At 66.1% G+C, this 57671-nt stretch carries 45 protein-coding genes and 2 tRNA genes (1 of these 47 running past the window's edge); 37 read left to right on the top strand and 10 right to left on the bottom strand.

The features are described 5' to 3' along the window. Both AC1DSA_RS16825 and AC1DSA_RS16820 read left to right on the top strand, forming a co-directional pair. Window positions 1–302, top strand: partial view of an AI-2E family transporter gene (locus tag AC1DSA_RS16825; protein WP_477891207.1) — the end only. It extends 808 nt beyond the left edge of the window; only the last 302 of its 1110 coding nucleotides appear in the window; its start codon lies beyond the left edge, outside the window; it ends in the stop codon at window positions 300–302. A 29-nt stretch (window positions 303–331) separates the two neighbouring features. Further along, the gene (locus AC1DSA_RS16820) at window positions 332–595 is read left to right on the top strand and encodes a DUF3297 family protein (RefSeq protein ID WP_477891205.1); all 264 of its coding nucleotides are present in this window, start codon (window positions 332–334) and stop codon (window positions 593–595) included. A 1-nt stretch (window position 596) separates the two neighbouring features. Here the strand turns inward: AC1DSA_RS16820 and ppc are convergent, their stop codons facing one another. Further along, entirely contained in the window at window positions 597–3395 is a 2799-nt protein-coding gene (gene ppc / locus AC1DSA_RS16815) for a phosphoenolpyruvate carboxylase (protein ID WP_477891203.1), read from the bottom strand. Window positions 3396–3469: 74 nt separating this feature from the next. Here ppc and hemC point away from each other — a divergent pair, with 74 nt between their 5' ends. From hemC to AC1DSA_RS16795, 4 genes are read left to right on the top strand one after another with little or no spacing between them, the layout of a single operon-like run. Further along, window positions 3470–4372, top strand: coding sequence for a hydroxymethylbilane synthase (gene hemC / locus AC1DSA_RS16810; protein WP_477891201.1), 903 nt, complete (start codon window positions 3470–3472; stop codon window positions 4370–4372). Window positions 4373–4380: 8 nt separating this feature from the next. Next, window positions 4381–5136 carry a uroporphyrinogen-III synthase gene (locus tag AC1DSA_RS16805; RefSeq protein WP_477891199.1) on the top strand — a complete coding sequence of 252 codons (756 nt, stop codon included), beginning with the start codon at window positions 4381–4383 and terminating at the stop codon, window positions 5134–5136. After that, window positions 5133–6212, top strand: coding sequence for a uroporphyrinogen-III C-methyltransferase (locus tag AC1DSA_RS16800; RefSeq protein WP_477891197.1), 1080 nt, complete (start codon window positions 5133–5135; stop codon window positions 6210–6212). The genes AC1DSA_RS16805 and AC1DSA_RS16800 overlap by 4 nt, the downstream gene beginning before the upstream one ends. 3 nt (window positions 6213–6215) lie before the next feature. Then, window positions 6216–7469: a heme biosynthesis HemY N-terminal domain-containing protein gene (locus AC1DSA_RS16795; protein ID WP_477891195.1), complete on the top strand. Its 1254-nt coding sequence runs from the start codon at window positions 6216–6218 to the stop codon at window positions 7467–7469. 62 nt (window positions 7470–7531) lie between these two features. Here AC1DSA_RS16795 and AC1DSA_RS16790 read toward each other — a convergent pair whose 3' ends face one another. After that, complete coding sequence (locus AC1DSA_RS16790) at window positions 7532–10594, bottom strand: Rne/Rng family ribonuclease (protein WP_477891193.1); 3063 nt, start codon at window positions 10592–10594, stop codon at window positions 7532–7534. A 501-nt stretch (window positions 10595–11095) separates the two neighbouring features. Between AC1DSA_RS16790 and AC1DSA_RS16785 the strand changes: the two genes are divergently transcribed. From AC1DSA_RS16785 to AC1DSA_RS16770, 4 genes are read left to right on the top strand one after another with little or no spacing between them, the layout of a single operon-like run. Beyond that, window positions 11096–12100 carry an RluA family pseudouridine synthase gene (locus tag AC1DSA_RS16785; protein WP_477891401.1) on the top strand — a complete coding sequence of 335 codons (1005 nt, stop codon included), beginning with the start codon at window positions 11096–11098 and terminating at the stop codon, window positions 12098–12100. Continuing rightward, on the top strand, window positions 12057–12725 hold the full coding sequence (locus tag AC1DSA_RS16780; RefSeq protein ID WP_477891191.1) for an HAD family hydrolase: 669 nt from the start codon (window positions 12057–12059) through the stop codon (window positions 12723–12725). Before AC1DSA_RS16785 ends, AC1DSA_RS16780 begins: the two co-directional genes overlap by 44 nt. Next, window positions 12722–13105, top strand: coding sequence for a Rieske (2Fe-2S) protein (locus AC1DSA_RS16775; protein WP_477891189.1), 384 nt, complete (start codon window positions 12722–12724; stop codon window positions 13103–13105). The genes AC1DSA_RS16780 and AC1DSA_RS16775 overlap by 4 nt, the downstream gene beginning before the upstream one ends. Window positions 13106–13114: 9 nt before the next feature. Further along, window positions 13115–14143, top strand: coding sequence for a S49 family peptidase (locus AC1DSA_RS16770; protein WP_477891187.1), 1029 nt, complete (start codon window positions 13115–13117; stop codon window positions 14141–14143). Here AC1DSA_RS16770 and AC1DSA_RS16765 read toward each other — a convergent pair whose 3' ends face one another. Together AC1DSA_RS16765 and AC1DSA_RS16760 are read right to left on the bottom strand one after the other, a co-directional pair. Then, window positions 14144–14905, bottom strand: a complete 762-nt coding sequence (locus AC1DSA_RS16765; protein WP_477891185.1) for an SAM-dependent methyltransferase — start codon at window positions 14903–14905, stop codon at window positions 14144–14146. It abuts the gene before it with no gap. Beyond that, window positions 14905–15510 carry a Maf family nucleotide pyrophosphatase gene (locus AC1DSA_RS16760; RefSeq protein WP_477891183.1) on the bottom strand — a complete coding sequence of 202 codons (606 nt, stop codon included), beginning with the start codon at window positions 15508–15510 and terminating at the stop codon, window positions 14905–14907. Before AC1DSA_RS16760 ends, AC1DSA_RS16765 begins: the two co-directional genes overlap by 1 nt. Window positions 15511–15535: 25 nt before the next feature. Between AC1DSA_RS16760 and AC1DSA_RS16755 the strand changes: the two genes are divergently transcribed. The 22 genes from AC1DSA_RS16755 (at window position 15536) to nagZ (ending at window position 34715) form a co-directional block, all read left to right on the top strand. Beyond that, window positions 15536–16078 carry a YceD family protein gene (locus AC1DSA_RS16755; RefSeq protein WP_477891181.1) on the top strand — a complete coding sequence of 181 codons (543 nt, stop codon included), beginning with the start codon at window positions 15536–15538 and terminating at the stop codon, window positions 16076–16078. A 152-nt stretch (window positions 16079–16230) separates the two neighbouring features. After that, window positions 16231–16413 (top strand): 50S ribosomal protein L32, encoded by a 183-nt coding sequence (gene rpmF / locus AC1DSA_RS16750; RefSeq protein WP_027101192.1) that lies wholly within the window; start codon window positions 16231–16233, stop codon window positions 16411–16413. 112 nt (window positions 16414–16525) lie between these two features. Then, window positions 16526–17578 (top strand): phosphate acyltransferase PlsX, encoded by a 1053-nt coding sequence (gene plsX / locus AC1DSA_RS16745; protein WP_477891178.1) that lies wholly within the window; start codon window positions 16526–16528, stop codon window positions 17576–17578. A gap of 3 nt (window positions 17579–17581) precedes the next feature. Beyond that, window positions 17582–18559 carry a beta-ketoacyl-ACP synthase III gene (locus tag AC1DSA_RS16740; protein ID WP_477891176.1) on the top strand — a complete coding sequence of 326 codons (978 nt, stop codon included), beginning with the start codon at window positions 17582–17584 and terminating at the stop codon, window positions 18557–18559. A 38-nt stretch (window positions 18560–18597) separates the two neighbouring features. After that, a complete protein-coding gene (fabD, locus tag AC1DSA_RS16735; RefSeq protein WP_477891174.1) occupies window positions 18598–19548 on the top strand; it encodes an ACP S-malonyltransferase in 951 nt (316 codons plus the stop codon). Then, window positions 19545–20297 (top strand): 3-oxoacyl-ACP reductase FabG, encoded by a 753-nt coding sequence (fabG, locus tag AC1DSA_RS16730; protein WP_477891172.1) that lies wholly within the window; start codon window positions 19545–19547, stop codon window positions 20295–20297. The genes fabD and fabG overlap by 4 nt, the downstream gene beginning before the upstream one ends. Window positions 20298–20395: 98 nt before the next feature. Beyond that, window positions 20396–20635, top strand: a complete 240-nt coding sequence (gene acpP / locus AC1DSA_RS16725; RefSeq protein ID WP_013902185.1) for an acyl carrier protein — start codon at window positions 20396–20398, stop codon at window positions 20633–20635. Window positions 20636–20641: 6 nt separating this feature from the next. Then, entirely contained in the window at window positions 20642–21883 is a 1242-nt protein-coding gene (gene fabF, locus AC1DSA_RS16720; RefSeq protein WP_477891170.1) for a beta-ketoacyl-ACP synthase II, read from the top strand. A 4-nt stretch (window positions 21884–21887) separates the two neighbouring features. Beyond that, the gene (locus AC1DSA_RS16715) at window positions 21888–22346 is read left to right on the top strand and encodes a hypothetical protein (protein ID WP_477891169.1); all 459 of its coding nucleotides are present in this window, start codon (window positions 21888–21890) and stop codon (window positions 22344–22346) included. Next, window positions 22343–22984, top strand: a complete 642-nt coding sequence (gene rpoE / locus AC1DSA_RS16710; RefSeq protein WP_477891167.1) for an RNA polymerase sigma factor RpoE — start codon at window positions 22343–22345, stop codon at window positions 22982–22984. Before AC1DSA_RS16715 ends, rpoE begins: the two co-directional genes overlap by 4 nt. A gap of 8 nt (window positions 22985–22992) precedes the next feature. Continuing rightward, window positions 22993–23559, top strand: a complete 567-nt coding sequence (locus AC1DSA_RS16705) for a sigma-E factor negative regulatory protein (RefSeq protein ID WP_477891165.1) — start codon at window positions 22993–22995, stop codon at window positions 23557–23559. After that, window positions 23559–24593 (top strand): MucB/RseB C-terminal domain-containing protein, encoded by a 1035-nt coding sequence (locus AC1DSA_RS16700; RefSeq protein ID WP_477891163.1) that lies wholly within the window; start codon window positions 23559–23561, stop codon window positions 24591–24593. The genes AC1DSA_RS16705 and AC1DSA_RS16700 overlap by 1 nt, the downstream gene beginning before the upstream one ends. Window positions 24594–24725: 132 nt before the next feature. Beyond that, window positions 24726–26249 carry a DegQ family serine endoprotease gene (locus AC1DSA_RS16695; protein ID WP_477891161.1) on the top strand — a complete coding sequence of 508 codons (1524 nt, stop codon included), beginning with the start codon at window positions 24726–24728 and terminating at the stop codon, window positions 26247–26249. A 509-nt stretch (window positions 26250–26758) separates the two neighbouring features. Then, entirely contained in the window at window positions 26759–28570 is a 1812-nt protein-coding gene (lepA, locus tag AC1DSA_RS16690; RefSeq protein ID WP_477891159.1) for a translation elongation factor 4, read from the top strand. Continuing rightward, on the top strand, window positions 28570–29535 hold the full coding sequence (gene lepB, locus AC1DSA_RS16685) for a signal peptidase I (RefSeq protein WP_477891399.1): 966 nt from the start codon (window positions 28570–28572) through the stop codon (window positions 29533–29535). The genes lepA and lepB overlap by 1 nt, the downstream gene beginning before the upstream one ends. Before the next feature lie 47 nt (window positions 29536–29582). Further along, window positions 29583–29912: a DUF4845 domain-containing protein gene (locus AC1DSA_RS16680; RefSeq protein ID WP_477891157.1), complete on the top strand. Its 330-nt coding sequence runs from the start codon at window positions 29583–29585 to the stop codon at window positions 29910–29912. A 10-nt stretch (window positions 29913–29922) separates the two neighbouring features. Then, window positions 29923–30606 (top strand): ribonuclease III, encoded by a 684-nt coding sequence (rnc, locus tag AC1DSA_RS16675; protein ID WP_477891155.1) that lies wholly within the window; start codon window positions 29923–29925, stop codon window positions 30604–30606. Continuing rightward, window positions 30603–31553, top strand: a complete 951-nt coding sequence (gene era, locus AC1DSA_RS16670) for a GTPase Era (RefSeq protein WP_477891153.1) — start codon at window positions 30603–30605, stop codon at window positions 31551–31553. The genes rnc and era overlap by 4 nt, the downstream gene beginning before the upstream one ends. A 92-nt stretch (window positions 31554–31645) precedes the next feature. Further along, window positions 31646–32392, top strand: coding sequence for a DNA repair protein RecO (gene recO / locus AC1DSA_RS16665; RefSeq protein WP_477891151.1), 747 nt, complete (start codon window positions 31646–31648; stop codon window positions 32390–32392). Window positions 32393–32483: 91 nt separating this feature from the next. After that, window positions 32484–33230, top strand: coding sequence for a pyridoxine 5'-phosphate synthase (locus tag AC1DSA_RS16660; protein ID WP_477891149.1), 747 nt, complete (start codon window positions 32484–32486; stop codon window positions 33228–33230). Then, window positions 33227–33634 carry a holo-ACP synthase gene (acpS, locus tag AC1DSA_RS16655; protein ID WP_477891147.1) on the top strand — a complete coding sequence of 136 codons (408 nt, stop codon included), beginning with the start codon at window positions 33227–33229 and terminating at the stop codon, window positions 33632–33634. Before AC1DSA_RS16660 ends, acpS begins: the two co-directional genes overlap by 4 nt. Continuing rightward, window positions 33627–34715, top strand: a complete 1089-nt coding sequence (nagZ, locus tag AC1DSA_RS16650; protein ID WP_477891145.1) for a beta-N-acetylhexosaminidase — start codon at window positions 33627–33629, stop codon at window positions 34713–34715. The genes acpS and nagZ overlap by 8 nt, the downstream gene beginning before the upstream one ends. Window positions 34716–34736: 21 nt before the next feature. Here the strand turns inward: nagZ and AC1DSA_RS16645 are convergent, their stop codons facing one another. Further along, window positions 34737–35966, bottom strand: a complete 1230-nt coding sequence (locus AC1DSA_RS16645; protein ID WP_477891143.1) for a multidrug effflux MFS transporter — start codon at window positions 35964–35966, stop codon at window positions 34737–34739. Window positions 35967–36030: 64 nt separating this feature from the next. Next, window positions 36031–37281, bottom strand: a complete 1251-nt coding sequence (glgC, locus tag AC1DSA_RS16640; RefSeq protein ID WP_477891397.1) for a glucose-1-phosphate adenylyltransferase — start codon at window positions 37279–37281, stop codon at window positions 36031–36033. A gap of 328 nt (window positions 37282–37609) precedes the next feature. Between glgC and AC1DSA_RS16635 the strand changes: the two genes are divergently transcribed. From AC1DSA_RS16635 to AC1DSA_RS16615, 5 genes are all read left to right on the top strand, one after another. Next, complete coding sequence (locus AC1DSA_RS16635; protein WP_477891141.1) at window positions 37610–37993, top strand: hypothetical protein; 384 nt, start codon at window positions 37610–37612, stop codon at window positions 37991–37993. Window positions 37994–38184: 191 nt separating this feature from the next. Then, window positions 38185–40413, top strand: coding sequence for a type I secretion system permease/ATPase (locus AC1DSA_RS16630; protein WP_477891139.1), 2229 nt, complete (start codon window positions 38185–38187; stop codon window positions 40411–40413). Continuing rightward, a complete protein-coding gene (locus tag AC1DSA_RS16625) occupies window positions 40410–41858 on the top strand; it encodes an HlyD family type I secretion periplasmic adaptor subunit (RefSeq protein WP_477891137.1) in 1449 nt (482 codons plus the stop codon). The genes AC1DSA_RS16630 and AC1DSA_RS16625 overlap by 4 nt, the downstream gene beginning before the upstream one ends. A gap of 71 nt (window positions 41859–41929) precedes the next feature. Next, window positions 41930–42766 (top strand): hypothetical protein, encoded by an 837-nt coding sequence (locus AC1DSA_RS16620; RefSeq protein ID WP_477891135.1) that lies wholly within the window; start codon window positions 41930–41932, stop codon window positions 42764–42766. A gap of 9 nt (window positions 42767–42775) precedes the next feature. Further along, the gene (locus AC1DSA_RS16615; protein WP_477891133.1) at window positions 42776–54106 is read left to right on the top strand and encodes a putative Ig domain-containing protein; all 11331 of its coding nucleotides are present in this window, start codon (window positions 42776–42778) and stop codon (window positions 54104–54106) included. A gap of 29 nt (window positions 54107–54135) precedes the next feature. Here the strand turns inward: AC1DSA_RS16615 and AC1DSA_RS16610 are convergent, their stop codons facing one another. The 4 genes from AC1DSA_RS16610 to AC1DSA_RS16595 all read right to left on the bottom strand — a co-directional run. Beyond that, the gene (locus AC1DSA_RS16610; RefSeq protein ID WP_477891131.1) at window positions 54136–55956 is read right to left on the bottom strand and encodes a hypothetical protein; all 1821 of its coding nucleotides are present in this window, start codon (window positions 55954–55956) and stop codon (window positions 54136–54138) included. Window positions 55957–57200: 1244 nt separating this feature from the next. Continuing rightward, a tRNA-Lys gene (locus AC1DSA_RS16605) sits at window positions 57201–57276 on the bottom strand. 17 nt (window positions 57277–57293) lie between these two features. Beyond that, window positions 57294–57369: transfer RNA gene (locus AC1DSA_RS16600), tRNA-Ala, on the bottom strand. 54 nt (window positions 57370–57423) lie between these two features. Next, window positions 57424–57671, bottom strand: a 248-nt coding sequence (locus tag AC1DSA_RS16595) for an integrase core domain-containing protein (protein ID WP_477887453.1), incomplete at its 5' end; no start/stop codon positions are given.

The following is a 57671-nucleotide window of genomic DNA, read 5'->3' as shown; positions in this document are numbered from 1 at the left end:
TGGTGACGGGGGCGTCGGCGCTGGTGGCCTTCCTCCAGTTCGGCGGCAGTCCTCAGATGGCGCTGCTGGTGGGCGGAATATCCATGGGGATCGACACCCTCAAGGGCTACGTGCTGGTGCCTTGGGCCACGAGCAAAGCCACGAGCATGAATGCGGTGGCCGTCTTCATCGGGGTGCTCGCCTGGGGCTGGCTCTGGGGGGTCTGGGGCCTGCTGCTCGGCATGCCGATCCTGATGGCCGTCAAGGCCGTTTGCGATCGCGTCGACCACCTGAACCCGATCGGCGAACTGCTCGGCACCTGAGCTCGCCGTATCCGGGACAATACGCGCCCATGACCGATACGCCGTCCACCGACCCTGCATCCCGGCCGCCCTTGCCGGACCACCTCTCCGTCGACCCCCGCAGCCCGCACCACGACGCCGCCGTGTGCGAACACGACATCGGCATCCGCTTCAACGGCAAGGAACGCCACGACGTGGAGGAGTACTGCATCAGCGAAGGCTGGATCCGGGTTCCGGCCGGCAAGACCCTGGATCGCAAGGGCAAGCCGCTGCTGATCAAGCTCAAGGGCGCCGTCGAGCCGTTCTACCAGTAGGTCAACCGGTGTTGCGCAATCCCGCCGCGATTCCGTTGATCGCGAGGTGGATGCCGCGCCGCTCGCGTTCGTCCGCTTGCCCCTCGCGCCAGCGGCGCACCAGCTCCACCTGGAGGTGGTGCAGCGGGTCGATGTAAGGGAAGCGGTGCCGGATCGAGCGGGCGAGCGCTGCGTTCGATGCCAGACGCTGCTTTTCCCCGGTGACGAGGGTGAGCGCATCGACGGTGCGCTTCCACTCGGCTTCCATCGCGCCGAAGATGCGCTTGCGCAGGCGCGTGTCGGGCACCAACTGCGCGTACCGAGAGGCCAGTGCCAGGTCGCTTTTGGCCAGCACCATGTCCATGTTGGACAGCAAGGCCTTGAAGAAGGGCCACTGGCGGTACATGCGCTGCAGCAGCGCGACCTGCTCCTTGCGGTCGGCCATGGCCAGGAAGGCCTCGACCGCGGCGCCGAAGCCGAACCAGCCGGGCAGGGTGAGCCGGCACTGGCCCCAGCTGAAGCTCCACGGGATCGCGCGCAGGTCCTCGATGCGCTGCGTCGCCTTGCGAGAAGCCGGACGCGAGCCGATGTTCAGTTCGGCGATTTCGCGGATGGGCGTGGCGTTCAGGAAGAAGTCGACGAAGCCGGGGGTTTCGTAGACGAGTGCCCGGTATGCGTGCATGCTGGCCTGCGAGAGCGCTTCGGCGGCCTCCAGGAAGGACTTGGGCGCCGGCTTGGTGGGTTGCAGCAGCGTGGCCTCCAGCGTGGCGGCCACCAGCGTCTCGAGATTGCGGCGCCCGATCTCCGGGTTGGCGTACTTGGAGGCGATCACCTCCCCCTGCTCGGTCAGGCGGATCTGCCCGCGCACCGTGCCGGGAGGCTGTGCCAGGATGGCCTGGTAGCTCGGGCCGCCGCCACGCCCCACCGTGCCGCCGCGCCCGTGGAACAGCCGCAGCTGGATGTTGTGCGAATTGGCGAGCTGGTCGAACAGGTCCACCAGCGCAATCTCGGCGCGGTACAGCTCCCAGTTGCTGGTGAAGATGCCGCCATCCTTGTTGCTGTCGCTGTAGCCCAGCATGATGTCCTGCTCGGCGCCGGAGCGCTGCACCAGCTTGGCAATGCCGGGCAGTGCGTAGAAGGCCCGCATGATCGGCGCCGCATTGCGCAGGTCCTGGATGGTCTCGAACAGCGGCACCACGATCAACGCGCTGATGGCAGGGCCGTCCAGGGTGCCCTGCAGCAACCCCACTTCCTTCTGCAGCAGCATCACTTCCAGCAGGTCGCTCACCGCCTCGGTGTGGCTGATGATGTAGTGGCGAATGGCCTGCGCGCCGAAGCGCAGACGCATCGCCGCGGCGGTTTCGAAGATGGCGAGTTCCTTGCGCGCCAGGTCGCTGTACCCCGCACCCAGCACCCGCAGAGGACGGGCATCGCCCAGCAGCCGGAGGAGAACCTCGCGTTTGCCGTCTTCCTCGAGCGACGCGTAGTCGTCTTCCAGCCGCGCGGTCTTGAGCAACTCGGCGACGACCAGTTCGTGCTGGTCGGAGCTCTGGCGCAGGTCCACGGTGGCCAGGTGGAAGCCGAACACCTCCACTGCGCGGATCAGGGGCTTCAGGCGCTGCTGCACCAGCGCGCCGGCATGGTGGGCGAGCAGCGAGTCGCGGATGATGCGAAGGTCGGCAAGAAACTCTTCGGCGCTCCCGTAGGGGTTCTGCGGCGGCACCGCATGGCGCGCGGCATCGCCGCCAGTGAACTCCTTGAGCGTGGCGGCCAGGCGCGCATACATGCCGGTCACGGCGCGGCGGTAGGGCTCGTCCATGCGGTGCTCGCCCCGGTCCGGAGAGCTGTCGGCCAGCGCTTGCATGTCGGGCGTCACCGCCACCAGCAGGGCGGACATGGAGAAGTCGCTCCCCATCCAGAACAGCTCGGTGAGGTAGTAGCGCAGCGCCACCTCGCACTGGCGACGCAGCGCGTACGCCAGGGTGTCCGCGCTCACATTGGGGTTGCCGTCGCGATCGCCGCCGATCCACTGCCCCATTCGCAGGAAGCTCGCCACGGGCTGGTGTCCCAGCTCCTGTTCCAGCTGCCCATAGAGCTTCGGGATTTCGCGCAGGAAGGTCGCTTCGTAGTAGCTGAGCGAGGTCTCGATCTCGTCTGCGACGGTGAGCTTGGTGAAGCGAAGCAGCCGGGTCTGCCACAGCTGCAGCACCCGCGCGCGCATCTGCACCTCGTTGGCGGCGAGTTCGCGCGGGGCCAACGCATCGCGCGGCAGGGCGCGCGCGCGGATCTCGTCGCGCTCGGTGAGCAGGCGCGCGAGGTCGCGCTCGGCATCGAGGATGCTCTTGCGCTGCACCTCGGTCGGGTGCGCGGTGAGCACGGGCGACAGATAGCTGTGGGCCAGCGTCTGCGCCACCGCTTTCGAGCCGATGCCGGCCCAGCGCAGGCGCGCTAGCGCCACCTCGATGCTGCCTTCCTGGGTGTCGCCCGCGCGCTCGTGCACTTCGCGGCGGCGGATGTGGTGCCGGTCTTCCGCCAGGTTGGCCAGGTGGCTGAAGTAGGTGAAGGCGCGAATCACGCGCACCGCCTGCTCGCCGGTCAGGGACTTGAGAAGCGACTTCAGCGCACGATCCGCCTCGTGGTCGGCGTCGCGCCGGAACGCCACCGACAGCTTGCGGATGCGCTCAACCAGTTCGTAGGTTTCGACGCCCTCCTGCTCGCGGATCACGTCGCCCAGGATGCGGCCGAGCAGGCGGATGTCCTCGAGCAGCGGTCGTTCGTTGTCCTTGGCACGCCGCACGGGCGGCTGCTCACTGGGCGGCATGTTGGCTTCCGTTGGGAGGGGGCGGGGGGATGCTAGCATCGACCTTCCCACATGGATTACAAGCAGGTTACGACGTGAGCCAGTTCACCATCGCCACGCGCGAAAGCCGGCTCGCCCTCTGGCAGGCCGAGCATGTCAAGGCCTTGCTGGAGCAGCGGGGGCACCAGATCGAGCTGCTCGGGATGACGACCAAGGGCGACCAGATCCTGGACCGCTCCCTGAGCAAGGTCGGCGGCAAGGGACTGTTCGTCAAGGAGCTCGAAGTGGCGCTGGAAGAAGGCCGCGCCGACCTCGCCGTGCACTCCCTCAAGGACGTGCCGATGGACCTGCCGGAAGGGTTCGAGCTCGCCTGCGTGATGGAACGCGAGGATCCGCGCGACGCCTTCGTTTCGAACAGGTACGAGCGGCTTGCCGACCTGCCGCAAGGCGCGGTGGTGGGCACCTCCAGCCTGCGGCGCATCGTCCTGCTCCAGGCGCTCCGGCCGGACCTGAAGATCGAACCGCTGCGCGGCAACCTGGACACGCGGCTGCGCAAACTCGATGACGGCCAGTACGACGCCATCGTGCTCGCCGCCGCCGGGCTCAAGCGCCTGGGCCTCGCCTCGCGCATTCGTGCTGTGTTCGAGACCACGGAGATGCTGCCGGCCGCCGGCCAGGGCGCGCTGGGGATCGAAACGCGCTCCGAGCGGCCCGAGGTCGGCTCCGCGCTGGCGCCGCTGGCGCACCAGACCACCTGGCTGTGCGTGGCGGCCGAACGCGCGGTGAGCCGGGCCATGGGCGGCAGCTGCTCCATGCCCCTGGCGGCCCACGCGCGCATCGAAGGCGAATACCTGCAGCTGGAAGCGGCCTGGGGCGACCCCGACCGACCGGGCGTGCTGGTGCGCGCCAAGGCCGCCGAGGTGATCGCCGACGCCGCGCAAGCAGCGGCGCTGGGCGAGCGGGTTGCGGCGCGCCTGCGTGCCGGCGGCGCCCACTGAGGCATCGCATGGCCGTCATCGTCACGCGGCCGGCCCGGGAGGCCGCGCGCTGGACGACGCAGTTGAGAGATCGCGGCTTGGAGGCGATCGCCTTGCCGCTGCTCGCGATCGGTACAGCCGCGGACATGCCGGCACTTCGGCGCGTGGCCACCGACGCGGATCGTTTCAGGGCGGTGATGTTCGTGAGTGCGAATGCCGTGCACGGCTTTCTCGCCGCCAACCCCGTGTTCGACCGCGCGCGCGCCTGGGCCCCGGGGCCGGCGACGCGCGACGCCTTGCTGGCCGCTGGCGTGCCCTCCGACCGCATCGATGCCCCGGCCGAATCGGCGGAACAGTTCGATTCCGAAAGCCTCTGGCGCCAGGTGCATGGGCAACTGGCCGGCGGCGACAGCCTGCTCATCGTGCGGGGCGCGGACGCCGAAGGGCGGAGCCAGGGTCGCGACTGGCTCGCGCAGCAGCTGGCCGCACAAGGGGTTCGCGTGGAGACCGTCGTGGCCTACTCCCGTCAACTGCCGCAATGGACAGCGCAGGAACAGCACGCGGCGCGCCGCGCGGCTACTGACGGCTCGACCTGGCTCTTCAGCAGTTCCGAGGCCGCGGGCAACCTGCAGCGCCTGCTGGGGGGGCAGGATTGGTCGCGGGCGCGGGCCATCGCCACGCACCCGCGCATCGCCGCGGCCGTGCGCGCACTGGGATTCGGCGAGGTGCGCGAATGCCGTCCCGCCTTCGAGGATGTCATCGCGTCGATAGAATCGGACCGATGAGTTCCCTGCCTCCGTCGCCACCACCGCCCGAGCTCGCCCCCGCGCTGCCGGTGAGTTCCGCGCCGGAGCATGTGGCCGCCGTGCGCTCCGCCACGGTGTCGCGCGCCACCATCTTCGCCCTTGCGCTCCTCGCAGGCGCCGCCTTGTTGTCCAGCGTGATGCTTTGGCAGCGGCTGTCCGCCATCCAGGAACAGCTGGCGCGCCAGAGCGCCGACAGCGGGGCCAATGCGATCGAAGCTCGCGCTCTCGCACGCCAGGCGCAGGATGTCGCCCGCGACGCCGCAGCGCGCCAGGTGGTGCTGGAATCCCGCTTGCAGGAAGTCGCGCTGCAACGCACGCAGGTGGAGGAGCTGATCCAGAGCCTGTCCCGGTCCCGGGACGAGAACCTGGTGGTGGACATCGAGTCGGCGCTGCGCCTGGCGCAGCAGCAGACACAGCTGACCGGCAGTGCCGAGCCGCTGCTCGCCGCGCTGCGCAGCGCGGACCAGCGACTGGCACGTGCCGCGCAGCCCCGGCTGGCGCGCCTGCGGGCCGCCATTGCGCGGGACATCGAACGCATCCGCTCGGCCACCGTCACCGACGTACCGGGGCTGCTCGCGCGGCTGGACGACATCGTGCGCCAGGTGGACGACCTGCCGGTGGCCAACGCCGTGCCGGCCCGGGCACTGGCCGAAGCGCCGCGCAAGGCGACCACCTCGACGTCGCCGGCCATGCTGTGGTGGGAACGGTGGCGCGATGCCGTGCTGGACGACGCGCGGGCGCTCGTCCGGGTGAGCCGCATCGACCAGCCCGAGGCGATGCTGGTCGCGCCGGAGCAGGCTTTCTTCCTGCGCGAGAACATGAAGCTGAAGCTGCTCAACGTGCGGCTGTCGCTGCTCGCGCGGCAGAACGAAGCGGCCCGGGCCGACGTGAATGCGGCCGCGGCCGCGTTGTACAAGTATTTCGATCCTTCGGCGCGCCGCACGCAGGCCGTGGCGACGCAGCTGCAGCAGGTGCAGGCCCAGGTGCGCACGGTGGAACTGCCGCGCGTCGAAGAGACGTTCGCCGCCCTGGCCACGGCCGCCGCGGGGAAGTAGGCCATGCGCGCCGCGCTCTGGCTGCTCATCCTGTTCGCGATCGCGGCGGCGGGGGCGCTGTTCGCCGGCAACAACCAGGGCACGGTCACGCTGTTCTGGCCGCCGTACCGCATCGACCTGTCGCTGAACCTCGTGCTTTTGCTGCTGCTGGGCGCCTTTCTCGTCGTGCACACGGCCATGGGGGCGATTTCGGCCCTGCTGGACATGCCGCGCCAGGCGTTGCGCTGGCGCACGCAGCAGAAAGAGCGTGCGATGCACGCGGCACTGCTCGATGCGCTCTCGCACATGCTGGCCGGCCGCTACATCCGCTCGCGCAAGGCAGCCGAAGCGGTGCTGGACCAGGAAGGCTCGCTCACCGCGTCAGGCCACAAGCCGGGCAATGCCGGGCAACTGCGCGCCATCGCCCACCTGCTGGCCGGCGAGTCCGCGCATGCCCTGCAGGATCGCGCTGCGCGGGAGGATCACCTCCGRCAGGCCTTGGAGCAGGCCTCCGCGCGCGACGCGCAGGAAACCCGCGATGGTGCCGTGCTGCGCGCTGCGCGCTGGGCACTCGAGGACCGCGAGCCCGAAACGGCGATGAGCCTCCTCCAGAGCCTGCCGCAGGGCGCGGGGCGGCGCACCGTGGCGCTGCGCACCCGCCTGCGCGCGTCGCGCCAGGCGGGCCAGCCGCTCGAGGCGCTGGAGACCGCGCGCCTGCTAGCCAAGCACCACGCTTTTTCACCGATCGCAGCGCGCAGCATCGTGCGCGGCCTGGCGATCGACCTGCTCAATGGCGCGTACGACGTCGCACAGTTGCAGCGCGCGTGGGCGGCGCTGGAGCCGTCCGAACGCCTGATGCCCGAGGTGGCGATCCATGCGGCGCAGCGGCAGATGACGCTGGGCGGTGATGCCCGGACCGCGCGCGACTGGCTGCTGCCGGTGTGGGAATCGCAGTCCGATCTGGGGGACGTGCTGCGCGTCAAGCTCGTCTGCGCCCTGGAAGAGGGCCTCGATTCGATCGACGCTGCATGGCTGGCACGCGTCGAGGCCGCCCAGCGCGCCAATCCGCGCGACGCCACGCTGCAATACCTGGCGGGCATGGCCTGCATGAAGCGGCAACTCTGGGGCAAGGCGCAACAGCTCCTCACGCAGGCCGCCTTGGGTCTGCAGAACGTGAGCCTGCACCGAAACGCATGGCGGGCGCTGGCGGAACTCGCGGAGCAACGCGAGGACGCAACGGCGGCGGCGTTGGCCTGGAAGCGCGCGGCGGGCGAGTAGCGGGACACGGCTCCCATGAAAAAAGGCGCCCGCGGGCGCCTTTTTTTTAGCCTTGCTTCGCGTCAGAACGGAAGCTGCAGGTTGCCCAGGTCGCGTCGGGTCTCGACCAGCACCAACGGACCTTCGTCGGCCACCACCATCGCGGGTCGTTCCCGCGGGACGTGCACCGGCCGGGGCTCCGCTGCCATCGCATCGCGTGCCGCAGCGATCTTCTCCGCATCCGACAGCACCCATTGCAAGCCCGAGCCTTCGGCCACGTTCTTGAGCTCGTCCACCGGCAGCTGGAAGGGCTGCACTCGGGGCACTCCCCGCGCCGGTACCGGCTCTGCCGCACGGCTCGCGACGGGGACTGCCTTATTGGCCTGCATGCCGCCGGCATGGTGTTCCTGCGGCATGGGCGAGTGGCCGGCGAACACTTCCATTTCGAACGGCGAGACCTCTGCGCCGGTGGCGACGACGACGGCGTCCGCCGGGCGTTCGCCACGGTCGGTGCGCTCGCCGCGTTCGCGTCGGTCCCGTCCATAACGATCGCGGGAACGGCGGTCGTGGCGTTCACCGGACTCCCCATCGGCCCGTGCTTCGTCGAAGTGCGTATGCGACTCCAGCACCGGGTTGGTGCCCGGGGGCAGTTGCGCATCGGCCGACTCGGTCACGGCGCCTACGGAGCCGCCGGCCGCAGCCAGCGCTTCCGCCTCGACGCCGGCTTCCTGGGGCTGGGCTTCGCGCGGGCCGCGCTCGCGGCGCTCGCCGCGGTCGCCACGTTCGCCACGTTCGCGGCGGCCATCGCCGCGGGGGCCGCGCTCGCCGCGTTCGCTACGTTCACCCCTCGGCGAACGGTCCTGCTGCTGCGACGGGGCCGCGCCCTCAGGGGCAGTGGCTCCGGGAGCGACGACGCCTTCCTCACGCGCCTCACCGCCTTCGCGCGCCATGCGCTCGGCTTCGCGACGCTGGCGCGCCTCGTGCCGCTCACGGCTTTCCTGCGGTTCGCGGTTGTCGCCCGGTTCGCGGCCTTCGCCGCGCCCTCCGCGCTCGGCACGGTCACCACGTTCGGCGCGGTCACCGCGCTCGCCACGGTCACCTCGTCCTCGCCGGCCTTCGCCGCGCTGCTGCGGATCACGCTGTCCCTCGGGACGCTGCTGCGTGCCCTCGGCACCTTCGGCAGTCGACCGCTCGCGACGCGGTTCGCCTTCGCGACGGCCTTCGCCGTTGCGGCGGTCCCGGTCACGGCCGCGGCCGCGATCGCCCCGTTCTCCTCCCCGCTCGCCCCGGCCACGTTCGCCGCGGCCTTCGCCGCGCGGCTCGCGGCGCTCTTCCTTCTTCGCCTCCGGGGTGGGAGCGACCACGGGTGCCGGTTCGGCAGTGGGCGCCAGGCCGAAGGCGCTCTTCAGCCAGGAGAAGAAGCCCTTCTCGGCCGGTGCCGGCGCCGGCACGCGCACGTGCGCCGCCGCGACGGGCGCCGGAGCGGGCGCGGCCTTGGCGACGGGTTCCTGCACGGGGGGCTTGACCACCGGCATCGGCGCGGGAGCGTCGGGCAGCACGCCCTTGATCAGCGGCTCCTGCTTGTTGGTCCGCTCGTGCGAGCGTCGCGTCACGGCCGTCGGATCCTCGACTTCTTCGGCCATGTGGTAGCTCGCCCGCAGGCTGTCGAGCCGCGCGTCGTCGTGCTTCAGGCGCTCGAGCCGGTAGTTCGGCGTTTCCAGCGTCTTGTTGGGGATCATCAGCACGCTGATGCGCTGCTTCAGTTCGATCTTGGCGATCTCAGCGCGCTTTTCGTTCAGCAGAAAGGAAGCGACTTCCACCGGAACCTGCACGTGCACCGCGGCCGTGCTGTCCTTCATCGACTCTTCCTGGATGATCCGCAGGATCTGCAGCGCGGAGCTTTCCGTGTCGCGGATGTGGCCGTGGCCGCCGCAGCGCGGGCAGGGGATGGAAGCGCCTTCGGACAGGGCCGGGCGCAGGCGCTGGCGGCTCATCTCCATCAGGCCGAACTTGCTGATGGAGCCGAACTGGACGCGGGCGCGGTCCTGCCGCAACGCATCGCGCAGGCGGTTTTCCACTTCGCGCCGGTTCTTCGACTCTTCCATGTCGATGAAGTCGATCACGATCAGGCCGCCCAGGTCGCGCAGGCGCATCTGGCGCGCGACTTCGTCGGCCGCTTCCAGGTTGGTGCGGGTGGCGGTCTCCTCGATGTCGCCGCCTTTGATGGCGCGCGCCGAGTTGACGTCGATCGAGACCAGCGCCTCCGTGTGGTCGATGACGACCACGCCGCCGGACGGCAGCTTGACCTCCCGTGCATAGGCCGACTCGATCTGGTGCTCGATCTGGAAGCGGGCGAACAGCGGCGCATCGTCGCGGTAGCGTTTCACGCGCGCCGCATGTTCCGGCATCACGTGCGCCATGAACTGATGCGCCTGCTCGTAGATGTCGTCGGTGTCGATCAGGATGTCGCCGATGTCGTGATTGAAATAGTCACGGATCGCGCGGATCACCAGGCTGGATTCCTGGTAGATCAGGTAGGCGCCCTTGACGCCCTTGGACGCGCCCTCGATGGCGCCCCACAGCTTCAGCAGGTAGTTCAGGTCCCACTGGAGTTCCGGTGCGCTGCGGCCGATGCCGGCCGTGCGCGCGATGATGGACATGCCGTTGGGATACTCCAACTGGTCCATGTTCTCCTTGAGCTCGGCCCGGTCATCGCCCTCGATGCGCCGGCTCACGCCGCCGCCGCGCGGGTTGTTGGGCATGAGGACGACGTAGCGTCCCGCCAGCGAGATGAAGGTCGTAAGCGCCGCGCCCTTGTTGCCGCGCTCTTCCTTTTCCACCTGGACCAGCAGCTCCTGGCCTTCCTTGATGGCCTCGTTGATGCGTGCCTGGGAGACCGAGACGCCCGCGGCGAAGTACTGCCTGGAGATTTCCTTGAACGGAAGGAAGCCGTGTCGGTCCTCGCCATAGTCGACGAAACAGGCTTCGAGCGAGGGCTCGACGCGGGTCACGACCGCCTTGTAGATGTTGCCCTTGCGCTGTTCGCGCCCTTCGATTTCGATTTCGTAGTCGAGCAGTTTCTGCCCGTCCACGATCGCCAGCCGGCGTTCTTCCGCCTGCGTGGCGTTGATCAGCATCCGCTTCATAGCGTCACCTTGTTCTTCACAACACTCAGCGCGCCCAAGGGGCGCGAACTTCGGTGCCGGACAGACGCTTCGAAACGAATGGAATTGCCGGAGTGCAGACGGGCGTGCCGAGCGCTAGCTCAGCAACCGTCGCAAGGGCACAAGGATGGGGGCGAGTGGGCGACGGCGCTGCACCGCAAATGCAGCGGTGGGAGTGGCGCCGAAGAGGGGCCATGGGACCTGCATGGCGGGCGCCGGCAGGAGCCAGCGCCAGAAAGCCAGGAGGAGAACCATCAGCACCGTTGTCTCGCTTTGATCCGTCCGCCAGCCGCTCTTGGCTGCCGGACTTTTTATTCCGTGAGTGTTTCGAAGAGCCGGACCCTACGACAACGTCCGCGCCATGACGGGCTTGGGCCCGGAATCTGCGCGGGACGATGCCGGTGGCATCGACCTGCCAGGGTGCCGAGCGGGGAGGCGTGGACTAAACTGCCAGCCAAATCAACCACTTACGGCGTAACTCTGGTGAAAGTGATTATAGGGGGCAGTCTGCTCCCCGCAAGTGGCTCAGTCCAATTTCTGACAGTGGGGGAGGAATCGGCCGGCCAGCGGCTCGACAACTTCCTCATCCGCGTGCTCAAGGGCGTGCCCAAGACGCACGTCTACCGCATCATCCGGTCCGGCGAGGTCCGGGTGAACAAGGGCCGGGCCTCGGCCGACTCCCGGGTGTCCATCGGCGACATCGTCCGGCTTCCTCCGGTCCGGCTGTCCGAGTCGGTGGCGGCGAAAGCCGATAAGCCGGCGCCCGCGCGCGAATTCCCCGTCCTGTTCGAAGATGAGCACCTCCTGGCGATCGACAAGCCGGCGGGCGTTGCGGTGCACGGCGGCAGCGGGGTGAGCTTCGGCGTCATCGAGCAGCTGCGGCAGGCTCGGCCGTCCGCCAGATTCCTGGAGCTGGTGCACCGACTGGACCGCGAGACCTCGGGCATCCTGCTGGTGGCCAAGAAGCGTTCGGCGCTGACGAAGCTGCAGGACCAGTTCCGCGAGCGCGAGACCGGCAAGACCTACCTGGCGCTGGCCGTGGGCGCCTGGCCGGGCAACAAGAAGGTGATCGACCAGCCGCTGCACAAGTATCTGCAGTCGGACGGCGAGCGGCGCGTCAAGGTCGTCGCCCGGGACGATCCCGACGGTATGCGCTCGATCACCCTGGTCAAGGTGCAGGAGCAGCTTCCCCGCTTCAGCCTGCTGGAAGTGACCATCAAGACCGGTCGGACGCACCAGATCCGCGTGCACCTCGCCAGCGCGGGGCACCCCATCGCCGGGGACGACAAATACGGCGACTTCGAGCTCAACAAGGGCCTGCAGAAGGAGGGCCTGCGGCGCATGTTCCTGCACGCATGGCGGTTACAGTTCGACCACCCCGCCACCGGCGAGCGCATCACCCTGCACGCGCCGCTGCCGCAGGACCTGCAGAAATTCACCGACCATGCCCGCCAGCCGCCCCCGCCAGTTCGACCTGATCGCCTTTGACTGGGACGGCACGCTGTTCGACTCCACGACGATCATCGTGCGCTGCATCCAGCAGGCGGTGTCCGACGTCGGCGGATCGGTCCCGACCGATCGGGATGCGGCCTATGTGATCGGGATGGGGCTGATGGATGCGCTCGCGCATGCCGCCCCCGACGTGCCGCGAGAGCGCTATGCGGAACTGGGCGCGGCCTATCGGCGCCATTACGTGACCCGGCAAGACGACCTGAGCCTGTTCGAAGGCGTATTGCCCATGCTTTCCGACCTGCGCGCGCGCCGTCACCGGCTCGCCGTGGCCACGGGCAAGTCGCGGCGAGGGCTCGACGACGTGCTGCGCTCGGTGCAGCTGGCCGGCGTCTTCGACGGTTCGCGTACCGCCGACGAGACGGCGGGCAAGCCCGATCCGCTCATGTTGCACGAGCTGATGCGCGAATTCGGCACCGACCCGGAACGCACCCTCATGATCGGAGACACGACGCACGACCTGCAGATGGCGCTCAACGCCGGCTGCCCGAGCGTGGCCGTGAGCTATGGGGCGCATGCGCCGGACGGCTTCGAGGCGCTGCAGCCGCGGACCATCGTGCATTCCGTGCGCGAATTGCACGATTGGCTGCTGGTGAACGCATGACGGATGCCGCGAACGAGGGGGAACTCGTTCCCCTGTGCAACTCGCCCGACCTGGTGGACGGCGGCGTTGCCGTGCCCTTCGACGTGGTCCTGTCGGGGCAGACCTGCCGTGCCTTCGCCATCCGCTACCGCGGCGCCGTGCATGCGTACCTCAATCGCTGCACGCACGTCGCGATGGAACTGGACTGGCAGCCGAACCGCTTCTTCGACGATACCGGCCAGTGGCTCCTGTGCGGTTCGCACGGCGCCGCCTACCGGCCGGACACCGGGGCGTGCGCGGGTGGGCCTTGCCGGGGGGCGTTGATCCGGATCGATCTCACCGAAAGGGACGGCGTGGTGCACTGGCATACTGCCTGGAACCTGCAACCCGTGGCCTTCTGAGCTGCCGACATGAACAACGAGAACCTGCCCCCGGGCAACACGCCGGCCGAACCTCCGGCGGGCACTCCCCCTCCCGTGGCCGCGGCCGCGGCCGCGCCCCGCGCAGAGGAGCTGCCTGGCTGGGAGCGCGCCACCATGGAAAAGCTGTTGTTCGCCACGCTGGAAGAGCAGAAATCTGCGCGGCGATGGCGTGCCTTCGTGCGCCTGGCCTGGCTCGCCTTCTTCATCGTCCTGGTCTGGGCGCTCACCTACCGCGGCAACCAGGCCGGGGACAAGCTGGCGCCGCACACTGCGGTGATCGAAATCGATGGGGAGATCGGCCCCAAGAACGAGGCCAGCGCGGAGTTCATCGTGGCCGCTGCCAAGGCCGCGTTCGAGGACCAGGGCGCCCAGGGCGTCGTGCTCCTGATCAACTCGCCAGGTGGCAGTCCGGTGCAGGCGGGAATCATCAACGACGAACTGCGGCGCCTCAAGGCCAAGTACAAGAAGCCACTGTACGTGGTGGTGGAGGAGTCCTGTGCTTCGGCCGCCTACTACATCGCGGTGTCGGCCGATCGCATCTTCGTCGACAAGGCCAGCATCGTGGGCAGCATCGGCGTACTGATGGAGGGCTTCGGCTTCGTCGGACTGATGGACAAGCTGGGGGTCGAGCGCCGCCTGCTGACCGCAGGTGAGAACAAGGGCTTCCTCGACCCGTTCAGCCCGCAAACGGACAAACACCGCGAGCATGCGCAACAGATGCTCAACCAGATCCACCGCCAGTTCATCGACGTGGTGAGGACCGGTCGCGGCAAGCGGCTGAAGGAGACGCCGGAACTGTTCAGTGGACTGTTCTGGACCGGCCAGCAGGCAGTGGATTTGGGGCTTGCCGACCAGCTCGGCAACCTGGACTACGTTGCGCGCGAGGTCATCAAGGCCGAAGAGATCGTCGACTACACCCGCCACGAGAACGTGGCCGAGAAACTCGCCAAGCGCTTCGGCGCGGCCATCGGCGAGGGCGCGGTCAAGGCCCTGCGCACGGTGCAGCCGCTGCGCTGATCACGCGCCCAGTGCGAACACCGCCGGCAGGTCCGCGGCCACGGGCACGGGCTGCTGCTTCCAGGCAGCCACACTGTAGGTGCGGCAGCGTGCCGTCGGCAAGGTGAGCGCTGAAGCCACGGCGATCCGCGTGTCCAGCCTCAAGGCCTGGAGCAGGGCCTGCCACATCGGTGGATTGCGGTATGGGGTTTCGATGAACAGCTGCGTCTGTCCGGTACGCAGCGCCAATCCTTCCAGTTCGCGCAGCCGCTGCAGGCGTGCCGCGGCTTCCTGGGGCAGGTAGCCGACGAAGGCGAAGTTCTGGCCGTTGAGGCCGCTGGCCGCGAGCGCCAGCAACAGCGAGACCGGTCCCACCAGCGGCACCACTTCCAGGCCCAGGTCGTGCGCGGCCCGCACCACCGACGACCCCGGATCGGCCACGGCGGGCATGCCCGCTTCGCTCAGGAGGCCCACGTCCTGGCCTTGCAGTGCTGCCTGCAGCAGCGGGCGAGCGTCGTAGGAGGCCGGGGCGTGGTCGCCCTTCTTGTGAACGGCCCTCGGCAGTTCGGTGATCGCCTGCTGCTGCAGCGGTGCCGCCAGCGGCTGGATGGCGTCCACCCGCTTGAGCAGCGCGCGGGCCGACTTGGCGTTTTCGCAGATCCAGCACGTCAGGCGGGCCGCAACGGCGATGGTCGCGGCAGGCAGGACGTCGGTGAGGGGCGAGGATGTGGTGCAGCCGTGGTCCAGCGGCGCGGGCACCAGGTAAAGGCGACCGACTGCCATCAGAACAACCGAAGCCCGGCCGCGCGCAGCATCCTGCAGGTGCGGATCAGCGGCAAGCCCACCAGGGCCGTCGGATCGTCGCTGTCGATGGCTTCCAGCAAGGCGATTCCCAGGCCCTCGCTCTTGGCGCTGCCGGCACAGTCGTACGGCTGCTCCGCGTGCAGGTAGGCCTCGATTTCGGCATCGGCGAGCGCTCGGAAGCGCACTCGCACCGGGGCGAGGTCGTGGGCCGTGAAGCCACTCTCGGCGCACTGGACGGTCAAGGCCGTCTGGAAGATCACGGTCCGTCCACTCATGCGCCGCAGCTGCGCGAGCGCGTTCGCATGGGTGCCAGGCTTGCCGAGCGATTCGCCGTCCAGGTCCGCGACCTGGTCGGAGCCGATGACGATGGAACCGGGGTGCGTCCGCGCAACCGAGGCGGCCTTGGCCGCTGCCAGGCGACGCGCGAGGTCGGCCGGCTGCTCTCCTGGCAACGGCGTCTCGTCCACGTTCGGTGGCTCGACGGTGAAGGGCAGGTGCAGGCGGGACAGCAGCTCGCGCCGATACACCGAGGTCGAACCGAGGATGAGGGGGCGCGCGGCAGGGCGGGGGGAAGCAGGCGGCATCGGCAGATTCTCTTACACTGAATTCATGGCCAAGGACTTCGACCCGCAGCGACTGGACGTTCGCCGCTTTGCCGAGAACGGTGCCGAGCTCGATGCAAGCTCGGGACTGCAGCACTTCGTCCGGCTTTCCGCGGAGACTCAGGGCCTCGCGAGCTCCGGTCCCGTCCACTGGCACGCGCGGGGCGAGATGCACAACCCGCATCACGTTCACCCCCAGATATGGGTCCACCTGGAGGCGGACACCACGCTGCCGCTCGTGTGCCAGCGTTGCCTCAATCCCGTGGACGTTCCCTTGAAGGTGAGCCGATCCTTCCGGTTCGTGGCGGATGAAGCCACGGCCGCGGCCGAGGACGACGGGGCCGAAGAGGACCTGCTGGCCTTGAGCCGCAGTTTCGACCTGCTGGAGCTCGTGGAGGACGAACTCCTGATGGAAGTGCCGGTCGCGCCTCGCCACGAGGTCTGCCCGGAGCCGGTGAAGATGTCCGCCGAGGACCCCGACTTCGACGCGGCCAGCGCCGAAAGGGAAAATCCATTCGCCGTTCTCACCCGCCTCAAGCCGGGCCGGTAGCGGGAGCATGCATTTGGGCTATAATTTCTGGCTTCGCGCCAACAGGGCACCCATGGCCAGAGCCTCGGGCCTGCAGGAAGCGCGCTTCGTCCCACCTTCCAACCTGCCGCCGGCAACTGCCTCGGGCGGCACAACGATTCCAGGAGCCCGTCATGGCCGTCCAGCAAAACAAGAAGTCGCCCTCCAAGCGCGGCATGCACCGTTCGCACAACGCGCTGACGGTGCCCGGCATTGCCGTCGAGCCGACCACCGGCGAGACGCATCTGCGTCACCACATCAGCCCGACCGGTTTCTACCGCGGCCGCAAGGTGCTGAAAACCAAGAACGACGCCTGACCACCGATCACGCGAACAGGCCCGGCTGCGCACCGCAGTCCGGGCCTTTTTCTTGCCCTTTCTTGACCGACTCGCACCGCCTGGCGCGTGGTTTGGCTCTACAGTGAATGCCATGACGACCACCCTCGCCGTGGACTGCATGGGCGGCGACCATGGCCCCCGCGTGACGCTCGCGGCGTGCAGGCACTTCCTCGAGGCCCATCCGGACGCCGAGCTGTTGCTGGTCGGCATGCCCGATGCGCTCGCAGCCTTCCGGCATCCCCGTGCCCGAACCGTGACCGCCTCCGAGGTGGTCGCCATGGACGACCACGTCGAAGTCGCCCTGCGCAAGAAGAAGGACTCTTCGCTGCGCGTCGCGATCCAGCAGGTGAAGGAGGGGGCCGCCCAGGTGGCCATCTCCGCCGGCAACACCGGCGCCTTGATGGCGCTGGCGCGCTACCTTCTCAAGACAGTGGAGGGCATCGACCGCCCGGCGATCGCCAGCCACCTGCCCAACGCCAAGGGGGGCGACACCACCGTGCTGGACCTCGGCGCCAACGTGGACTGCACGGAACAGCATCTGCTCCAGTTTGCCGTGATGGGGTCCGCCCTGGTGTCCGCCCTGCACGAAGGGCACGACAGCCCTTCGGTCGGCTTGCTGAACATCGGGGAGGAAGTCATCAAGGGCAACGACATGATCAAGCGAGCAGGAGAACTGCTGCGCGCGGCTGGCGAAACCGGGGACCTGAACTTCTATGGCAACGTGGAAGGCAACGACATCTTCAAGGGCACCACCGAAATCGTCGTGTGCGATGGCTTCGTCGGCAACGTCGCCCTGAAGACCAGCGAAGGGGTCGCATCCCTGATCAGCGGCTTCCTCAAGGAAGAATTTGGCCGCAACCCGCTCACCAAGCTCGCTGCCATCGCCGCGTATCCGGTGTTATCTGCTCTCAAAAAGCGCGTTGACTACCGGCGCTACAACGGTGCGGCGCTCCTGGGCCTGCGCGGCCTGGTGTTCAAGAGCCACGGATCGGCCGACGAGTACGCTTTCGAGCAGGCACTGAACCGCGCGTATGATGCGGCCCGGCACAATTTGCTGGACCGTGTGCAGAGCCGAATCGCCCATGCCAGGCCGCTTCTGGTGAGCGCCGGAGGCGACACCCAACTCGAACCGGCCACGAACTAAGAAATGAGCAGATATTCCCGGATCACGGGCACGGGCAGCTTCCTGCCGCCCAAGCGCGTGACCAATGCGGAGCTGGCGACGCAACTCGCCGCCGATGGCGTGGAAACCTCCGACGACTGGATCGTGGAGCGCACCGGCATCCGCGCCCGTCACTTCGCCGAACCCAATGTGGCCACCAGCGACCTGGGCTTCGAGGCGGCCCGCCGCGCGCTGGAATCGGCCGGTCGCCAGGCGTCCGAGATCGACCTGATCATCGTGGCGACGTCGACGCCGGACATGGTGTTCCCGTCCTCGGCCACCATCCTGCAGAACAAGCTGGGCATCGCCGGCTGCCCCGCGTTCGACCTGCAGGCGGTGTGCAGCGGCTTCGTCTACGCCCTGACCGTCGCCGACTCCATGATCAAGAGCGGTGCCGCGAGCAAGGCGCTGGTGATCGGCGCGGAGGTGTTTTCGCGCATCCTCGATTTCAAGGACCGAACCACCTGCGTGCTGTTCGGTGACGGCGCCGGCGCCGTGGTGCTGGAGGCCTCGGAGACCCCGGGGATCCTGGCCAGCGACCTGCATGCAGACGGCAAGCACGTCGAGATCCTCTGCGTGCCGGGAACTGTGTTCGGCGGCAAGGTGCACGGCAACCCGCTGCTGCGCATGGACGGCCAGGCCGTGTTCAAGCTGGCCGTGGGCGTGCTGGAGGACGCTGCACGCGCGGCGCTGGCGAAGGCCGGCAAGACCGATGCGGACATCGACTGGCTGATTCCGCACCAGGCGAACATCCGCATCATGCAGAGCACCGCCAAGCGCCTGAAGATGTCCATGGACAAGCTCATCGTCACTGTGGACCAGCACGGCAACACGTCGGCGGCATCCATCCCCCTCGCGCTTGATGCGGCCGTGCGCAGCGGCAAGATCAAGAAGGGTGACACCCTGATGCTCGAAGGCGTCGGTGGCGGATTTACCTGGGGCGCGGTCCTGCTGGACTTCTGAGGCCCCCGGGGCTTCGCACAACGAACAAGAGACAAGCCATGCAACCCTTTGCCTTTGTCTTTCCCGGACAGGGATCGCAGTCCGTCGGCATGCTGGACGCCTGGGGCGACCATCCTGCCGTCGCCGAGACGTTGCGGGAAGCGTCGGATGCGCTGGGCGAGGACGTCGCGCGCCTGATCAAGGAAGGCCCCAAGGAGGCCCTGGCGCTCACGACCAACACCCAGCCGGTGATGCTCGTGGCGGGTCTCGCCGCTTATCGCGCATGGCGCGCCGAAGGGGGTGCCGAGCCATCGATGCTGGCTGGCCACTCGCTCGGCGAGTACACGGCGCTGGTCGCAGCCGGCGCGCTGACGCTTGCCGACGCCGCTCCGCTGGTGCGCTTCCGCGCGCAGGCCATGCAGGAAGCAGTGCCCGTGGGCACGGGGGCCATGGCCGCCATCCTGGGCCTGGAAGCCCAGAAGGTGGTCGAGGGTTGCGCCGAGGCCTTGCGCATGCTGGGCACCAACAGCGGAGAGGCGGTGGAAGCCGCGAACTTCAACGATCCCGCGCAGACCGTCATCGCCGGCAGCAAGGCGGCGGTCGACAAGGCCTGCGAAGTGCTCAAGGGCATGGGGGCGAAACGGGCGTTGCTCCTGCCGGTTTCCGCGCCTTTCCACTCCAGCCTGATGAAGCCTGCTGCGGACAAGCTGAAACAACGCCTGGCCGCCACGAACCTGCAGGTGCCGCGGATCCCGGTTGTGAACAACATCGAGGTGAAGGTCGAGACCGATCCGGACCGGATCCGCGCCGCCCTGTACGAGCAGGCATTCGGTCCGGTGCGCTGGGTCGAGTGCGTGCGCGCGATCCAGGCCCGCGGCATTGGCACGCTCATCGAATGCGGCCCCGGCAAGGTGCTGGCGGGCCTGGTCAAGCGCATCGACGGCAGCCTCAACAGCGCTTCGGTCTACGACCCGGCGACGCTGGCCGAAGCGAAGGGAATGCTGGCATGAACACGCACATCGACATGCACGGCCAGGTCGCCCTGGTGACGGGCGCCTCGCGGGGCATCGGCGCGGCGATCGCCCACGAACTCGCCGTCCGCGGCATGAAGGTGATCGGCACCGCCACCACCGACGAAGGCGCGGAGAAGATCACACATGCGCTGGCCCAGTACGCCGACTGCGGTGGCGCCAGGCTGGACGTCAACGACGCGAAGGCCGCGGAAACCTTGGTGGACCGCATTGCGAAGGAGACCGGCGGCCTGCACGTGCTGGTCAACAACGCCGGCATCACGCGTGACAACCTGTCCATGCGCATGAAAGACGAGGAATGGGATGCGGTCCTCGACACCAACCTCAAGGCTGTCTTCCGGATGAGCCGCGCCGTGATGCGCACGATGATGAAACAGCGCTACGGCCGCATCCTCAGCATCACCAGCGTGGTGGGCTCCTCCGGCAACCCGGGCCAGGCAAACTATGCGGCGGCCAAGGCCGGCGTGGCGGGCATGACCCGCGCGCTGGCACGCGAACTGGGCAGCCGGGGCATCACCGTCAACTGCATCGCTCCCGGCTTCATCGAAACCGACATGACCGCGGCCTTGCCGGAGGAACAGCAGAAAGCCCTGCTGGGCCAGATCCCGCTGGGCCATCTGGGCAAACCCGCAGACATCGCCCACACCGTGGCCTGGCTGGCCTCGCCGCAGGCCGGCTACGTGACCGGCCAGGAAATCCACGTCAACGGCGGAATGTTCATGGCCTGATCCACCCCCCGGGGGAACGCCCCGGGCCAGCCACTCCAGCCGGACCCTCCGCCCGGCTTAAAATCGCGGATTCAATCACAAACCCTTAGAGGGAACCCATGAGCGATATCGAAGCACGTGTCAAGAAAATCATCGCCGAGCAACTCGGCGTGGAAGAGTCCCAGGTCACCAACGAAAAGGCCTTCGTGGCCGACCTCGGCGCGGACTCGCTCGACACGGTGGAACTGGTCATGGCCCTCGAAGACGAGTTCGGCATCGAGATCCCGGACGAAGACGCCGAGAAGATCACGACGGTGCAGAACGCCATCGATTACGCCAACGCCCACCAGAAGGCCTGATAGAAGATGCGTCGCCGCGTCGTCGTGACGGGACTGGGCTGCGTCAGCCCGGTGGGTAATTCGGTCGCCGAGTCCTGGGCCAACCTGCTCGCGGGGCGGAGCGGCATCGACCTGGTCACGTCCTTCGATACGGGAAGCCTTTCCGTCAAGTTTGCCGGCGAGGTCAGGAACTTCAATGTCGCGGACTACATGCCGGAAAAGGAAGCCCGGCACATGGACCGCTTCATCCACCTGGGACTGGCTGCGGCCGACCAGGCGATCAAGGATGCCGGGTTGCCCCAGGGCGACCAGCTCGATCCCGAGCTGGCCACGCGCATCGGCGTGAACATCGGTTCGGGCATCGGCGGACTGCCGATGATCGAGCAGACGCATGCGGAATTGATGAGCCGCGGCCCTCGCCGCATCTCGCCGTTCTTCGTGCCCGCGTCGATCATCAACATGATTTCGGGCCACGTGTCGATCCGCCACGGTTTCCAGGGCCCCAACATCGCCGTGGTGACGGCCTGCACGACGGGCCTGCATGCCATTGGCCTGTCCGGACGCATGATCGAAAGCGGCGACGCCGACGTGATGATCGCCGGGGGCGCTGAATCCTGCGTCTCGATGCTGGGCATCGGCGGATTTGCCGCGGCCCGCGCGTTGTCCACGCGCAATGACGACCCCAAGACCGCGTCCCGTCCCTGGGACAAGGACCGCGACGGCTTCGTGCTGGGCGAGGGCGGCGGCGTCATGGTGCTGGAGGAGTACGAACACGCGAAGAGGCGCGGCGCGAAGATCTACGCCGAGCTCGCAGGCTTCGGCATGAGCGCCGACGCGTACCACATGACCGCGCCCAACGTGGACGGTCCGCGCCGCTCGATGAGCGCCGCCCTGAAGAATGCCGGCCTCAACCCGGAACAGGTCCACTATCTCAACGCCCACGGCACCTCGACGCCGCTGGGCGACGTCAACGAGACCAACGCGATCAAGCTGTCGTTGGGCGACCACGCGAAGAAGGTGGTGGTGAATTCCACCAAGTCGATGACCGGCCACCTGCTGGGTGGCGCCGGCGGCATCGAGTCCGTCTTCACGGTGCTGGCCGTCCACCACCAGAAGAGCCCGCCCACGATCAACATCTTCAACCAGGACCCCGAATGCGACCTGGACTACTGCGCCAACACGGCGCGGGACATGAAGATCGACGTCGCGCTGAAGAACAACTTCGGCTTCGGCGGCACCAACGGTTCGCTGGTCTTCAAGCGCATCTGAGTCCATGCACTCCGCCCCATCGGTGAGCTATCCGGTGGGGCGCAGCGCGTTCGTCGCATGGCTTTATGCGGCGCTCGTGTCGGTCGCCCTGTTCGCGCTCCTGGCTTGGGTCGTGCAGTCGTCCCTCGGCTGGCGGCAATGGGTCGTGCTCGCCGCCGTGCTGGCCAGCGGCGCCTTCGCCGCGCGGGACTGGCGCGGGTCGCCCACCGGCGTTCTGCGCTGGGACGGCGTCGACTGGAGCTGGGAAGAGGGCGGGGACACCGCCGCCGGCCATCCGGAAATCTCGATGGACCTGCAGTCCCGGCTGCTGCTGCGGTGGTGCCCGGAAAGCGGGCGCGTCCGCTGGCTGTGGCTGGAGCGCGCGTCGGACGCGTCCCACTGGGACTCTCTGCGCCGTGCGGTATATTCCCGCGCGAGCACGCACGTGCGCGCTGCCGGCAAGCCTCCGGCGGCCCCACAATGAACAAGACGCCTCCCGCCGCCCCGCCTGCTTCGTCCGGCGACACCGACCTGATGCTGGTGGAACGCACGGTGGCGGGCGACCAGAAGGCCTTTGGCCTGCTGGTCATGAAATACCAGCGGCGCATCGAGCGCCTGATCGGCCGGATGGTGCGGGACACCAACCTGATCGAGGACATTGCCCAGGAAACCTTCATCCGGGCCTACCGGGCGCTCCCCCAGTTTCGCGGCGAGGCCCAGTTCTATACCTGGCTGTACCGGATCGCCGTCAATACGGCCAAGAAGGCTTTGGTCGACCTGAAACGGGATCCGGTCGTGTCTGAGAGTTCGTTGCGCGGCGGTAATGACGACGACGAAGAAACTTCCGGCATGGAGAACGAACTAACCTCCGCCGAGACACCGGAAACGGTGCTGGCGGCCAAGGAAATCGCCGCGACCGTGAACTCTGCCATGGAGGCGCTACCGGAAGAACTGCGCCAGGCGGTGACGTTGCGCGAGATCGAAGGCCTGAGCTACGAAGAGATCGCGGAAGTGATGAATTGCCCGATCGGCACCGTGCGATCCCGGATTTTCCGGGCCCGCGAGGCGATTTCGGCGAAGGTGAAGCCCCTGCTGGAAAACCAGTCGGGCAAGCGCTGGTGAGGCGCGACATGGATGCAATGAACATGGACAAGCAGGAACTGATTTCGGCGCTGGCCGATGGGCAACTGGAGGGCGAGGCATTCGCGCTCGCCGTGGATGCGGTGGCCGCCGATCCGCAAGCTCGGGCCTCCTGGTGTGCCTACCACGCGGTGGGCGAGGTCCTGCGCACGGGACGGGCCAGCGTCGGCACGCCTCCGGAAATCTTCCTGTCCCGGCTGCAGCAGCGGCTGCAGGAGCAGGCGGCACCCCTGCCGGTCGTGCGGCCCATCGTCGTGGCCGGGCCCCCGTCGGCGGCCGCCAACGACTGGGTCTGGAAGCTCGCGGCGGGTGTCGCCTCCATGGCGGCGGTCACTGCGGTGGGGTGGAACTTGTGGGCGGGCAGCGCTGCCCAGCCACAGCTGGCCAAGGCCCAGAGTTCTTCTCCGGTGGTCGTGGAAGCCGGCGGCGCTCCGCTGATTCGTGACCCGGGCCTGGACAAGCTTCTGGCCGCGCACCGCCAGCTGGGCGGCGCGACCGCCCTGGGCACGAGCTCGGGCTTCCTGCGCAATGCCACTTTCGAGGCGCCGTCTCGCTGATGGCTCTCGGCCCGGCTCCTGTCGACCGCTCGCGCCTGGCCCACGGCGTGTTGGCCTTCTGGGCCGTCGGGGCCATGGCCCTGGCTGCAGCGCAAGTCGCCGCCGGTCCCAACCAGCCCGCCGATCCCCGGCCCGGCGAGGGCAGAGAGCGCACGGTGAACGAGTGGCTCACGCGCATGCACGATGCGTCGCGCCAGCGGAGCTACATCGGCACCTTCGTCGTTTCTTCCAGCAATGGCTCCATGTCCAGCGCGCGCATCTGGCACGCGTGCGATGGCCAGCGGCAGGCGGAACGGATCGAGACCCTCTCCGGGGAGCGCCGGCTCACCTTCCGGCGCGATGACGAGGTCCTGACGTTCCTGCCCGAGACGAAGACGGTCCGGAGCGAACGACGCGACGCGTTCGGGATGTTTCCCGAACTGCTGAAACCGGACGAGACGGCGATTCCGGAGTTCTATACCGCGCGGCGACTGGGCAGCGACCGGGTCGCCGGGTTCGAAGCCGACATCGTGCAGGTGTTGCCCAAGGACACGCTGCGCTTCGGCTACCGGGTCTGGAGCGAAAGGAAGAGCGGCCTGGTGGTGAAGCTGCAGACCGTGGACGAAACCGGCAAGGTGCTCGAGCAGGCCGCATTTTCCGAGCTGCAGCTGGACGCCCCGGTGAGGATGGACAAGCTGGCGCAGATGATGGCCGTGCCGGTGGGCTGGCGCGTGGAGAAGCCGGACGCCGTGAAGACCACCGCAGCCGCCGAAGGCTGGGACCTGAAGGCGCCGGTGGCGGGCTTCAGGCCCATGAGCTGCTACAAGCGGCCGTCCGACGGCATCCTGCAGTGGATCTTCTCGGACGGCCTGGCTTCGGTGTCCCTGTTCGTGGAACCGTATGACCGGCAGCGCCACCAGCAGGAAGGCGTGTTCGCCAGCGGTTCGACCCATACGCTCACCCGCCACGTGCAGGAATGGTGGGTAACCGCAGTCGGCGAGGTGCCGCCGCAGACGCTGCGAGCGTTCTCGCTCAGCCTTGAGCGCCGGAAGTAAGTCCGCGGGCCGGATGCCCGTCCGAGTGACCCGCGCGTAAAGCGGGCCATGCGTGTTTGGCTGACGCGCAACTTCCGCGCTTGGTCGTATTCTCAGCTATTACCCTTGTCTGAGCCTTCTGGAGAGGTCTGTATGTTCCGCATGGATCCCAAGTGCCTGCGCAGCTGCGGATGGGCGATGGCGCTGGCCTTCGCCGGCGCCGTGGCCTATGTCCCCGTCACGCCGGTCCTCGCACAGTCCGCGCCGCAACCGCGGTCGCTGCCCGACTTCACCGAACTCGTCGACCAGGTCGGACCCGCCGTGGTGAACATCCGCACCATCGAGCGCACGCGCGGCGGTTCGCGGGCGGCCGATGGCCAGATGGACGAGGAGATGCAGGAATTCTTCCGGCGCTTTTTCGGCGTTCCCATGCCGAACAACCCGAACACGCCCAACGCTCCCAATGCACCGCGCCAGCAGCGCCCGAACCCGCGCGGTGGAGATGGGGGCGAGGACGTGCAGCCGCGCGGCGTCGGCTCCGGATTCATCCTGACGGCCGACGGCTTTGTCATGACCAACGCGCACGTCGTGGACGGCGCGGACGAAGTGCTCGTCACCCTGACGGACAAGCGCGAGTTCAAGGCCAAGATCATCGGTGCCGACAAGCGCACCGACGTCGCGGTGGTGAAGATCGACGCCACGGGCCTGCCGGCGGTGCGCGTGGGTGACGTGTCCCGCCTGAAAGTCGGCGAGTGGGTGATGGCGATCGGCTCGCCCTTCGGGCTGGACAACACGGTGACGGCCGGCATCGTAAGCGCCAAGGGGCGTGACACCGGGGACTACCTGCCTTTCATCCAGACCGACGTCGCGATCAACCCCGGGAACTCGGGCGGCCCGCTGATCAACATGCGCGGCGAGGTCATTGGCATCAACAGCCAGATCTATTCAAGGTCGGGCGGCTTCATGGGCATTTCCTTTGCCATCCCGATCGACGAGGCAAGCCGCGTGGCAGAGCAGTTGCGCGTGAGCGGCCGCGTGCAGCGGGGACGCATCGGCGTGCAGATCGACCAGGTGACGCGTGACGTGGCCGAATCCATCGGCCTGGGCCGCCCGCAGGGCGCCCTGGTGCGCAGCGTCGAGGGCGGCTCACCGGCGGACAAGGCGGGCATCGAGGCGGGCGACATCATCACCAAGTTCAACGGCCAGGCGATCGAACGCGCTTCCGACCTGCCTCGACTCGTGGGCAGCACGAAGCCCGGCAGCCGCGTGAACCTGACGGTGTTCCGCCGCGGAGGATCGCGTGACCTCAGCGTCACCGTCGCCGAGTTCGAGCAGGAGCAAGCCCGCGCGCGTCCCGCCCAGGCACCCGATGAGAAGCCGAAACCCTCTCCGGCGCAGCAGTCGATCGGCATCGTCGTCAGCGAACTCACCGCCGCCCAGAAGAAGGAGTCGAAAGTGAAAGGCGGCGTGCGCGTGGAATCGGTGGGCGAAGGTGCTGCGCTGAGAGCCGGCGTTCGCGAAGGCGACATCATCGTCGCGATCGGCAACACGGAGATCAACACAGTGAAAGACTTCGAGGCGGTGGTCGCAAAGCTGGACAAGACCAAGCCGATTCCCGTGCTCCTGCGCCGAGGGGAACTGGCCAATTACCTCCTGATTCGCCCTGCGCGCGGCTGACCTGCGCATGCAAGAAAAGCCCCAAGCCCTTGCTCGGGTTTGGGGCTTTCTCTTCGTCGATGGTCAAAAAAAGACAGGCGGTTGGACGTTTTTTGGCGCGCCCTTTTAGGCCTGTCGAGGTTGGCGGACGCTAACTTGGTCGGAGCCTAAGAACCGGGTTGGGTAGAATCACCTCGGGTCAGCGGTCATTCTGGACATATCAGACGGTAGCTACACCACGATGCGAGATGCCACCAAGCAGTGCACTGCTGCTCCACAAGTGGCCCACAAGTTGTCCCACGGGATGTCCTCGTAAATTGTTGAAAACCTGTGAATAACATGCGAGTTGCGGACCCGCAACGGCCGAGTCAAGGTGACCCTCAGTCTGTACGCCCGGCGCGTTTTGCCTACAATGAAGTTCCAACTATCGCAGTTGCCATAGATTGTTGGTTCAGGGCGCGTCACCTTCATGACGCGCCCTTTTTTCTTTGTGCGCGGCTTTTGAATCAATCACTTATCTGTTCCCGTTGATGAATCACATCAGAAACTTTTCGATCATCGCGCACATCGATCACGGCAAATCCACGCTCGCCGACCGCTTGATCCAGCGGTGCGGCGGACTCTCCGATCGCGAGATGGAAGAGCAGGTCCTGGACTCGATGGATCTCGAAAAGGAGCGTGGGATAACCATCAAGGCGCAGACCGCTGCGCTCGCATACAAGGCGCGCGATGGACAGATCTACAACCTCAATCTGATCGACACGCCCGGCCACGTCGACTTCTCATATGAAGTGAGTCGCTCGCTGTCGGCGTGCGAAGGTGCGCTGCTGGTCGTCGATGCGAGCCAAGGCGTCGAAGCACAGACAGTCGCCAATTGCTACACCGCGCTTGACCTCGGTGTCGAGGTGGTGCCGGTGTTGAACAAGATGGATCTGCCGCAGGCCGATCCCGAGAACGCGAAGTCGGAAATAGAGGACGTGATCGGCATCGATGCGAGCCATGCGATCCCGTGCTCCGCTAAAACTGGCATGGGCATCGATGAGATCCTGGAGGCGATCGTCGCCCGCATCCCGGCTCCGCGCGGCAATCCCGACGCGCCGCTACGCGCCATGATCATCGACAGCTGGTTCGACAGCTATGTCGGCGTGGTCATGCTCGTGCGCGTGGTCGACGGCCGCGTCACGAAGGGTGACCGCATCAAGCTGATGGCGACGGAGACGAACTACGAGGCGACGCAGCTCGGCGTCTTCACGCCGGCGAACGCCCCGCGCGAGGCGCTGGAGGCGGGCGAGGTCGGCTACATTATCGCCGGCATCAAGGAACTGCAGGCCGCGAAGGTGGGCGACACGGTGACCTTGATCAAGGCGGGTTCCGGCGGCGCCGCCTTCACGGCGACCGAGCCGCTGCCCGGCTTCAAGGAAATCCAGCCGCAGGTGTTCGCCGGCCTGTATCCCGTGGAAGCGAACCAGTACGACTCGCTGCGCGACAGCCTGGAGAAGCTCAAGCTCAACGATGCGTCGCTGCACTACGAACCCGAAGTGAGCCAGGCGCTCGGCTTCGGTTTCCGCTGCGGCTTCCTGGGCCTGCTTCACATGGACATCGTGCAGGAGCGGCTGGAGCGCGAGTTCGACCAGGACCTGATCACGACCGCTCCGAGCGTGGTCTACCAGGTCTTGAAGGGCGACGGCGAGGTGATCATGGTCGAGAACCCGGCCAAGATGCCGGACCAAGGCCGGATCCAGGAGGTCCGCGAGCCGATCGTGACGGTGCACCTGTACATGCCGCAGGAATACGTCGGCGCGGTCATGACCCTGGCCAACCAGAAGCGCGGGATCCAGATCAACATGGCCTACCACGGCCGCCAGGTGATGCTCACGTACGAGCTCCCGCTGGGCGAAATCGTGCTCGACTTCTTCGACAAGCTGAAGTCGGTCAGTCGCGGCTACGCCTCGATGGACTACGAGTTCAAGGAATACCGCGCCTCCGACGTCGTGAAGGTCGACATCCTGCTCAACGGCGAGAAAGTCGACGCCCTGTCCATCATCGTCCACCGCACGCAGGCGCCCTACCGGGGCCGGGCGGTCGTGGCCAAGATGCGGGAGATCATCAGCCGGCAGATGTTCGACGTGGCCATCCAGGCTGCGATCGGAGCGAACGTGATCGCGCGGGAGACCGTCAAGGCATTGCGCAAGAACGTGCTGGCAAAATGCTACGGCGGCGATATCACCCGCAAGCGCAAGCTCCTCGAAAAACAAAAAGCTGGCAAGAAACGCATGAAGCAGATCGGCTCCGTCGAAGTGCCTCAGGAAGCGTTCCTGGCCATCCTCCAGGTAGAAGAATGATGCCTTTCCTGACGGCCGCGGTGCTCGCGGCCTTCGTCGGTTATGCCGGCGCGTGGTACTTCGAGCTCGTCGAAGGCAACTTCGCGCTGCTGCTGTTCCTGGCCACCATCGTCACCGGCCTGTACTGGTTCGCGGAACACCTGTGGTTCCTGCCGCGCCGGCGGCGTGCGGTCGAGGCTCTCGAAGAGAATGCCGCGCGCCGCAACGCGGATCTTTCCGCGCGCGGCATCGCAGCGGACGATCCCAGGCTCGCCGATGCCCGGCACAAGGTCCTCGCTCAGCCCTGGTGGCTGGACTGGACGGCGGGCTTGTTCCCCGTGATCCTGGCGGTGTTCGTGCTGCGGTCGTTCCTGTTCGAGCCCTTCAAGATTCCCTCGGGTTCGATGATTCCCACGCTGCTGGTGGGCGACCTCATCCTCGTCAACAAGTTCACCTACGGCTTGCGCCTGCCGGTGCTGAACACGCGCCTGACGGAGGGAACGCCGCCCAAGCGCGGGGACGTGATGGTGTTCCGCTACCCGCCCAAGCCCTCGCTGGACTACATCAAGCGCGTGGTCGGCGTCCCCGGCGACGAGGTTGCTTACTTGAACAAGAAGCTGACGATCAACGGGAAGCCGGTGCCGGACGCGCGCCTGTCGGACTACTTCGACCGCGACGCGATGCGGTACTTCAAGCAGTTCGAGGAGCAGCTTGGCGGCAAGAAGCACCGGCTCCTGAACGACGACGAGCGCCCCGCCTTCGTCCCGGGCGTGGAGGAATTCCCGTTCAAGCAGAATTGCCGCTACAGTGTCGAAGGGGTCGTCTGCAAGGTGCCGGAGGGGCACTATTTCATGATGGGCGACAACCGGGATAATTCGCTGGACTCGCGCTACTGGGGATTCGTGCCGGACAAGAACATCGTCGGCAAGGCATTCCTGATCTGGATGAACTTCGGGGACTTCAAGCGGGTCGGCTCATTCGAATGAGGATCGGACGGAGGATTTCAATGGCGGTCAAATCGCGTCAGGCAGGCATGTCGATCATCACCTTGATCTTCATCCTGGCGGTGCTGGCGGCTGTGGGTGCGGTGGCCCTGCAGGCTTTCCCCTCGGTCATCGAGTACCAGGCTTCGCTGCGGGCAATCAACAAGGCAAAGAACGAAGGCAGCGTCGCCGCGGTGCGCGCGGCCTTCGACCGCTCGGCCGACATCGACAGCATCACCTCCATCAAGGGCAGGGACCTGGAAATCACGAAGGACGGTGATCAGGTGGTTGTCGCCTTCGCGTACCAGAAGGAATTCCACATGTTCGGCCCGGCGTGGCTCACCCTCAAGTACGAGGGGCGTTCGCATCCCGGAAGGTAGTTTTCCACCCGTGGCAGACGAGCTCGCGGCGCTGCAGGATCGACTGCAGCACCGCTTCCAGGACCCGCGCCTGCTGGCCCGCGCCCTCACGCACCGGAGTTTTTCGGCCGAGCACAACGAGCGGCTCGAGTTCCTTGGCGACTCCGTGCTCAACCTTGCCGTCGCGGCGCTCCTGTACCAGCGCCTGAAAGACCTGCCCGAGGGCGATCTTTCGCGCGTGCGCGCCAATCTCGTCAAGCAGGACACGCTCCACAAGATCGCGGTCGACCTGGCCCTTCCCGGCATGCTGCGCCTGGGCGAGGGCGAGGCGCGCTCCGGCGGGCACAAGAGGCCCTCCATCCTGGCGGATGCGCTGGAGGCGCTCATCGGGGCCGTGCATCTCGACGCCGGGTACGCGGCGGCCGAGGCGCTGGTGCACCGGCTGTACGCGGACGTCGAGATCAAGCCGCAGATGTCGGCCGCCGCCAAGGATCCCAAGACGGAATTGCAGGAATTGCTGCAGGGCCGCAAGATGCATCTGCCGGCCTACCGCGTGGTGGGCACGCTGGGTGCGGCGCACAAGCAGACCTTCGACGTCGAGTGTGAGGTGACCGAGCTCGGCATTGTCGAGCGGGGAATCGGCGCGTCACGCCGTGCCGGCGAACAGGCCGCCGCTGCGGCTATGCTGCTGGTACTCAAATCCAGGCTGAAATGAACACCGAAGGTGAAACAGGCAGCGACGCTGCCGACGTGCCGGCTGCCGGTGCGGGGCAGCGCTGCGGGCTGGTGGCGATCGTGGGCAAGCCCAACGTCGGCAAGTCCACCCTGCTGAATGCCCTGGTGGGGCAGAAGATCAGCATCACCTCGCGCAAGGCGCAGACGACCCGGCATCGCATCACCGGCGTGCGCACGGAAGGCACGACGCAGTTCATCTTTGTCGACACCCCGGGTTTCCAGACCCGGCACAGCTCCGCGCTCAATCGCTCGCTGAATCGCGCAGTCACCGGCGTCATCGGAGATGTCGACGTGGTGTTGTTCGTCGTGGAAGCCGGCAACTTCACGCTCGGGGATGCCAAGGTGCTGGCGCTGCTGAAGCCCGGAATCCCCGCCATCCTGGTGGCCAACAAGCTGGACCTGGTGAACCGACGCGGTGAGCTCGCGCCCTGGCTGCGTGACATGCAGGCGCGGCATCCCTTCACCGAGTTCATGCCGATTTCGGCCAAGCAACCCAAGGACATCCAGCGGGTGCTGGAGGTGTGCGGGAAGTTCCTGCCGCAGCAGCCGTGGTTCTACGGCGAGGACGAACTCACCGATCGCAGCGAGCGCTTCATGGCCGGGGAGATGGTGCGGGAAAAGCTGTTCCGCCTCACCGGCGACGAGCTGCCCTACACGTCGACCGTGGTGATCGAAAAGTTCGAGGAAGAGCCGAGCGCCAAGTTCAAGCGGATGGTCCGGATCGCGGCCACCCTGGTCGTGGAGCGGGACAGCCACAAGGCCATGATCATCGGCGAGGGCGGCGAGCGCCTGAAACGCATCGGCACCGAGGCCCGCCAGGAGCTCGAGCAGCTGTTCGACGCCAAGGTGTTCCTGCAGCTGTTCGTGAAGGTCCGTTCGGGTTGGGCCGACGACGAGGCGCGGGTGCGCAGCTTCGGCTACGAGTGAAAGCCATGGCCCCCGAGGTCCTCGCTGCGCGTCGGCCCGGCCCCCTGGGGCAGCGCAGGCCGGCTCCGGACGGCCCGGCGCCGCGTTGAGTCATGGTCAAGCGCATCGCCGACGAGCCGGCGTTCGTCCTGCACCGCTACGACTGGAGCGAATCCAGCCTGATCCTGGAACTGCTCACGCGCCACCATGGCCGCGTTGCCGTGGTGGCCAAGGGTGCAAAGAAGCCCAGCTCCAACTTTCGTCCCGTGCTACTGCCACTGCAGCCGCTCCACGTGGCCTTCGGCGGCGATGCCGAAATCCGGACGTTGAGGGCCGCCGAGTGGGTCGGCGGGCAGGTGATGCCGACCGGAGAGGCGCTGCTCTCGGGCTATTACCTGAATGAGCTGCTGTTGCGACTGCTCGCCCGCGACGACCCCCATCCGCCGCTGTTCGACGTGTATGCCGCCGCCGTGCGCATGCTGGCTGCCGACGACGTGCAACTGCTGCAGCCGGCACTGCGGGCCTTCGAGCTGCTGCTGTTGCGCGAAATCGGCTTGCTGCCGACCCTGGACGTGCAGACGGCCACCCTGGCGCCATTGGACGAAGACCAGCGGTATGCGTTGCGGCCGGAAGGCGGCCTGGTGGAATGGCACGACGCGCAGGAGCGTGGCAGCCTCAGCGGCGCCCAGTGGCTGGCGCTGCAGGCGGCCGTCGACGATCCGGCTCCCTTCAACGCAACCTTGCGGCAGGCGGCCACGATGGGCGAGCTCAAGCCGCAGCTGCGCGCGCTGCTGCACTACCATTGCGGCGTGAACACGCTGCGTACCCGGCAACTGATGATGGACCTGCAGGCCTTATGAGCGCCGCACGAGACCCCGAAGGCGCTCGCCCGAGCCGGCGGCCGAAACAACGGCAAACCGCCCGGCGAACAAGCAGTGGGAGAGCTGTCCCATGAACACGGCCTTGTCCGTCAACCTGAACAAGGTCGCCCTGGTGCGCAACACGCGCCACCTGGGCATCCCGAGCGTCACGCGCGCGGCCACGATCTGCCTGGAGGCGGGAGCCCATGGCGTGACAGTGCATCCGCGGCCGGACGCTCGCCACATTCGCGCCGATGACGTGCAGGACCTGCACGCACTGCTGAAGAAGTGGCCGCGGGCGGAGTTCAACATCGAGGGGAACCCCTTCCACAACCTGATGGACTTCGTGCGCGCGCTGCGGCCGCAGCAGGCCACTTTCGTGCCCGACAGCGAAGGCCAGTTCACCAGCGACCACGGTTGGGACCTGCGCAAGGACGGGGAGCGTGTGAAACCGCTGATCACCGAGGCCAGGGCACTGGGAGTGAGGGTGAGCCTCTTCATGGACGCCGATGCCGCCGCGATCCCATTGGCGAAGGCCGTGGGCGCCGATCGCGTCGAGCTCTACACCGAGCCCTATGCCGCAGCCTGGGGCACACCGCGCCAGCAGCAGGAATTGCAGCGCTTCGCCGATGCGGCCCGCGCTGCCCATGCAGCGGGCCTGGGGGTGAATGCCGGGCACGACCTCAGCCGGGAGAACCTCACCGACTTCCTGCGTGCCGTGCCCAACGTTCTGGAAGTCTCCATCGGCCACGCGCTGATCTCCGACGCCCTGGAACTCGGCTACGCCGCAGCGGTGGGAGACTACCTGGCCGCGATCCAGCGCAGCGACCGCAAGTGATCTACGGCATTGGCACCGACATCTGTGACGTGCGACGCATCCGCGCTTCGGTGGAACGGCACGGCGATCGCTTCGCCCTCAAGATCCTGAGCGAAGCCGAGTTCGCCACCTGGAAAGCGCGCAGCGCCCGCTGGCCGGAGCGTGGCCTGCGCTACCTCGCCACGCGCTTCTCCGCGAAAGAGGCCTTCAGCAAGGCGGTCGGTCTCGGAATGCGCATGCCCATGACCTGGCGCCTGTGCGAGGTCGGCAAGATGCCCAGCGGCAAGCCGGTGATCGTGCTGCACGGCGTGCTGAAGGCCTGGTGCGATCAACGGGGCCTCACCGCGCAGGTGAGCGTGACCGACGAGACCGATTACGCCGCCAGCTTCGTGGTGGTGGAACAGAAAGAGCAGATCCATGAGTGAACACGCACCGGTGATCCTGGACGTGGCCGGCCTGAGCCTCTCCGGCGAGGACCGCCGCCGCCTGGCCCACCCCCTGGTGGGCGGGATGATCCTGTTCGGCCGGAACTGGGAAAGCCGCGAGCAGCTCGCGGCACTGTGCGCCGAGATCAAGGCCGTGCGCGGCGATCTCCTGATCTGCGTGGACCACGAGGGAGGGCGCGTTCAGCGTTTCCGTACCGACGGCTTCACGCACCTGCCGCCGATGCGCCGCTTCGGCGATCTGTGGATGAAGGACGGAAGGGGACGCGAGGGCTCCGGCGCGATGAAAGCGATGGCCGCAGCCACCGCCGCCGGTTACGTGCTGGGCGCGGAGCTGCGCGCCTGCGGTGTGGACTTCAGCTTCACGCCGGTGCTGGACCTGGACTTCGGCGCCAGCTCCGTCATCGGCGACCGCTCCTTCCACCGGGACCCGCGCATCGTCACCCTGCTGGCCCGAAGCCTCATGCAAGGCCTGCTGCAAGCCGGCGTGGCCAACTGCGGCAAGCACTTCCCCGGCCACGGCTTCGTGAAGGCGGACTCGCACCTGGAGATCCCCGTCGACAACCGCAGCCTCAAGGCGATCCTGCAGGACGACGGGATTCCCTATGAGTGGCTGGGTACCACGCTCACCAGCGTCATGCCTGCACATGTCATCTACACCAAGGTGGATCCTATTCCGGCCGGCTTCTCCCCCCGCTGGCTGAACGAGATCCTGCGCGGGCAACTGCAGTTCCAGGGCGCGATCTTCAGCGACGACCTGAGCATGGCCGGAGCCCGCAAGATCCATGGCCGCGACGTGAGCTTCACCGAGGCCGCGGTCGCCGCTTTGCAGGCCGGCTGCGACATGGTCCTGCTGTGCAACGAGTCGGTGAACAGCGAAGGCGGGGGGTCCATCGACGAGATGCTGGAAAGCCTGTCGGATTTGCAGCGGCGCGGCACCTGGCGGCCCAGCGAAGCGAGCGAGCACCGCCGCCTGGCGCTGCTGCCCTGCGGCCCCGCCAGCTCGTGGGACGCGCTGATGACCGAACCGCGCTACATGCAGGCCTTGTCGCTGCTACCCTGATTGCATCCGGGACGGGGTCGCTCAGCCGATCGCGCTTCGTCCCGTTTCCGGCCAGCGCCACTTCACGTACAGCCAGGCGAACAGGCCCACGCTCATCATGAGCAGCGACGCGATGGCGAGTTCGCGGGTCGAGTCCATCACCAGCGGGGCGATACCCCCGGCCACGATGCCGTTGGCCGATGAGCCGATGAAGGCCTGCAGCGAGGAAGCCATGCCGCGCCGCTCGGGGTACAGGTCCAGCACCAGCAGCGTCACCACCGGCACCATCAGCGCCCAGCCGAAGGCGAAGATCGCAATGGGAATCAGCGCCCACCAGGCCCGCGCCGGAAACAGCAGGTTGGCCGCGACGTTCGCCAGGGAGACCAGCACCATCACGACGAAGCCGTAGCGGATCTGCAGCTTCGGCGGGATGCGTCCCGCCAGCCGCCCGCTGGCGAACGAGCCCGCCATGATGCCGCTGATGGTGAGGATGAAGAACCAGAAGAACTGCGTCGGCGCCAGTTGCAGGTGGTCCCCCAGAAAGGCTGGCGCGGACAGGACGTACAGGAACATCCCGTTGAAGGGGACGCCGCTGGCCAGCGCCAGCAGCAGGAAACGCGGGCTGGACCCGAGCTGCCAGTAGCCGCGCATCAGGTTGCGCACGTTGAAGTCCTGCCGGTGGGTGACATGAAGCGTCTCCGGCAGCAGCTTCCAGTTGGCAAGCCACAGGGCAACGCCGATGGCGGTGAGGAACCAGAAGATGCTGTGCCACCCGGCGTGCACGAACAGCCAGCCGCCCACGATGGGCGCCACGGCCGGCGCCACGCCGAAATAGATGGTCACTTGGCTCATGACCCTCTGCGCCTGGTCGGGCGGGAACATGTCGCGGATCACGGCGCGTGACACCACGATGCCTGCCCCGGTCGACAGCCCCTGCAGCGCGCGGAAGAACACCAGCTGCCCGATGTTCTGCGCCAGTGCGCAGCCGGCCGACGCCAGGGTGAAGACGGCGATGCCCCACAGGACCACCGGACGCCGGCCGAAGCTGTCCGACAGCGCGCCGTGGAACAGGTTCATGAAGGCGAAGCCGAAGAGATAGGCCGACAGCGTCTGCTGCATCTCCACGGGCGTGGCGCCGATCGCCTGGGCAATGCCAGAGAAGGCCGGGATGTAGGTGTCGATCGAAAACGGGCCGAGCATGCCCAACAGCGCGAGCAGCGCGGCGAGCGCCCAGCGTGGGGCTGTCCAGATTTCTTGTGCTTGTGGGTTCATCCGGCGAGCAGGGCAGGGAACACGAGGTTGTACCAAACCTCGCTCCGCCCTGCTCGGGGCGGCCTCAGAGCCGGTCCAGCATTTCCTTGGTGACCAGCACCACGCCGCTCTCGCTGCGGTGGAAGCGCTTGCTGTCGGAGGCCGCGTCCTCGCCGATCACGGTGCCTTCCGCCAGCACGCAGCCGCGGTCGATCACCACCTTGGACAGGCGCGATCCGCGGCCGACGAGGGTGTCGGGCATGATCACGGCCTCATGGATGGAGCAGCAGGCCTCCACCCGCACATTGGAGAACAGCACCGAGCGCCGGATGTTGGAGCCGATGACGATGCATCCGCCGGAGATCAGAACGTTGGAGGTCTCGCCGTTGAGGCCGCGCTCGTCCGGAACGAACTTCGCGGGCGGCAACTGCTCCTGGTAGGTCCAGACCGGCCAATCCCGGTCGTACAGGTTCAATTCCGGAAGATCGCTCGCCAGGTCCAGGTTGGCCGCCCAGAACGCGTCCACGGTGCCCACATCGCGCCAGTAGGGGCGGTTGCGCGTCGAGGCGGGAATGGAGGACAGGTTCAGGGGGTGCGCCACTGCGCCCCCGTCGGCCACGATGCGCGGAATCAGGTTCTTGCCGAAATCGTGCTCGGACGTATCGTCGTTCATGTCGGCTTCCAGCAGCCTGTACAGGTACTCCGCACCAAACACGTAGATGCCCATGCTGCCCAGCGCCTTGTCCGGCTTCCCCGGGATCGACGGAGGATCCTTGGGCTTTTCCAGGAAGTCGGTGATGCGGCGGTCGGCGTCCACGTGCATCACGCCCAGCGCGCTGGCTTCCGTGCGGGGCACCTCGATGCAGCCCACGGTGCACTTGGCGCCGCTTTCCACGTGGTCCAGCAGCATCAACGAGTAGTCCTGCTTGTAGATGTGGTCGCCGGCAAGGACGAGGATGTATTCGGGCCCGTAGGCACGCAGGATGTCGATGTTCTGTGAGATCGCATCAGCCGTTCCGCGGTACCAGAAGGCCTCGTCCACGCGCTGCTGGGCCGGCAGCAGGTCGATGAACTCGTTCTGCTCGCCCCGCAGAAAGTTCCAGCCACGCTGCAGGTGGCGCAGCAGGGAGTGCGACTTGTACTGGGTGAGCACGGCCATGCGCCGGATCCCCGAGTTGAGGCAGTTCGACAGCGCGAAGTCGATGATGCGGAACTTGCCGCCGAAATAAACCGCCGGTTTGGCGCGGCGATCGGTGAGGTCCATCAGCCGCGAGCCGCGTCCCCCCGCCAGCACGAGAGCGATGGTGCGCTTAGGCAATTCGCGGGCCAGGATCATGCGTTCCATGGCGTGGTCCCTGGCGTCGCCGCCCACGGCCTCGAGAATGCTCAGGTTCTCCTTCATGGCTGCATATCCCCTGTTAGCCCAGCGTTGACTGTGGGACGGGGTGTGCATCGCCCATGTAGGACGCTGCCGCCTTTCCGCCGAGACTGGCAGAGGGTCCGGCGGGCTCGCCCCAAATGAGGGCGGTCTGCTGATCCGTCTTTCTGCCGCAGCGATCTGCATTGATCCTTCCTGCCCAACCGGGACAGGCGGCGGCAGCGGGCAGGGGCGAGGCGACCAGCCCAGCCTTAGCATCGCATTTCGCCTCCCTCAGGAGCCTGCCATGCACACCGCCAATCGCCTGGGCCTCGCGCTGCTGCTGCTCATCGCCGCCTTCCTCGTGCTCGTCGCCATCTCCGCGGCCAGCCTGTGGGCAGCAGGGCACGTGGCCACGGCGCTCGTCGTCGGCGTCGTCGGCCTCGTGGGCGTCGCGGCAGGCGCGATCACGTGGCGGGTGGTCCCCGAGGACGAAGTGGAGCCGGCCCCGCAGTCGCCCCCGGTGGCGGACGTCGCCGTGCGGCCGATCGCGCACGGGCCTGTGCGGATCCAGGCAATGCCGGTGGCGGACCTGCCCCCCGCCTACGTGGACGCCGTCCTGAAGGGCGCCCACGCGCGATTGAGCGCGCTCAAGGCGCAATCACCGCGCGCGTCATTCCCCTGTAAATAAATCGCATGAAGCGCTCGTCGTAGCGCATTGGAGCCGTCATGGGCTCCACGTCCAATGGTGCTTTCCACTGAGAGAGCGACCATGACGCCCCACCCGAACGAGACGGTCCGCGCCGGCACATTGACCTGGGTGCCGAACGGCGAATAATCGGCCGCAGAACGAGCAGTCCCGGATTCAGGGAGGACGCGACGATGGAGGCAGAGGGGCACGCGCACGTCCAGGGAGGGGGTGCGCCCGTACAGGCGGCCACCGGCGGCCAGGACCGGCCGCAGGCGGGTCTCCAGGCGCTTTGCCTCGTGGCGAGGCTGCACCAGGTCGCGGCGGATCCCGCCAACCTTGCACACGTTCTTGGCATCGGCGCCGGCGCCCCTCTGCAACCGTTCGACCTGTTGCTGGCTGCGAAGCACCTGGGACTGAAGGCGCGTCTGCATGTCGCCACGCGGGAGCGCCTTGCCCTCACACCGCTTCCTGCCATCGCCCTGCTTGCCGCCGGCGACGGCAGCACCCGCTACGTCGTGCTGGCGCAATGTGATGGGCACCGGGTGCTGTACCAGGACCCTGCCCAGGACGGGTCCCGTCCCACCATCGAGCCGCTGGATGCGTTCGAGAACCACTGGACCGGCCAGCTGATCCTGCTCACGAGCCGGGCAAGCCTGGCTGGAGAGCTCGCCCGCTTTGACTTCTCCTGGTTCATCCCCGCCTTGGTGAAGTACCGCAAGTTGCTGGCGGAAGTCCTCGCCATCTCGGTCATGCTGCAGTTCTTCGCCCTGGTGAGTCCCTTGTTCTTCCAGGTGGTCATGGACAAGGTGCTGGTTCACCAGGGGTGGACCACCCTGAACGTGCTGGTCATCGGGCTGGTGATCATCGTGCTGTTCGAGAGCGTGCTGAATGGCCTGCGCGCTTTCGTGCTCGCCCACACCACCAGCCGGATGGATGTGGAATTGGGTGCGCGCCTCTTTCGGCATCTGGTGCAGCTTCCCCTGGCGTACTTCCAGGCGCGTCGCGTGGGGGACTCGGTCGCGCGGGTCCGGGAACTGGAAAACATCCGCAGCTTCCTTACGGGCAACGCGCTCACCGTGCTGCTGGACGTGCTGTTCTCGGTGGTCTTCATCGCCGTGATGCTGGCCTACAGCGTGCCGCTCACGCTCATCGTGCTGGTGAGCCTGCCGCTGTATTTCGGACTGAGTGTGGCGGTGGTCCCCGTGCTGCGGGCCCGCCTCGACCAGAAGTTCGCGCGCGGCGCCGAGAACCAGGCGATGCTGGTGGAAACCGTCACCGGCATCCAGACCGTCAAGGCCGGCGCGCTGGAGCCGAGCTTCTCCCGCCGCTGGGACAACCAGCTGGCTGCCTCGGTCAGCGCAAGCTTTCGCACGCAGGCGCTGGCCTCATGGGCGCACGAAGGCGTGAACCTGATCGGCAAACTGGTGAGTGCCGGTTCCCTCTGGTACGGGGCCCACCTGGTGATGCGAGGCGAGCTCAGCGTCGGCCAGTTCGTCGCCTTCAACATGTTCGCCCAGCGCGTAGCGCAGCCGATCATGCGGATGGCGCAACTCTGGACGGACTTCCAGCAGACGGGCATCTCCATGGCGCGGCTCGGCGACATCCTCAACACGCGAACGGAGATCGCCCCGTCCAGCGCCGCCCAGTTGCCGCCGCTCAAGGGGGCCGTCACCCTGGACAACGTCACGTTTCGCTACCGCCAGGACGCCGCGCCCGTCCTCAAGGCCATCTCCCTGACGGTGCAGCCGGGCGAGGTCATCGGCATCGTCGGGCGTTCCGGTTCCGGCAAGAGCACTTTGACGAAGCTCCTCCAGCGACTCTATGTGCCGGAGGCCGGCCGGATCCTGGCCGACGGAATCGACATCAGCCTGATCGATGCCGCGCAGCTTCGACGCCAGGTTGGCGTGGTGCTGCAGGAAAACGTGCTGTTCAACCGGTCGGTCCGCGAGAACATCGCCATTGCGGATCCCGCGGCGCCCATCGAATGGGTGGTGAAAGTGGCGCAGCTCGCGGGCGCCCACGACTTCGTCAGCGAACTGCCCCAGGGCTACGACACCATCGTCGGGGAACAGGGGAGCTCTCTCTCCGGGGGGCAAAGGCAGCGGCTTGCGATCGCGCGGGCATTGTTCACGAACCCGCGCATCCTGATTTTCGACGAAGCGACCAGCGCACTGGACAGCGAGAGCGAAGCGATCGTCCATGGCAACATGCAGCACATCTGCCGGGGCCGGACGGTGTTCATCATCGCGCACAGGTTGTCGGCCGTGCGCAATGCCCATCGCATCGTCGTCCTGGACAAGGGCGAGGTGCGCGAGATGGGAAGCCACGCGCAATTGCTGCAGCATCCCCATGGGATCTATTCCCGCTTGTGGCGCATGCAGGCGGCCGCACCGGAGGATCGCGGCGGAGCGGCGGCATGACCATGTCGATCCCGCCGGTGCCTTCCAACTTCCCGCACCCGGCCGTGGAGCTTGCGCGGCGTTACGGCGCGGTCTTCCGAACGGCCTGGGCACTTCGCCGGGAGCTGACAGGGCCGCGACGGCTCACCGAGGAGGCCGCTTTTCTTCCGGCGGCGCTGAGCATCCAGGAAACGCCTGTCCACCCGGCACCCCGGCGGGCAGCGTTCGCGATCATGGGTGTGTTCTTCTGCGGATTGCTGTGGTCGGCCTTCGGAGAAGTGGACATCGTCGCAATCGCCCAAGGTCGGATCATCGTGAGCGAGCGGACCAAGCTGGTCCAGCCCCTCGAACGCAGTGCGGTGCGTCGAATCCTGGTGAAGGATGGCGACGTGGTCACCGAAGGCCAAGCCCTGATGGAACTGGATCCGACCAATGCGGTGGCGGACAGGACCAACGTGGAAGAACAGTTGCGCGCACAGGAATCCGAGGAGATGCGCGCCCGCGAGATCTTCCGAGCCCTGGAGCCGGGTGGAACGGAACCCAACCTCGTGCCACCCGACGGTTGGTCCCGACGCACAGCATCGGCCGCCCAGATGCAACTGTTCGCCGAATGGGCAGAGATCTCGTCGAAGCTCGCCAAATTGGCCAGCGAGGAGGCGCGCCGGGAGGCGGAAGTCAGCACGGCGCGCGCGCTCATCGCGAAACTCGAGGTCACCCTGCCTCTTGCCATGGAGAGGGAGAAGGACGTGGCCAGGCTGGTGTCCGAAGGATTCATGGCAGGACACGCGGGCCAGGATCGCACGCGCGAGCGGCTTGAGCTGGAGCGCGACTTGGCGACGCTGCGCGCGCGCATGGTCGAAGCCCATGCCGCACTGCGCGAGAGCGGAGCGGCGAGGGCCGCCTATCTTGCGGAAACGCGACGGGCGTTGCGCGAGAGGGAGGCGCAGGCGGAACTGAAGCGGCAACAGCTCTTCCAGGAGCGCGCGAAAGCGACGGCACGTGAGCGCCTCACCGTGCTGAGCGCTCCGGCGAGCGGCACCGTGCAGCAGGTTTCGGTTCACACCGTAGGGGGTGTGGTGACGGAGGCCCAGACCTTGATGGTCATCGTCCCGTGGGACGCGGAAGTCACGGCCGAAGTGTCCATCGAGAACAAGGATGTCGGCTTCGTCTCGGAGGGGCTCGCGGCCGAAATCAAGCTGGAGACCTTTCCATTCACCCACTATGGAACCGTCCCCGCGAAGGTCACGCGTGTGAGTGCCGACGCGGTCGCGGATGAAAAGCGAGGCGCATTGTTTCCTGCGACGCTGGCGCTGGCCACCAAATCCATCCAGGTGGACGGCAAAGAGGTGCGGCTGGCGCCTGGCATGAACGTGACGGCGGAAGTGAGGACGGGCCGCAGGACGGTGCTGGAGTACCTGCTGGCACCGGTTCGACAGATGCGTGCAGAAGGATTACGGGAGAGGTGAATTCGGCAACCACGGTTTGGTTGTTGAAGTGCATCGCTTGTTGGCAAGTGAACGATGACAAGGAGGGCGACTTGGCTGATCGACTGAAACAGGCGAGGGCGCAATGGCTGGCGGTGGTCTTGCTGATTCTGGTGTTTCTCTCCGCGTGCGCGGCGCCACGTGCTGAACCTCCGCGTACCGAACAGAGCTCACGTGGCCGGACTGCGATGGCGATGTTCGAAGAGAGATGCAAGAAGGCCGGTGAATTCATTCACCGCACGGTGACTGGCGTGGACGGGATCCTTGTGATGAAGGTGAGGCCGAGTGCGATTAACTACGACCAACAGTTCGCGATGACCGATCCGTACGGGCATGACTTTGTTGGCGAGGCCTACACGAGATCTTTCCTCCGAGGATTCTTCTCCCAAAATTCAGCAGGACCGACGAAAACGCCCGGAGCCGCACCCGAACTGGTCGGCTTCGACTACGTTGAGGCTGTAAATCCTGCGGATGGAGTTAAGTACCGGTACACAGGTCGAATCGAAGAGCCTTGGTTGACCAACAAGTCCTATCTAAAAGGCTATCTGCGCTTCGTAGCAGATCGGAGTGAACCCGGGACTCCGCCGCCCCGCTTCGGGGTGACTTACGAGGACATCTCCACTCGCGAAGAGCGCGAATACTGGATCGCGGGCAGCGCCCTCCGCATCATCGATCTCTCCACCAACGAAATCATCGCCGAACGCATCGGGTACATGGTCGATGCCGGTCAGGGTAACCGCGGGGGAGGTAGGTCACCGTGGCTTTACGCTTTTGATAACGCATGCCCCAGTTTTTCGTCTGGCTCACGGCAACAAGGGCCCGCAGCTCCTTACGCGCGTTACCAAAGCGCTCGCTTTGTCGAGAAAGTTCTCAAGCCTCGGGTTCCGTAGGAGCACATCATGAAGACTCTAACTATCGCTGAGTTCCTGAAGTTTGCTCGGCTGCAAGCTGCAGCGGAGGCCTTGATTAGGCGAGGCCAAATTCTGGACGGTAAGGGCGAGGCTCTTGCGTCGGCCTTGCGCGACGGAAATTTGCACAACTCCCGCTTCACAGCGGCAGACTCTCAAAGCATTGCACTCCATTGGGTCGCCCTTGATCAACAAGCGAATACGACCAGTGGCTTCAGTGGAACTCTCTTCAAGTGCTTGGTCGACGATCCAATCACGGGCGCAAAGGCCGGCGAGCTCGTGCTGAGTTTCCGCAGCACCGAATTCATCGACGACGCCGCTCGCGACAACCTCGCCACCAACACCCTGGAGATCAAGAACACCGGATTCGCCTGGGGTCAACTCGCTGACATGGAGGCCTGGTACGCAAGGCTCCGGTCGGAGGGAAAGATCGCGGCAGGCGACAAGTTCAGTGTCACCGGTTACAGCCTGGGCGGACACCTGGCGACGGCCTTCAACCTGATGCATCCCAATGCCGCCCAGAAGGTGGTCACGTTCAATGGCGCGGGCTTAGGCAAGGTCAAGTTCGCGACGGACGACGTCCTCGAGCTGGTCCAGGGCTTCGTGGAGCTCAGGAACAGCCCGGACCTGATTGCGAGCCGATTCAGCGACGCCACCCTGGCCACGGTCTACCAGGAGATCAACAGGCAATTGGCCAAGCCCATCTGGGACGGCATCGCCGACTACCAGGAGCGGCTGCGCCTGCTGGACGTCGCGAGGAACACCTTGGGCGGTTACAGGCCCCCGGTGCAAGACCCCAACGATCCGCTTGCGCTCGCATTGAAGGCCGAAGTGGCAATGATCACCCGGGCCCTGGACGAAATCACGTCCCTCGTCAAGGAAGCGGAACGGGTGGGAACGCTGACGTCCGGGGATGCCGAGGCGAGCAGGCCGCTGCGGGTGCTGGACCAGGACATTGGCGCCGAGTCACTCGGCTACCGAATGGCCGTGCAGTTGATCGCCGAGAGGTCGGTCTCGGCTTCGCTGATTCAGGGGGGCGTCCAGGCCTTTGGTGCAAAGGCCTATCTGCCGCCCTACGGCGCGACGAATCCCATCGGCAACCAGTTTGACGTGGTGGGAGACGCCAACCCGTCGATGGTCGCCCACAGCCAGTGGCACATTGGCCGGGACGTCCGGATCTTCATCGAGGATCAGCCGCTTTTTCGGGGCGGAGTGGGGGAAGGCCTGGTCAGCACCTCCCTTGACTACGGGGACATCAAGCTGCTCGTCGATGGTTATGCGACGAAGGACTTCGGCGACACCCACAGCCTCGTGCTGCTGGTGGACTCGCTCGCCATCCAGAACACGCTGCTTCGGCTCCTGCCCGAAGCAGCGCGTGATTTGGCGGCGCAATCGCTGGGTCAGATTCTGCGAAATGCCTCCAACCTCCGGAAGAAAGACGGCGACCTCGCCATCGGAACCGGCCAGGGTCAGGCGGAGGGTGACGTTCTCGAGAATGTCGCCAATGCCCTGGGACGCATGATGCTGGGTTCCGATGCCTCTCGCCTCAAAGGAAGCCCGGAGGGAAACACCTGGGCAGCCATCGACGATGGCGGTGGCTACACCGGACGCGAATCCCTGTATGCGCTGTTGGCTGAGATCCAGCGCAGCGATGCGTACAACCAGCTGCTCGGCCTCGTTCAGCTGAACACGGAGCCGCCGGACCCCGTGGCCGCGAGGTCCGATTTCGGCGTGCTCATGAGCCTGGTCTACCAGACGCCGTTCACGCTCACGATCGGGAAGAACGTCCCGCCGGCACTGCAGGTTGCGGGCGGCGATCTTTATGCCAGGTGGCTGGCCGACAGCGGCTTGGCGGCGACGGCAGGCGGTCCTGCGCCGGCCAACTTCAGCGACCAGTACCTGGCGACGCGGGCGGAATACGTCACCCGTGTCATGTACTACAACAACCAGAACGCGAGGTACGACACGAGCAGTGGCGGGGCAATGCCAGGCGACGAGAAGGCGACCTTGTACGACGCGCAGTCGCCCGACACGATCTGGGAGGACAAGGGCAGCGCGATCAAGATCCAGCGAGGCAACGTCGTGACGGCGAACACGCAGCATGTGGCGTTCGGAGGAGATCTGGAGGACGCACTGCAGGGCGGCGAGCGCAACGACCTGCTGTTCGGTGGAGCCGGCAACGATTCGCTCGTGGGCGCGGAGGGGGACGATCACCTCGAAGGCGACGCCGGCGACGACACGCTCGATGGTGGATTGGGCAATGACGTGCTCATGGGCGGCCAGGGCATGGATCGCTTTCGGTTTGCCGGTGCATGGGGCCGCGACACGATTCAGGATGCGGACGGCGCCGGATCGATCTTGTTGGATGGTGAGGCGCTGACTGGCGGGCAGGCGGCGGGTTCCAACGTCTGGATATCGAAGACCGCCAGCGGCAAAGTGGTCTCGTACACCGTGGTGGATGCGGCGAGCTCGAGGACCGGACAGCAGCTCGTGATCCGGTCGGAGACGTCGCCAGGGAACACCATCACGGTGGACCATTTCGACCGAGGCCTCGCTGCGGGGGATGCAGGATATCTCGGCGTTCGGCTGACGGGTGACGTCCGGCTGGTCGTCACCGAAGGCCTGGGCAAGAATTACTTTGCCCAGCCAGGCGCGGACCCGGCGACCCTGTCCGGACGGAGCTCCGACCTGACGGCCGGCAGATTGTTCAGCGTGTCCTTGAACCAGGCCGCTTCGGCCGGCCAGACGCTGCAGCTCGTCTTGGAGGGCGCCTTCGCGAGCGGCACCAAGGCCGTCCTGGGCGACCGCGTGGTGGTCGCCAATGGAGCCACCATCGAACTGCAGGAAGGTCAGGCCCAGGTCTCGTTCGCGTTGCTTGCGCCGGACGCCAGCAACGGAACCGGCAGTCTTCAGCTCGTGCTCAAGGGACAGGACAGTGCGGTCGTGAGCAATACCTGGGGCTTGAGCGTCCAGGCCGCACCCTCCCAGTACAACGTCCTCGAGGGCGACTTCACCAAGCTGGTGAGCAGCAGCGGCGGGTTCGTCTTCGATGGGCAGGGCAATTACCGAGCGGATGCGGCCAACCCAGTGGCGCCCGGCGCCGCGGACCTTATCCAGGGATCGAGCCAGGCGGACCGCATCTCCGGGGGAGGCGGCAATGACCTCCTCTTTGGCAGGGCAGGCAACGATCGATTGGAGGGGGGTGACGGGGACGACGTCCTCCAGGGCGGTCTGGGTGCCGACATGCTCGAAGGCGGCGCAGGCAATGACCTTATCTATGGATCGTCGACAGGCAGCTTCACGTTTCCGACGGATCCGAACTGGACCCTCCCTCCCAACCTCTTTCCCCCCGTCTCGACCGGGTTCGGATGGGCCGTCTACTCCGAATTCGGCCCCGACCTGGACGGGCGGATCAACCTGAGCTTCAGCAAGGAAATCCAGAAGGACAAGCAGGATGGCGACCAAGGCAACAGCATTGATGCGGGCGCCGGCGATGATCTCGTGGCCGCTGGCACCGGAGACGATCAGGTCAGGGGAGGCATTGGCTCCGATGACTTGTACGGGATGGCAGGGGCCGACGTGCTCCTGGGCGAAGGCGGCGACGACCGCATCTACGGCGATGGCCCCGCGCAGAATCTCAGCGGGAACAGCATCGTCTGGGCCCCCGCCGCGCAGCACGGCTCCGATTTCCTCGATGGCGGCGACGGCAATGACATCCTGCTTGGGCAAGGCGGTGCCGATACGGTCTACGGAGGCATCGGGGACGACCGGATGTGGGGGGACGATCGTGATCCGGTCAACACGCCGGTCTCCGCCCACGGGGACGACTACCTGGACGGCGAGGACGGCAACGACACGATCATCGGCGGTGGCCGGGACGACACCCTGTACGGCGGAGACGGCAACGACATCCTGAAAGGGGATGACGAGGCCGCCCGCCTGGCCGGCGAGGCGCACGGCGCTGATTACATCGACGGCGAGGCCGGCGACGACACCGTTTGGGGCGGCGGCGCCGGCGACAGGCTGTTCGGCGGGGATGGCATGGACCGAATCCTCGGTGACGACAGTGCGCTCGATGCCTTGTTCGACGGCGACGACCTGCTCGATGGCGAAGCCGGGGACGACGTCCTCGTTGGCGGAGGAGCCTCCGACAGGTTGTATGGCGGCGGTGGCAATGACCGACTGTTCGGTGACGGCGAAACGCGCGAGAACGTCGACCTCACCCTCAGCCGCCATGGCGACGACTATATGGAAGGAGGCGAGGGCAAGGACCTGCTGGTCGGTGGCGGCGGCAGCGACACGCTGCTGGGCGGCGCTGGGGACGACGACATCGAAGGGGACGGCAACGGTGCCAGCGGCAGGTACGAAGCCAATGACTGGATCGACGGCGGGGAAGGGGCCGACTTGCTGCGTGGCGGCGGCGGCGCGGATGTCATCCTGGGCGGCGAGGGCTCCGACCAGGTCTGGGGTGACGCCGGGAACGACGACCTGCAGGGCGGCGCTGGATTCGACCTTCTGTATGGAGGGATGGGCAACGACCGCCTGCAAGGTGGCGCCGACGACGACCATCTCTATGGTGGCGACGGGGGCGACAACCTGTACGGTGGCGTTGGCAACGATCTTCTCTCCGGAGGCGCCGGTGACGACATGCTCTCTGGCGGTGACGGTGACGACACACTCGAAACAGGCGAGGGAAGCGATGTGGTTCGGGGCGGCGCCGGCAACAACACCTTCCTGGTCAAGGTCGGTGCTGGCGACATCTTGATCGAGTCCGGTTCGGAAGCCGACCTCGTGAAGTTCGAGGCGGCCGTCCGGCTGGGTTCCCTGTCCGGATTCGCCGCCGACGGTGAACTCGTGCTGGACCTGAGCACCGAACAACGGGTGCGGGTCCGGGGCAATGCCAACTTCCTGATCGATGGGCAGGTCATCAACGGCGCCGTCCTCGCGGCGCTCCTCGGCGCGACGGGACGGCCGGGGCCGGGTGCGCCTCTCCCGGCGCCGGCCACGACCACAACGAACCTCTACGACCCGGTGGGCCGCGTCGTGGGCTCCGTCATCCGGTCGCAAGAGCCCAACGGCGCGGTGACGAGCACCATTTACCTGGGTCCTGATGGATCAGGTCCCAAGTTGAGTCGTGCGTGGAACAGCGACGACGGCAGTTTTGGATCGGAGACCTACGATCTGGACGGATTCTTCACGGGGAGCCGCCACAACGCCGACGGCACATACACCCAGTACGAGACGTACTTCGGCGGAAGCTATGAGGTCACTTTCAGCGCGCAGTCGGTCATCCTCGCGGACGCTTGGACCACGACAGCCGGGATCTTCAGCGGTGTGCACGGAACCACGACGTACCACGCAGATGGCACCTACTCGGCGATCTCCTACGCACCGGACGGGAGTTACCTCACCACGACGAACGATGGCGACGGGAACGCGCGCGAACAAAGCTTCGATGCCGCCGGAAACCCGGTCAGTGGGGGACGCGTGGCGTATGGCGACGGTACGTTCGCGCTGATCGAAAACGACGGCAAGGGGACGGTCAGCAGCACGTTCTTCAGGGCCGACGGCGTCAGGCTCGGTCAGCAGATCCGCCTCCCCGACGGCTCGCACGGTGCAACGACCTTCTCTTCGAGCGGGGCTTCGGTGTCGACGCTGTATAGGAGGGACGGCACTTACAGCAAGTCGGAAGACAACGGTGAAGGCCATACCCTCACAAGGAACTACGCGATGGGTGCCCGGCTCCTGGGATCGAGCGTTACCGAAGTGAACGGGCAGACCTCCATAACCACTTTCCTGGACGCGTCAGGCAAGAAGCTGCGCGAATCCTGGACACGGAGCGACGGAACCACCGGAACGGATCCGGTCAGCGCCTCCGACTACAACGGAGTGGCCAACCGCATCGCTCCGACGTTCGCGCGCAATCCGCTTCGATTCCAGTTCTGGGGCGCACCGGATGGAGCAGGGGGGCGCAGCGACCACACGTCAGGGAACTACGGGGAAGACTGGTGGACGGGCGGAGACCGCCCCGCGTTCCAGGGTGAGTTCCACGTGACCACCTGGTCGCCCACGGAGATCGATGCGTATTACCGGCTGCGCGCCAACGGGCCGAACTTCAGCACCCGGTATTCGATGGAGGTCGGATATACCTCGCCTGCACTGGCACAGCCCTTCCAGAACAACACCTGGAAGCAGGCAGGCTACTACTTGCTGTTCGACTTCCTGACAGGGGCAACGGTCATTGGCCGCGCCAGCACCACGGGCCGGAAGTACCTGCAAATCAACTCGGGAACCCTCACGGAAATCGGTTCGCTGACTGCAATCGTTCATCAGGCCATCGCAGGATCAGGCGGCAACTACTCCGTCATGGACGACGATGGACTGGGGAATGTGTCCCTCACCAGTTTCAGCAGCACAGGCGTTCGCCTTGGGGAGATGTGGTTTCACAACGATGGGTCGTCCGGCGCGGACATCTACCAGGCAGACGGAACGATCGATGGTGTGAGCTCCAACGCCGACGGCACCATCGACCAGTACCGCACGCTCGCGGGGGGAGAGATCCGTTTGACCTCCTATCCCGGTGCGCAAGGGCTGGTCTCCGTTGCGACCGTCCACGCACCGGACACCAGCTCGGATCCCGTGCTGGCGGCACCGATGCCACTGGACCTCGGCGTTCCGCCGGACTCCAGTTACGAGTTCGACCCCATCATCATCAGCCGGGGGAGCGACACGTACCGAGCCCTTTTCGATGGAGCAGGCAACGTGGAGGTCAGCTTCGATGCCGGAGGCGGACTCTCGCTGTCTGGATATCGCGTGCGGACCGACCCCGGCTACGACAGCGAGGTCACCGTTGCAGGAACGCGCTACGACTGGGCCTATGACGTCCGCGGTGTTCCCACCTCGCGCGTCGTCCGCACTCCGGATGGAAGTCTGCAAACCTTCACATTGGACAGCCTGGGGAGGGTAAACGGAACCAGTCTGTCCAAAGCCAGCGAAGACGGTTCGACCACGACGTTGAAATACGGCGCCGCCCGCCAATTCATCGGTAGCAGCCTGGAAATGAAGTCCGAAGACGGACAGGTCCTTACGCGGGAGTTCGACGCCAGAGGCAAGCTCATTGCAAGCACCCTGGAAGTCACCGACGGCCATGGCAATGCCGTCGTCTCTACGTATGGCAGTGACGGCGTGCTGACGGAGGTTCATACGCGGGTTGTCACGGCGCCGAATGAAACCACCGTCACGATCTACGACGCGTCCGGCACGACGTCCAGCATCGAGATCACCCGCGTCCGTCCCGACGGCATCATCCAGACGGAGATGTACTCAAGTGCTGGAGTGCGGCTCAGCATCGTCGTGGCGGCCTTCGAATCCGATGGCAGCGTCACCACCAGCAACTACGACGGCGCGGCGAAACTGACCAGCTTCGTGCTGACGCGGATCACTCCGGAACGCGACACCATCCTGACTGCCTATGACGCCAACGGGCACAAGCAACGAGATGACGTGCTGCACGCGTCTGGCGTCCACGAGTACGCAACGTACTCGTCCGACGGCGCCATGTTCCGGACGGTGATGCAAGTGGACGGCAGTTACCAAACGGTCACCCGGGACGAGACCGGAACATCCGAAAGCACCTGGTTCAGCGTTTCGGGGGCCAAGCTCTCCGACACCTGGTCTCGGGCGGACGGGGCCGTTGGCTCGAGCACGTACAACTCCGACGGATCGTGGAGTGCGGTCGCAACCTATTCCGACGGGGGTCGATCCACGTCGATCGTCGACGCGGCGGGAACGACGACCACGAAGCACTTCTCGGCCGCGGGCACGCTCGTGGGGACAACGGTCACTCGCGAGGCGCAGGGTGGCTTCGAGAGCACCACTTTCAATGCAGCGGGCGTCAAGACCAATGCCGCCTTAATGCACCTTGACGGCAGCAGCGCGGAATACGTGTACCAGCCGACGGGTGCGTTCACGGGCACGGTCAGGCGCATCGACGGCAGCCATGACGATCTGTCGGGCAGCGCCCTAGGCGTGGTCACGATCTCGCACTACAACGCTGCGGGGGGGCTGATTTCCAGCGTCGTGAATCACGCACCCGCGGCCAGCGCGACGACGCTGACTTCCGGCGCGCAGGTCGGGCGAGCGTTCACGCTGGCGCTGCCCCAAGGGATCTTCACGGATTCGGACGCGGGAGACGTCCTCAGCTACAAAGCGTCGCTGTCCGGGTCGGCCTACCTCCCTGAATGGATGACCTTTGATGCGGCAAGTCGCACTTTGGCGGGAACGCCGGTGCCGGGTGCGATCGGCAGTGTCGCCATCGAGGTGACTGCAATCGACCGCGAGGGCGCCTTCGCCAGCAAGCTGGTAACGATTCAAGTGGCCGGCGTCCGTTCGACGCCGATTTCAGCACAGGCGGCCATCGAAGATCGGATCTGGACGTTCCAGGTGCCGAGCTCCGTCTTCAGCGTGCAGGGGGACGTCGGATCCGTCAGCTATAGCGCGTCCCTGATGGGAGGGACGGCCCTGCCATCTTGGCTGACCTTCGACTCAGCCACCCGGACATTCTCCGGGACGCCTCTTAACCGCGATGTTGGCGAATTGTCGGTGTCGGTCACCGCTTCCGATGGCCCCGGTGGTGGTGCAGAGTCCAGCTTCTCCCTGGCAATCTCGAATACGAACGACGCACCCGAAGTGTGGATGCCGCTGGACGATCAAGTCGTCGTCGCGGGAGCGCCGTTTGTCTTGACACTCGCTGGCGATGCATTCAGGGACGTGGATGCCGCGGACGTGCTCACACTTTCCGCGAGCCTGGCCGATGGCGCGCGCCTGCCAAGCTGGATGACGTTCGACCCGGCAACGAGGAAGTTGGCTGGCACACCGCCGATCGGCGAGGCTTCTTCGTGGCAACTTACGTTGACCGCCACCGATTCCTCAGGCGTCTCGGCAAGCGCAGGGCTCATGCTCTCGCTGACGACAGGCAATCACGCACCGGTGCTGGCACAGCCTCTTCAAGACCTGCAAGTCGAGGAGGGTTCAGCGTGGGCTTTCACCCTTCCCATTGCCACGTTCATGGACACCGATGCGGTCGACACGCTCACTTACTCCGCGCGGATGGCCGATGGGAGTGCTCTGCCGCAGTGGCTGATATTCGATGCGGGAACCCGAACCTTCTCGGGGATTCCAGATCGGCAGGACGTCGGAGCGATCGAGGTCGAAGTCAGCGTAGTGGATGACGAAGGTGAAGCCGCAAGGGACTCGTTCACCCTGACCGTGGCCCGAGCTCCCAACCTGATGGTCGTCGGTACCCCGGGGGACGATGTGCTCTCAGGCCGCGCTGGCGACGACACGATCGAAGGCCTTGGTGGCGCCGATGCGATGAGCGGCGGCCGAGGCGACGACACCTACTTCGTCGACAACGCAGGGGATGCCGTGTTCGAGAGTGAACAGGGCGGTCGGGATACCGTCAGGACGGTGGTGTCGTACGCCTTGGCGGTCAACGTGGAAGACCTGACGCTCATCGGCGAAGACGCCATCAGTGGCACGGGCAACGGCCTGGACAATGAACTCGTTGGTAACCACGCCGCCAACCGCTTGGATGGCGGCGCAGGTGCGGACACCTTGCGAGGCGGCCAAGGCGACGATGAGTATGTCGTCGATGACATCGGCGACGCGGTGGTCGAGAACGCCGGAGAAGGCGTGGACACGGTCTTTTCCAGCGTGAACTATGCGCTGGCATCGAACGTGGAGAACCTGGGTCTGACAGGCACGGCCGATGCTCGTGCGATGGGAAATGAGCTCTCGAACCGACTGCAAGGCAACGCTGGTAGCAACGTCCTGGATGGCCGCGCAGGCAAGGACTTCATGGCTGGTGCGCAGGGCGACGACGGCTACGTGGTTGACAATTCGGGTGACGAGGTTGTCGAGAAGGCAGGCGACGGAACTGACACCGTTTACGCGGCAATCACCTACACCCTCGGCGCGAACGTAGAAGACCTGGTGCTCACTGGAACATCGGCGATCGCTGCCTTCGGGAATGCACAGGACAACCGCATCCAGGGCAATGCGGCGATGAACACGCTGGACGGCGGCGGTGGCGCTGACAGCATGGCGGGTGGCGCAGGGGACGACACGTACTTCGTGGACAACGCCGGAGATGTGGTGATCGAGAATTCAGCCGAGGGGATGGACACAGTTCTTGCAACGGTGACGTACAGCCTCGGCGCGAATGTAGAGAACCTGGTGCTTGGGGGAACTTCCGACCTGCGAGGCATGGGGAACGATCTGACCAATCGAATCCAGGGAAACGCGGGTTCGAACACGCTGGACGGAGGCGTCGGTGCCGACATCCTGCTGGGTGGGGCGGGCAGCGACGCATACGTCGTGGATGACGTGCGTGATATCACCATCGAACTTGCAAGCGAAGGGGTGGATACCGTGTACACGTCGGTGTCCCACACATTGACGGCACATATCGAAAATCTCGTCCTGACTGGGAATGACGCCATCCGAGGGACTGGCAACGAGCTGGCAAATCGGCTGCAAGGGAACGCGGCAGCCAATCTCCTGGACGGGGGCGCAGGTGCTGACCAGATGTTGGGAGGAGCCGGCGACGACAGTTATGTCCTCGACAGCATCAATGACATGGTCATTGAAAATGCCGGTGAAGGGAAAGACACCGTGTACGTCGGAGCAACCTACATTCTTGGCGCGAACGTGGAGAACCTTGTCCTCACTGGAACTGCGTCCGCCGACGCTTACGGAAACAGTCTCGACAACGCGTTGAAGGGAAATAGCGCAGAGAACGCCCTGGTCGGCGGTGGCGGAAACGATGGCCTGGATGGTGCGGGCGGGGCCGACCTGGTGGTCGGCGGCGCGGGGGACGACACCTACTATTTCAATCGCGGATCAGGTGCCGATCTGGTCGTGGAGTGGGGCGGCTCTGCCAATGACCTGGCGCAATTCGGAAGCGGCATCGCAGCCGACCAGTTGTGGTTCAGCCGGTCCGGGGCGAACCTCGTGGTGCAGGTGATCGGCACCTCGGATTCGATGACGATGCGAAACTGGTACGGATCGACGACGTCGAGCTTGATCAGCTTCGCTACCCAATTGCTCACGTCGCCCGACTCCATCTCGAACTGGTTCACGCCAAGCGCCTACCGTGTCGACTGGTTCAGGACGAGCGATGGCCGTGCTCTCCATGAGTCGCAGGTGCAGAACCTGGTGAACGCCATGGCCTCGTTCTCACCGCCCCCCGCCGGGCAGACGACGCTCAGTCCGCAGTATCAAGCGTCGCTGTCGGCGACGTTCGCTGCAAACTGGCAGTAGAGGGTGCGAACCACAGCGGTCCCGTAGTTTCAACGGCAGGTCGTGAAGTTCGCAGCAGGGGTCTGAGCCACCTTCTGCGCTGCCGCGTACCTGGGCGCGGTCAGGTTGTTGGGATCGTTGGTCAGGCCCCAGTATCCCCACTGGCCCCAAGCACCGGTCAGGCTGTAGTACATGAACAGGTCATTTCCACAGCCGAACCACTGGTCCAGCTCGCTCTTGGCGATGTCGCCCATGCGAGTGTCCTTGTTCGCCTGCATCTTGGCGGTCCCGCTGGCAGCGGACTGCCCCAGGTCAAGTCCGCCCTCGTAGGCCATGCTCTTGATCTTGTAGTAATCGGCCAAGGCCTTCTGCGTCGCATTGGTCCAGTCACCGCCGTTGTAGGGCGTGCCGCGAGAGAAGGCGCCATTGACGGTCATGCCCGTGGTGAAGAACGGAGCAAAGTCGACATCCACGGAGCGCTGCAGACCCTGCAGGATCGTATCGACAGTGAGGGTCGTGGAAGTGTAGGTTTCCTGCGGCAGCGTGAAGTACGGCGCGCCTGCAATGCCGTAAAGGTAGCTCGAAGGAGCGCCGCGGTACTTGGCGATGTTCTTCAGCACCTGCTCGCCGATGGCGGCATATGCCCACTGCGTCGCGTACACGGGACGGAAGCGCGTGTTCAGGGCGGAAGCGCCCATCACTTCGGAGAAGATCTGGCTGATGCGCACGATCTGTTTGCCGACGCGGAAGTAGCCCGCCCAATACTTGTTGCACGCCTCCACGTTGCCGGCATCGAACTGAGCCTGCGAGCACTGCGTGCCATAGGTGAGGGTGGTGTCCCCGGCCACCGCTTCCGCAACTGCCAGGTTCGCGTTGGCTCCGGTTTGCTGGAAGCCCCAGTTCCAGATCTCGTTGCTGTACTCCACGTACACGACGCGCCCCGGCGCGAGCGTCCGATTCAGCAAGTCTGCCAGTGACCGGATATATCCTTCGTCGGCATTGAGCGGGACGTTGAGCCAGATGTCCTTGCCCAGCTCATTGGCCATCTGGATAGCGTATTCGTACGCGCCACCTCTTGCCGCGGCCTGCGTGGCAGACGCGGGAGTGGTGCGCTCGGCCCAGGTGCGCACCGGCGTCGTGTTGGTCGCCAGGTAGTCCATGAACCGCAGCGCGGTAAAGGGGGCGACCGCCTGCTTGAATTCGCTCGTGAAGGTGTCCGTGTCAGCATAGCCGGGACGGATCAGTGCCACATTCTTGACGCCACCGACGGTGTTGCGGAAGCTAAGAATCAGCTGATTGGTCGTGGTGCCGACGACCACGTCCGCAGTGGAGCGGTTGGTGGCCTGGTCATACAGGTAATTGGTGACGGAGACACCGATCGACGCCGTCGGGGTGACCGCGGCCTTGCCTGTGAAGCTGAGGCGGTAGGTTCCCGATTGCAGGTACTGGTAGGTATTGCCGTCGTCACCCAGATCGGACTGACGCGACGCGATCACCACGCCGGCGTCGCTGGTCGGCCAGCCGAGTGCGTCAACGGGGGCGGTTTCGTTCCAGGGCGCGTCGGCCGGTCCCCACGCGCGCGAGCTCTTCATCATGTCGACGAAGGGAGAAAGCCGCGCGTAATCAGACGGGCTCTCGATGTTTACGCCCATCATCGGGCCGCCCGTTGTCGGTGTTGGAGTCGGCGATGTGGTCGGTGAGGTCGGCGACGTGGTAGGCGACGTTGGAGTGGTGGTCTGCGATTTCGGGCCACCTTGCGGGGTCTTCCTCGCGGCCTCGAGCTGACCAAGCGTAGAAGCGCCGTCACCCGAGCCACCTCCGCAACCGGCCACGACTGCCGCCGCCGCCAGCATGACTCCCAGCTTCTTCATTTTGTGCATACGTCCTCTTTTGTCGCAGCGCCGGACTTCGGTCGGCGTGTCTCGACTGCTCCACCTGCGCACAAGACCCCTCGCGCGCAGCACTTGCTTAGGCCCCCGGATTCCACCGAGGGGACACTTGCCGATGTGTGCTCGGCTTCCTGTGTGTCCGACAGCCATCCAAGCGAGCTCGCGCCTGCTCGGGTCTTTTGCGGGCGTGAGTTCGCCCCCAACGCTGCTGGTTCTCTAGCGAGAAACCAGGAGCGAAGTTCGCAACAGACCGCCCTTTGGAGGGGCAACAACTAGCCGGTGACTTCCCCAACGAAGCGATGCGTCGGCAGTCCTTGCTGCAGTACGACGTCGTTTCTTCCCATTGCTCTTTGCAGATCGAATTCTCTATGGATGAGCTGCGAATCCAGCAACACCGTCGACACAGTTGTGTCCAATCTAGAAATGAAAGCGCCCCCCGAACCTCTGGATGGAATGCTCGCCGACGCGCGCGCGATGCGTGCAATGTTTGCCAGATGGAGTGACCAGAGGCCGCCGACGCTGCACAAGCGGCCGCTGGTCTAGTTCGAAAAGCGACAGGACGAATGTTTTCCGACGAAATCGAGGGACGGCAGCCGTTGCGCGTGGGCAGTGAAAGGTCCAGCGCGAGACGAATATTTACTTCTTCATTGGCTCGAGGAAACCGGGCCTTCGAATGTTCGCGGCGCTTTGGTTTGCCGCGGAGGTGGCCGTCGATATGCCTCGGACTCGCGGGGCGCCGGAGTGCCCGTCGAAGAAGCGGCTGATGGCATGCGGCTGGTTGAAAAGCGCGGCCAGCGGGCAACAGGGCCCAGAGGGATCCGGGGCGGGAGTATTAGCGTGCAGAGATGCATGCACGCCGCGGCGTGGTCAGGCGGTGTTTAACCGCGCATAGGAGACACTCATGCAGAAGCGGCCGGAACGGCGTGACCGACCGGACGGCAGTCGCTGCTTAAGCCGGGTCCGGCTGCTCGAGCACTTTCCAGATAAGAGACTGCGAGGTCGGACTTTGCCGGCGCTCGCGGCTTGTCTTGGCTCCCGAACGGACTGGTGGGTCGCAGATCCGCCTTTGCAGGGACTCTGCGACTGGTCCGTCGCCGGGGCGAGGTGCGGTCCGCCGTGCCCGAGCCAGCGAATCGGGATCGCATCGAAGAACGGGGTTCGCCTTCATGCACGCCCGTGTTCGCTACGTTTCCGATAGCGAAGGCGTGAAGGCAGAAGAGGATGAGTGGTGGGTCCTGTAGGATTCGAACCTACGACCTACGGATTAAGAGTCCGCTGCTCTACCAACTGAGCTAAGAACCCACTGCTGACAAGAGTTGTGGTGGAGAGGAGGAGGATCGAACTCCCGACCTTCGCATTGCGAACGCGACGCTCTCCCAGCTGAGCTACCCCCCCACAACGAACGGTATTGTAGCAAAGCCGCGCAGCCTTTTTTCGGGCTGCCGCCGGCTAGCTGTGAAGAGTCAAGAGGTTGTTTCTTGACTTGTTGAGTCTGGACATCGGAGCGGCGCCTCCGATGCCCTGATGGGGGCGGTGCCAGTTGTAGTGATGGATCCAGCGATCCAGGGCCGCAGTGCGTTCGCTGGAGTGCCGGTACGCGAAGCCGTAGGCCCACTCCCTGAGGGCGGACTGAATGAACCGTTCGGCCTTGCCGTTCGTTTGCGGCCGGTAGGGGCGAGTGAACTTGTGGCGGACGT

It is taken from the genome of Ramlibacter sp. P4_H7 (assembly GCF_056400765.1).
This window is presented reverse-complemented; position numbering and strand designations above follow the sequence as displayed.

What these genes read in the sequence shown, in the direction of transcription:
- era (WP_477891153.1), top strand. Translation starts at nt 30,603, where the DNA reads ATGAACACCGAAGGTGAAACAGGCAGCGACGCTGCCGACGTGCCGGCT.
- AC1DSA_RS16645 (WP_477891143.1), bottom strand. Translation starts at nt 35,966, where the DNA reads ATGAACCCACAAGCACAAGAAATCTGGACAGCCCCACGCTGGGCGCTC.
- AC1DSA_RS16805 (WP_477891199.1), top strand. Translation starts at nt 4,381, where the DNA reads ATGGCCGTCATCGTCACGCGGCCGGCCCGGGAGGCCGCGCGCTGGACG.
- AC1DSA_RS16760 (WP_477891183.1), bottom strand. Translation starts at nt 15,510, where the DNA reads ATGCCGCCTGCTTCCCCCCGCCCTGCCGCGCGCCCCCTCATCCTCGGT.
- AC1DSA_RS16610 (WP_477891131.1), bottom strand. Translation starts at nt 55,956, where the DNA reads ATGAAGAAGCTGGGAGTCATGCTGGCGGCGGCGGCAGTCGTGGCCGGT.
- AC1DSA_RS16790 (WP_477891193.1), bottom strand. Translation starts at nt 10,594, where the DNA reads ATGAAGCGGATGCTGATCAACGCCACGCAGGCGGAAGAACGCCGGCTG.
- AC1DSA_RS16660 (WP_477891149.1), top strand. Translation starts at nt 32,484, where the DNA reads ATGAACACGGCCTTGTCCGTCAACCTGAACAAGGTCGCCCTGGTGCGC.
- AC1DSA_RS16635 (WP_477891141.1), top strand. Translation starts at nt 37,610, where the DNA reads ATGCACACCGCCAATCGCCTGGGCCTCGCGCTGCTGCTGCTCATCGCC.
- AC1DSA_RS16715 (WP_477891169.1), top strand. Translation starts at nt 21,888, where the DNA reads ATGCACTCCGCCCCATCGGTGAGCTATCCGGTGGGGCGCAGCGCGTTC.
- acpP (WP_013902185.1), top strand. Translation starts at nt 20,396, where the DNA reads ATGAGCGATATCGAAGCACGTGTCAAGAAAATCATCGCCGAGCAACTC.
- fabD (WP_477891174.1), top strand. Translation starts at nt 18,598, where the DNA reads ATGCAACCCTTTGCCTTTGTCTTTCCCGGACAGGGATCGCAGTCCGTC.
- nagZ (WP_477891145.1), top strand. Translation starts at nt 33,627, where the DNA reads ATGAGTGAACACGCACCGGTGATCCTGGACGTGGCCGGCCTGAGCCTC.
- AC1DSA_RS16780 (WP_477891191.1), top strand. Translation starts at nt 12,057, where the DNA reads ATGCCCGCCAGCCGCCCCCGCCAGTTCGACCTGATCGCCTTTGACTGG.
- AC1DSA_RS16625 (WP_477891137.1), top strand. Translation starts at nt 40,410, where the DNA reads ATGACCATGTCGATCCCGCCGGTGCCTTCCAACTTCCCGCACCCGGCC.
- AC1DSA_RS16800 (WP_477891197.1), top strand. Translation starts at nt 5,133, where the DNA reads ATGAGTTCCCTGCCTCCGTCGCCACCACCGCCCGAGCTCGCCCCCGCG.
- AC1DSA_RS16740 (WP_477891176.1), top strand. Translation starts at nt 17,582, where the DNA reads ATGAGCAGATATTCCCGGATCACGGGCACGGGCAGCTTCCTGCCGCCC.
- AC1DSA_RS16705 (WP_477891165.1), top strand. Translation starts at nt 22,993, where the DNA reads ATGGATGCAATGAACATGGACAAGCAGGAACTGATTTCGGCGCTGGCC.
- AC1DSA_RS16775 (WP_477891189.1), top strand. Translation starts at nt 12,722, where the DNA reads ATGACGGATGCCGCGAACGAGGGGGAACTCGTTCCCCTGTGCAACTCG.
- rpmF (WP_027101192.1), top strand. Translation starts at nt 16,231, where the DNA reads ATGGCCGTCCAGCAAAACAAGAAGTCGCCCTCCAAGCGCGGCATGCAC.
- fabF (WP_477891170.1), top strand. Translation starts at nt 20,642, where the DNA reads ATGCGTCGCCGCGTCGTCGTGACGGGACTGGGCTGCGTCAGCCCGGTG.
- AC1DSA_RS16770 (WP_477891187.1), top strand. Translation starts at nt 13,115, where the DNA reads ATGAACAACGAGAACCTGCCCCCGGGCAACACGCCGGCCGAACCTCCG.
- AC1DSA_RS16615 (WP_477891133.1), top strand. Translation starts at nt 42,776, where the DNA reads ATGAAGACTCTAACTATCGCTGAGTTCCTGAAGTTTGCTCGGCTGCAA.
- AC1DSA_RS16765 (WP_477891185.1), bottom strand. Translation starts at nt 14,905, where the DNA reads ATGGCAGTCGGTCGCCTTTACCTGGTGCCCGCGCCGCTGGACCACGGC.
- AC1DSA_RS16695 (WP_477891161.1), top strand. Translation starts at nt 24,726, where the DNA reads ATGTTCCGCATGGATCCCAAGTGCCTGCGCAGCTGCGGATGGGCGATG.
- plsX (WP_477891178.1), top strand. Translation starts at nt 16,526, where the DNA reads ATGACGACCACCCTCGCCGTGGACTGCATGGGCGGCGACCATGGCCCC.
- ppc (WP_477891203.1), bottom strand. Translation starts at nt 3,395, where the DNA reads ATGCCGCCCAGTGAGCAGCCGCCCGTGCGGCGTGCCAAGGACAACGAA.
- rpoE (WP_477891167.1), top strand. Translation starts at nt 22,343, where the DNA reads ATGAACAAGACGCCTCCCGCCGCCCCGCCTGCTTCGTCCGGCGACACC.
- AC1DSA_RS16755 (WP_477891181.1), top strand. Translation starts at nt 15,536, where the DNA reads ATGGCCAAGGACTTCGACCCGCAGCGACTGGACGTTCGCCGCTTTGCC.
- AC1DSA_RS16700 (WP_477891163.1), top strand. Translation starts at nt 23,559, where the DNA reads ATGGCTCTCGGCCCGGCTCCTGTCGACCGCTCGCGCCTGGCCCACGGC.
- lepB (WP_477891399.1), top strand. Translation starts at nt 28,570, where the DNA reads ATGCCTTTCCTGACGGCCGCGGTGCTCGCGGCCTTCGTCGGTTATGCC.
- fabG (WP_477891172.1), top strand. Translation starts at nt 19,545, where the DNA reads ATGAACACGCACATCGACATGCACGGCCAGGTCGCCCTGGTGACGGGC.
- AC1DSA_RS16680 (WP_477891157.1), top strand. Translation starts at nt 29,583, where the DNA reads ATGTCGATCATCACCTTGATCTTCATCCTGGCGGTGCTGGCGGCTGTG.
- AC1DSA_RS16820 (WP_477891205.1), top strand. Translation starts at nt 332, where the DNA reads ATGACCGATACGCCGTCCACCGACCCTGCATCCCGGCCGCCCTTGCCG.
- glgC (WP_477891397.1), bottom strand. Translation starts at nt 37,281, where the DNA reads ATGATCCTGGCCCGCGAATTGCCTAAGCGCACCATCGCTCTCGTGCTG.
- recO (WP_477891151.1), top strand. Translation starts at nt 31,646, where the DNA reads ATGGTCAAGCGCATCGCCGACGAGCCGGCGTTCGTCCTGCACCGCTAC.
- lepA (WP_477891159.1), top strand. Translation starts at nt 26,759, where the DNA reads ATGAATCACATCAGAAACTTTTCGATCATCGCGCACATCGATCACGGC.
- AC1DSA_RS16630 (WP_477891139.1), top strand. Translation starts at nt 38,185, where the DNA reads ATGGAGGCAGAGGGGCACGCGCACGTCCAGGGAGGGGGTGCGCCCGTA.